This window comes from Mycobacterium sp. 4858 (assembly GCF_900240975.1).
Classification (GTDB): Bacteria; Actinomycetota; Actinomycetes; order Mycobacteriales; family Mycobacteriaceae; genus Mycobacterium.
In genome coordinates this window covers 2,369,169-2,425,643 of record NZ_LT968776.1, presented here as the reverse complement: position 1 = coordinate 2,425,643, position 56,475 = coordinate 2,369,169, and the positions used below count along the sequence as shown (strand labels likewise).

Sequence of the window (56,475 nt, the reverse complement as noted above, 5' to 3'; positions counted from 1 at the left end):
GTCGACGCCCGCCGAGCAGGGCGCGGCGCGGGCGTTAAGTTGGGCCATGCCCCTGGCGCCATGGGTATTCGCCTCGGCGACACTGGGATTCATCGCGATTCCCGGTCGCGTGCACACCGGGCTGGCGGCTCCGATGGCCGCCGGCATGGCCACGCTGCTCGTCAATGGCGTCAGCGGGCTGATCCAGGTGCTCGCCCGGGCGCGCCGGTGGGGGCCGCAGGCCGGCACCGCGGGCGCGGTGCTCGCCGCGCTTGGCTACGCGGTCACCGCGCTCGCCCCGGCGGCCATGCCGCTGGCTCTGGGTGTGCCGCTGTTCCTAGTGTTGGGGTGCGCGTCCGGCCTGTGTCTGCGCGAAGGGCTGATCGATCTGGAGGCCGCCGCGCCGAAACGCCTGCGCGGCGGGCTCGTTGGTGCGTTCTACGTGGTGACGTACATCGGTTTCGGGCTGCCGCTGATCTTGACGACGGTCGCCTCGACGGTGTCGGCGACCATCCTCGCGGTGATGGCGGCACTGGCGTTGCTGACGGCGGTGAGCCGGGCGGTTCGACTCCGAGGCGACGCTCATCGCCAGGGCTAGCGCGTCGGCGCTCAGACGAGTTCGCGCAGCGTCTCGATCAGCTTGATCCGCTCGGCCGGTGTGGACGCGATGGGTGCGACGTTGAGGGTGGTCACCCCGGATTCGGCGAACGCGGCCACGCGATCCCTCACGAATTCGCGGCTGCCGATCAGGTTCACGTCGCGGACGAGATCGTCGGGCACCGCCTTGGCGGCGCCGTCCTTGTCGCCGGCCAGGTAGAGCTCCTGGATGCGGTCGGCCTGCGGCCCGTAGCCATACTTGGTGGCCAGGGCGTGGTAGAAGTTCTTGCCCTTGGCGCCCATGCCGCCGATGTAGAGGGCGAGGTGGGGTTTGACGAATTCCCTTAGCGAGTCCACGTTTTCGCCGATGGCCAGCGCCGGGCCCGCGAAAACGTCGAGCTCTCCCAGGCTGGGGTCCCGCTTGGCCCGGCCGGTGGCCAGCGCCTCCCCCCAGACGTCCTGGGCCTTCTCGGGCAGGTAGAAGATCGGCTGCCACCCCTCGGCGATCTCGGCCGCGAGTTCGACGTTCTTCGGCCCGAGCGCCGCGATCAGTATCGGGATGCGTTCTCGGACAGGCTTGTTGATCAGCTTGAGGGGCTTGCCAAGCCCGGTGCCCTGCCCGGCGGGTAGCGGGATCGTGTAGTACTTGCCCTGGTGCTGGACGGTCTCGCGGCGCCACACCTGGCGGCAGATGTCGATCACTTCGCGGGTGCGGGCGATCGGTGCGTCGTAGGGGACACCGTGGAAGCCCTCGATGACCTGCGGACCGGATGCGCCCAGCCCCAGGGTGAACCGACCGTCGGAGACGTAGTCCAGACCGGCGGCCGTCATCGCGGTCAGCGTGGGCGTCCTGGTGTAGAGCTGCATGATCCCGGAGGCCAGTCCGACCCGGTCGGTGCTGGCGGCCAGGTAGCCGAGCGCGCTCACCGCGTCGAACGAATACGCCTCGGGGACGAAGACGATGTCGAGGCCGGCACGTTCGAGGTCGGCCACTTCGGCGGCCACGTCCTTGAAGCCGCCCGCATAGTTGATGCCCAGTCCGATTCGCATGTGGGCCTACGCGGTGGTGAACTCGTCGGCCAGTTCGAGCGCCTCCCGCTGGATCCGTTCGAACTGCGCACCCATCGCCTCGGACAGCGCCTTCGCGCCCGATAGCGGCCGGACCATCACCATGAAGTCGTCGATGAGGCCGTCGTCGTTGAAATGCAGGAAGTCGCAACCGGTGATCGTGACTCCGGGCGCCCCGGCGATGCCGGTCTCGAACACGAACGCGTGGTCCCGGCCGCTGCCGTCGTGAATCTCGCGGACGTACCGGAAGTCCTCGAAGATGCGTAGCACGCCGCGCAGGATGGCCGCCGTCATGGGCTTGCCGACGTAGGGCTTGAACGCCACCGGGCTGGTGAACACCACATCGTCGGCCAGCAGCGCCTGGATGCCCTTCTCGTCGCGTTCTTCGACCGCCTTGCGGAAGGGATGCATCCGACACCTCGCATTTCGTTTCGCCAAGTGTCGTTGACGCTATGCCGTCCACCGCGACGTGTCCATAGTGCGATTAATCACTTTGTTGACTACTCATATCGTTGTAGCCTTTTTCGGTGTCGCTGCGTGATGCGGTATTGGCCGCCCTCCTCGAGGGCGAGTCATCCGGGTACGACCTGGCCAAGGACTTCGGCGCGTCGGTCGCGAACTTCTGGATGGCCACCCCGCAGCAGTTGTACCGCGAACTGGACCGGCTTGCCGAGCAGGGTCTCATCCAGGCGCGCCTCGTGCAGCAGGAACGCCGGCCCAACAAGCGGCTGTTCTCACTGACCGACGCCGGCCGTGACGCGATCCGGGAGTTCACCGGGAAACCACCCAAGCCGTTGGCGATGCGCGACGATCTACTGGTCAAGGTGCAGGCCGCGGACATCGGCGACACCCCCGCCGTGCGTGAATTCATCAGCGAACGCCTGCAGTGGGCGACGGCCAAACTGCAACGCTACGAACGGTTGCGGGCGCGCATCCTCGACGGTCGCGACGAAGAGCAACACCTGGCGCACGCCGAACGGGTCGGCCCCTACCTGACGCTGCTGCGCGGAATCGCGTTCGAGGAAGAGAACATTCGATGGGCCGAGCGCGCGTTGGCCGTCATCGAACACCGGCTCTCCGCGGGGGTCAAGAAGGCCCCGAGCTCACCGCGTCACCGGGCTGCCGCTGACCGAGCAACTCCTCCTGGCCGACCTCAGGCACGTTCCCCTCGTCGGTGAACCGTGCGCGTTTGCCCGGCTTCTTCGGCGTCTTCTGCGGCGCGGCCGCACCGTCGGTGGGGCGGTGACCGTTGGAGGGCAGGCCGACGGCCTGGCCGGCCATGTCGATGGCCTTCTCGGTGTACACCCGGTAGCCGAAGTTCGGTAGGTAGCCGTGGATCTCGGGGGTGTCCAGATCGCGCATGAACTGCAGGATTTCGCGGCTGAACAGCTGGCCGGGCACCAGCACCGGAAAGCCCGGCGGGTAAGGCGTCACGTACGTCGCCGACACGACGTCGGATCCCGCGTCCAGCCGCTCGTCGATCTGATCGCCGGTCAGGTATTCGCAGTTGGTGTCGTCGTAGGAGAGGTAGAACCCGCGCCGGACGTCTCCTTCGGGCGTCGGTCCGCTCCCGGCGTGGTCCAGGAATGCGGGATGGAAGCCGCTGAAATCAGGCAGCGGCAAAGACATTTCGGTGAGTCGGTAGACCGCCCGCTCGAAGTGTTCGCGCTCGCCAAGGCTCATCTCGGAGATGTTCTGGTCGAGTTCGGTGGCGATGTTCACCAGAACCTCGACCAGGAACGCGACCGAGCTGCGCGTGGTGCCGATGTTGGTCATGAACAGCACGCTGTTGCGCGACGTCTTGTTGATCTGGATTCCGTAGCGGTCCATCAGCTGCTGGCGTTTGAAGGTGTCGCCGTCGTACCCGGTGCGCCCGATGAACAACGTGATCCGCGACGGGTCGAGCACGAATTCGTCCTTTTCCCAGGCCGCCATCATGTTGCGCAGCCCCGATCGCAGCGGCTGCGCGATGGCCGACGGCCGGAACGGCTCCGGGATCAGATCCGAGGTGCGCAGGCAGCGCATGTACTTGCTGAGCAGCGGATGGTTGTCGATCGCGTCGCGCAACTGCATCGCGTTCTCGATCTGCCGCTGCACCAGCTCGACCCCTTCCAGCGCCACCTGCCTGCGGCCCAGGTCAAGCGACGCCAGGATCTGGTAGTTGGGCGAGGTCGAGGTGTGGGCCATGTAGGCCTCGTGGAACGGCTCGGCGACTTTCTGGTCGAAGTCCTGGTCGTAGACATGAATCATCGATCCCTGCCGCAGCGCGGTCAGCGTCTTGTGTGTCGACTGGGTGGCATACACCCGCACCCGGGCCCGCGCCGGGTCCGGCATCAGCCGGCGGTCCAGAACGCCGTCGTCGCCAGGGGTTTCGTCGCCGCCGGCGGCCAGATACTCCTCGTAGCGCTGCCGGTAACCGGGGTCCTGCAGCCGCTCGCGCAACGCCCGTGCCGAGGCCATCGCGGTCCGCTTCCGGTAGACCGGGTGGAAGCGGGCGAACGCGAACCATGCCTCGTCCCACAGGAACACCAGGTCTCCCTTGATGGCCAGGCACTCTTCCATCACGCGCTCGACGTCATAGACGATGCCGTCGAAGGTGCAGTTGGTCAGCGACATCATCTTGACCCGGTCGAGTTTGCCGGCGCGCTTGAGCTCCAACAGCTTCGACTTGATTTCGCGGAGCGGCACCGCGCCGTACATCGAGTACTCGTTGAGCGGATACGCCTCGAGGTACACCACATTCGCACCGGCCAGCATCATTCCGTAGTGATGCGACTGATGGCAATTCCGGTCCAGCAGCACGATGTCGCCGGGCGCCACCAACGCCTGGGTGACGATTTTGTTCGCCGTGGAGGTTCCGTTGGTGACGAAGTACGTGTGCCGCGATCCGTAGGCCTGCGCGGCCAGCTGTTGCGCCTCACGTAGCGGCCCGGTCGGCTCGAGCAGCGAGTCGAGGCCTCCGCAGGTCGCCGACGTCTCCGCCATGAACACGTCCAGGCCGTAGAAGCCCACCATGTCCCTGATCCAGTGCGAGTTGACGATCGACTTGCCCTGCGAGATCGGCAGAGCGTGAAAGACGCCCGTGGGCCGGTGGCTGTACTCCTTGAGCGCGCTGAAGAACGGCGTGCGGTAGCGCGCCGCCACGCCCTGCAGGATCGAGAGATGCAGCTCGAGCATGCCTTCGCGGGCGTGGAACACCCGGCGGAAGTATTGGCCCAGCCGCCCGGCGATGTCCTCGACCTCGATTTCGGTCATCAGGTAGAGGTCCAGCTCGGGCCGTAATCCGGTCAATGAGATCGCCAGGATCTGCGCGCGTTCTTCGGGTGTCTGGTGATCGTTCAGCTCGTCGGACACCGCGGTGTCGACGAATTCGGACAGCGCCGACAGGTCGCGGGTCGACTGGTGTGAGAAGCGCCGCCGGATCACCACCGCCTGCAGGTTGACGTTGAGCCGCGCGGCGATGAGCGCCTCGTCCCCGCTGGACACCACGACGAGCTCGTAGACGAATTCGTCGTCTGGGCGCCGCCATTTGCGAACCTCGTTGCGCAGCGCGCGTTCCTGGTCTTCCGTCATCTTTTCGACGACCAGCACTTCGAAGTAGGGGCGGTCGCGCGGTGATGCCGGTTTGTGCTCGATGAGCTGGCGCGGATCGGTCGGGAACATGTCGAGTTCGTCGGCGCCGGCGTTGTCCACGTCTCCCGTGCGGTAGGACTCGGTGGTCAGCGCCCGGTTGACCTGCGCGACGGCCTGCGCGAACTTGTCGTGGTGGCCGGCCGTGAAAAGCCGCTGGATACGGGCGAATTGGGGCGCACCGGGGTAGGCCCAGTAGGGCTCCAGGGTGCTCAGGCGCGCCAGCAGCTCCTGGCAGGCGTTCGCCCACTTGTCCTTCAGCGTCCCGGTGGTGGTCGGTCGCATCAGCCGATCCGCGGCCTCCTCCAACCGGCACCACGAGTCGCTACGAACCTGCCACAGGCTGTTGTAGGCGCGTAAGTGCTCTGTCATGGCCGCCCTTTCCTCGCCGCGGCGGCTCCTTGGTCCCGCAGCGTCGGTTCAGGCTTGCAGACCCAATCCGCCCGCCGGTGACCGCAAGACAAACACTCAGCGTCCGTCACATGACGGCCGCGAGAGCACCGGGTGGTGCCGCAGCCCGCCGAGGGCTACCTCCACGCGAAGACCGGTTGCTCCAGCTCGTCGACCGGGTCGTGACGACCCTCCAGACACCACCACCGCAGCTGCAGCAGCACGGCACCCGTGGGGGCGTGAATCAGGTCGTTGCCCAACGGGATCTGCACCACCGGGCGGGGGCTCTCCGGGATCGAGATGAATCGCGGGGAATCGTCGCGCTGCAGCTGGTGTAACCCCACCCGGTATACCGCCACCACCTCGTCGGGCGCCGGCCGGGGATCCAGGCGACCGCCGCCCCAGATCACGACCGGCGTGATGACGTACCCGGACCGGGTCGGGTAGTCGTCCATCAGGCCGAGCACGGTCGAGCCCGGCAGGTCGATGTCGACCTCCTCGCGCATTTCCCGCAGCGCCGCGTCCACCGCGGTCTCCCCCGGATCGAGCCGGCCACCGGGCAGCGCCCATTGCGCGGCGTGAGAATTCAGGCGAGACGCCCTGCGGCACAATAGAAACGCCGCACCGCCGGATACGCCGACCATCCTGCCGTCAAGGCCGGGTTCCGGCATCGGGCGGCCACCGATCCACTCGTCCACCGGCGCCGGATCCACCCGGTCCTCGCCGGGGGTCGAGTCGACCAGCACCACGGCGACCGCCGCGTGCCGCCTCGTCGGGTCGGTCACCTCGCGACGGCCGTGGGCCGCCAGGTGGTCCCTGATCCGCTCGCGCAGCGCCTCGTCGTACGGGATCGTCACGGTTCGAGACTATGCGGGTGTCTCCGGCACCCCACGGACTGCCGCCGGAATGACAAACCCCGTCCCGGCCGGGTACCCCGGTGAACGCTCCGCGGCCCGGTGTCGTAGGTGTGCATGGATGAGAGGAGACGAATGAAGGTCATCGGTTTCGAAGAGCACTACAAGCTCCCGGCGATAGGCGAAGAACACCAGAACGCGGCGACCGGACTGCTGAAGGAGGCGGGTTACGGCTCACCGGGGGCCGAAGGGGAATGGCCGCCGGGCATCAACGACCTGGGCGAGGGCCGGGTCGCCGCGATGGACGCCGCGGGCGTCGACATGCAGATCCTCTCGCACTCCGTCCCCGGCCCCGAGACGCTGGAACCCGCGAGGGCCGCCGAGCTGGCCCGCCGGGCCAACGACGCGGTGGTGGCCGCCATCGGCCGGCACCCGGACCGGTTCCGCGGCTTCGCCGCCCTGCCGATGCGCGACCCGGCGGCGGCCGCCGCCGAGCTCGAACGCACCGTCCGTGATCATGGCTTCGTGGGTGCCCTGATCAACGGTCACATCAACGGCCGCTATCTCGACGACACCTTCTTCTGGCCGGTTTTCGAATCCGCCGAAACACTGGGCGTGCCAATCTTTTTGCATCCCACGATGCCTCCGCAGCCGGTCATCGACGCTTACTACGCGGGCTTTGACCCGAAAGTGTCGGCCCGGTTGGCCGGCGCAGGGGTGGGCTGGCATCTCGATACGGGTGTGCACTGCCTGCGGCTGATCCTGGGCGGGGTGTTCGACCGGTTCCCCCGGCTGCAGATCGTCGTCGGCCACCACTTCGAGGCGCTGAGCTGGATGGGATGGCGCACCGACTACTCGTTCACGCCAGAGGTGACCGGCCTCAAGCGCACCGTGAAGGAATACCTTCGGGAGAACTTCTACGGCGGCATACTCGCCGGCGACTTCTTCACCCAGGAACCCGGTGCGATGGATCCCAGTTGGAGTCTGTCGTTCAACGCCTACCTCGCGATGGTGAACGTCATCGGGATCGACCGGGTCGTGTTCACGGCCGACTACCCTTACGGAAACATCAACGCCTGCCGGCAGTTTCTCGATCGGATGCCCATCAGCGAAGTCGATCGGGAAAAGATTGCCCACCGCAACGCCGAGCGCCTGCTGAGGCTCTGAGCCACCGGGTGATTCGGCGGGCCGTCCGTCACAGCGGGGTCGCCCGATCCGGCCCGTGTGATTAACTGCGACGGTGCAAAGAGAACCGGTGCTGGCGCGGCGCTTCTTCGACAGGTTCGAGCCGGTGCATGCGGTGACATATTTCGCGCCGGAGGCGCGTGCGGCGCTGGACGGGTTGGGCTACCGCGGCTTCTGGATGGGCTACTTCGCGGCCCGGTCGGCACCGCTGGGCATGGTGCCGCGCGAGGTGGTCACCGCCGTCTTCTACAACTTCGCCCCCGAACGGGTCGCCAAGGCGCTGCCGGCGGCCTGGCAGGTCGCCGGCCCCGACGCGGCGTTGCGCGCCCGGCAGGAGTCCGCCGTCGCCGCGCTGCGCCGCTACGGACTGGACGCGGACCAAAACGTCCGAACGGCAGCGGATTTGGCGGGGAAGGCGGCACGGCAGGCGCCGCTCGACGGCCGTCCGCTGTTCGCCGCGAACCTGGCGCTGCCCTGGCCGGAGGATCCGCTGGCCGCGCTATGGCACGCGACGACGCTGTTGCGCGAGCACCGCGGCGACGGGCACGTGGCGGTGCTGGCCGCCGCCGGCATCTCGGGCCGGGAATCCAACGTCCTGCATGCCGCCGCGGGCGGGGTGCCCCGCGAGTACATCGCGCGCACCCGCGATTACGACGAGGCCGCGTGGGCGCACCACGAGCGGCGCCTGGCCGAGCGAGGACTGCTCGGTGATGGCGGCTCGCTCACCGCGGCCGGCCGCGAACTGAAAGAGCACATCGAACGGTCCACCGATGCGCTTTCCCTGTCGGCGCTTGACGCGCTCACCGACGACGAGGTGGAAACGCTGTTCCGCACGCTCACCCCGATCACCCGTGCCGTGGTCACCGGGGGCGATGTCCCGGACCTCACTCCGATGACCTTGCGCCGCGACGAGTTGCACGACGACAGCGCGCATTTGACTTCTTAGCCGCCGCCGGCGAGCCCGCCTGATTGCCACGCTGAACCCGGTCGGACGCTGCGCCGGCTGCCCGGCTTGCCGGAGGAGCCGCGCATCATCGCCGTCGACAACGGCTCGACCGAGCCTCGCCGGCGTGACCGCCGGCATCACCGTCGAACCTGAACGGCGGGTTAGCCTGGCTCGATGACCAGTCAGCGGGTACCCGGCGGAGTCGTACACGAGCTTCCCGCGGACCTGCGCGACTCGCTGATCGCCAACGCCGCGGCGCTCGCCGCGTGGAACGACATCACACCGTTGGCCCGCAACGAGTTCATCTGCTGGGTAGAGGACGCCAAGCAGGAGGCGACCAGGCGGCGCCGCATTCGCCGGACCCAGGAGGAGCTGGAAGAGGGCAAGCGCCGGCCGTGCTGCTGGCCGGGGTGCAAGCACCGCGAGCGCACCGGCAAATGAGTTCGCTGGTCAGCGGCCCAGCGACTTGTAGAACACCAGGCCGTTGCCCTTGTTGTCGTAGACCACGGCGCGGCGTTCGTGCGCGTCGTCGTAGGGGGCTTTGACGATGCCGCCGCCGCTGGCCTCCACCGCCTTGGCCGCGGCGTCGACGTCGGCGGTCTTGATACCGACGACGACCTGACCCGGTATGGGATGGTCCACGGACGTCGCCAGCGCGAGCGTGACCGGGCCGCCGTCGAGGGCGGCGAAGTGCGCTCCGTCGCGGAACTTCAGCGGCATGCCCAGGGTCTCGCTGTAGAACCGGATCGACTCGTCGAGGTCATCGGTCGACAGGACGATCATCTTCACTTCGTGGTCGCTCACGGGGCCTCCTCTGGCGCTGGATGGCATACAGACTAGGCCGCGCAACCCGCCAGGAGAAGGGGGCGGCAGTGGAATGCGCCGCGCGCTGGACACGTTGCGCGGCAGCGTCGTTGACGAATTCGGCCCCCCGCGGCGGGCGAGTGTCAGGTGTGGCCGGCCGGAACGACCTGCCCGTCAAGGTAATCCATCGGCGGTCCGTCCCCGTGCCCGGCGTCGCGGTCGGCCACCGCGGTGGCCAGGGCGGTGCCGTCCTGAATGGTTCCGACGATTTCGACGTGGTCGTTGACGGTGAAATGCGGTGCGGCGCTGCCGGGTTGGCCGTGAGCGATGAGTGTGGTGTTGGGGGTGACGCGATAGGTCTGGGTGTAGCCGTTCGCGCTGCGCGCGGTGACCGAGCCCTCCGACACGGCGATCACCGTGCCCTCCTGCCGCACGGGCTGGGATGCGGCCGGCGGCTCCTGGCTCGCCTCCACAGTGCGCTTCTCGTCGTGGGGCGCGTTGAGCACCAGGACCGCACACGCCGCCGCACACACCATCGAGGCCGATACGACGTCACAGAGGCCTACCACGGCCGACCGCCGGCGCGCGGCCAGATCAGCTGACGGTCTTTGCTGCGGCGTCGCGGTCATTCGATGCTTGGCACTCACGATCAATCCTTCCCTGCGGTTTCGCGCCGAGGAAAGTCGGTGCGTACCGAGTCAGGTTGTTGCTCGTGGTTTTACCCCGGGTCCGGCGCCGATAAACCGATCCGGGTCCCGCGCCGGCGCGTCCGGATGGTCAGCCCTTGACGAGGGTGAACTGCGCGACGTCGGTGTAGCCCTCGCGGAAGAGGTCGGCGCAACCGGTCAGGTACTTCATGTACCGGTCGTAGACCTCTTGGGACTGGATCGCGATGGCCTCGTCGCGGCGGGACTCGAGCGCGGCTGCCCAGGTGTCGAGGGTGCGTGCGTAGTGCAGGCGCAGCGGCTGGTACAGACCCAGGCCGAAGCCGGCCCGCTCGGCGTGCTCGACGACGTTCTTAGCTTGCGGCAGGTCACCGCCCGGGAAGATCTCATCCATGATGAATTTCATGAACCGCAGTTTCGTCATGGTGATGGGCAGCCCGCGCTCGGCGAATTCCTCGTCGCTGGGCTTGATGATCGTGTGCAGCATCATCACCCCGTCGGCGGGCAGCGCCTCGTAGGCCATCTTGAAGAAGTCGGGGTAGCGGTCCCGACCGAAGTGCTCGAAGGCGCCGATGGACACGATCCGGTCCACCTTTTCGTCGAACTGCTCCCAGCCCTGCAGCAGCACCCGCTTGCTGCGCGGGCTGGGGTGCTGGTCCAAACGCTGCTGCACGTGTGCCTGCTGGTTGCGGCTCAGGGTCAGGCCGACGACGTTGACGTCATAGCGCTCGAGCGCCCGGACGATGGTGGTGCCCCAGCCGCAGCCGATGTCGAGCAGCGTCTGACCCGCTTGTAGCCCGAGCTTGCCCAGCGACAGGTCGACCTTCGCCAACTGCGCCTCTTCGAGGGTCATGTCGTCGCGTTCGAAGTAGGCGCAGCTGTAGGTCCGCGTGGGGTCCAAGAAGAGCGCGAAGAAGTCGTCGGACAGGTCGTAGTGCGCCTGAACGTCCTCGAAATGCGGCTTCAGGCTTGTGGGCTCACTGCGGTTTTCCGGCACAAACAACCTCTGACATCGGTGGGGCTCAGCGGCGTGCGATCGCTGTCGATCGCCACGCTGGTGACCTAGTGTATCCGCACGGTGTGCGCCGCCCCGCCGGCGCGTTCCCCGGTTGACTGGTTCCGCCGCCATGGGACACCATGGCCGCGAACCGTAACGGTGAGGAGGTGGGCCGTCGCAATGGCCGACATCACCATGTTGATCCTCGCCGACCACGAGTGGTTCCGCGAACAGTTCGCCAAGCTGGATTACCTGCAGGCGCAGACACCGTCGGACCAGGCCGCGCTGGCGCGGGTGTGGCGTCCCCTCGCCGACAAGCTGGACGTCCACGCCTACGTCGAAGAGAAGATCTTCTATCCGCAGTTGCTCAGGCGCGGCTCCGACGAGGCCGAAGGCGAGACGCTCGACGCCATCGGGGACCACAACGACATCCGCGACGGAGTGCGCGACGCCGACGCCGCCCAGGTCGGCACCGAACAGTGGTGGGCCGCGGTCGGACGCACCCGCGAGGCCAACGACGACCACATGGGGGAAGAGGAGCGAGAAGGGCTGTCGGACTTCCGTCGGACCGCCCCCATCGGCCTCCGCGAAGCGCTGGGGCGGCAATACAGCGATTTCATGGCCGAACATCCCACCACCGAAGGGCTGCCGATCGTCGACCGTGACCCCCAACGCTATGTCGAAGACGTCGAGGCCACCGCGCAGTCCGCGCCGCAGGAACGGTCTGCGCCGCAGGATTTCTCGCTTCGCATCGGCAGCCTGAAAGGTCAGTGAGTTCTCGCGCACCCGGCCCGGGTCGCTACCATCGGCCACCGGTCGATGAAGACGATAGAGCCGGTTGGGAGTGAGATTTGTTCGGCCCGCGCAACTTCTGGGTACGCAATTCGTCGATGAGTGCACGGGGCCGCCGGAGGAAATGGGCACGCAAAGAGATCCGGGTCGCCGACCCGGCCATGCGCCAGACCATCATGGGGACCGCCATCGGCAACTTCATGGAGTGGTACGACTTCGGCGTCTACGGCTACATCGCCACCACCATCGCCCAGGTGTTCTTTCCCGGTAAGAGCGTCAGCGGCGTCCACCTCATCGCGACCTTCGGCACCCTGGCGGCAGCCTTCGTGGTGCGCCCGCTCGGCGGGTTCATCTTCGGCCCGCTCGGCGACCGCATCGGACGGCACCGGGTGCTCGTCGTCACCATCCTGATGATGACCGTGAGCACCACCGTGACGGGCCTGCTGCCCGGTTACAGCGCCATCGGCATCTGGGCACCGATCCTGCTCGTCATCGCCCGCATCTTTCAGGGCCTGTCGACCGGCGGCGAGTACGTCGGCGCGATGACCTACCTGGTCGAGCAGGCCCCCGACCACAAACGCGGCATGATGGTCGGGTTTTTGCCGATGGGCAATCTGGTCGGGTTCGTGCTCGCCGGGATGCTGGTGACCGGGCTGCAGACCTGGCTGCCCGAGAACGACATGCTGACGTACGGCTGGCGCATTCCGCTGCTGCTGGGCCTGCCGTTCGGCCTGTTCGCGCTGTTCCTGCGGCTGCGGCTCGAGGAGTCCTCCGCGTACGAAACGGCGACGGACGCCGGGCACCCGCCCGAGAGCGGCCGGCAGCAGTTTCGGCGCACGGTCGTCGACCAGTGGCGCGGCCTGCTGATCTGCGCCGCGCTGGTGCTGACCTCACAGGTGGCCGACTTCATGCTGACCGGCTACCTGCCGACCTACCTGAAACTGTTCGTGCGCGTCGGTCACACCGCCGGGCTGGTGATGATTGTGGTGACGCTGGCGATCCTGATGGTCACCGTGGTGCTGGTCGCCGCGTTGTCCGACCGCATCGGCGTCAAACCGATCATGTGGACCGGCTGCGCGCTGCTGGTCGTGGGTTCCATTCCCGCGTTCCTGCTCATCCGATTCGGCAGCATCTACCCGGTGATCTTCCTCGGCGTGCTGCTGATCGGATTGATGGAGCTGTGCTTCGACAGCACAGCACCCGCGATGCTGCCTGCGCTTTTTCCCACCAACGTGCGCTACGGGGCGCTGGCCATCTCGTACAACATCTCGATATCGGCCGTGGGCGGCACCACGCCGCTGATCGCCCAGGCGCTGGTGTCGGGTACCGGCAACGTCATGGCGCCCGCCTACATGCTGATCGTCGGCGGCCTGGTGGGCGCCGTCACGCTGCTGTTCACCCCGGAGGTGGCCGGGAAACCGCTGCCCGGGTCCGGGCCCGCGGTGGAAAGCGAGCGGGAGGCCCGCGAGCTGGCCGACGACGTCAGGTAGCCGGCCCGCTCAGACACCTCAAACCCGTTGACCACGCGCCTGTTTCGTAGCCGATAGGTGAAAGCCACTGCCACGAAACGGTTTTCGACGGCCGCGTGTGAGAATCGCCGGCCTGGGTATATAGGCGGTGTGCTCCAGCGTGTGCCGCGGCCAACCGGCGAAGGTCATCGGGGACCGGTTTGGGCTGGGCCGTCGCGTTGACGGCCCAGCCCAAACCGGTCCCCGATGACCTTCGCCGGTTGGCCGCGGCACACGGGGTGGCGACCTCCTACCGAAATGAGCGGCGAGAGCCGGTGGAGGTCGACGCCGACGTCGTCATCCGGGTGCTCGGCCTGCTCGACGTCGACGCCGCGACCGAAGCCGACCGGCGCCGCGAGTTGGCCCGACTGGCCGAGCGGGACCGCGCCGGCGCCCTGGCGCCGACGGTGGCGGTACGGGTGGACGGGCGTCCCCGGCCGCTGCCCCGGGCCGCCCTGCTGGTGGCCGAGGACGGCGACCAAATCGAGGTGCACGACGAGCTGCCCGGTGACCTGGCCGCGGGCTGGTATCGGCTGCACCTGAGCGACGGCCAGGAAGCCACCCTGGTGGCCGCGCCGCCGCGGGTGCCGCCGACGCCGGCCACCTGGGGCTGGATGCTGCAGCTCTACGGGTTGCGGTCGGCGCGGTCCTGGGGCGTGGGTGACCTGGGCGACCTGCGGGAGTTCGTCGAGTGGACGGCCTCCGAGCACGGGGCAGGCGCGGTACTGCTCAACCCGCTCAGCGCCCCCGGACCGACGCATCCGGTGCAACCGTCCCCCTACACCCCGTCGAGCCGGCGGTTCGCCAACCCGCTGGCCTTACGGGTCGAGGACCTCGACGCCTATCGCCGGGCCGATTCGGACACCCGTGCGGAGGTGGACGCGCTCCGGGTCTCGGCGACCACCGAGCGCATCGACTATGACCTGGTGTGGGCGGCCAAACGGTCGGCCCTGGAGTTGCTGTGGCGCGCCGAAGGCCGCCCCAGCCCACTGGACGAATCGGTCGCCGGGACGGGGCTGCGGGATTGGGCCACGTACTGCGCGCTGGCCGAGCGCCACGGCGGCCGGTGGACCTGCTGGCCCGCGCCGTTGCGTGACGTCGCCGGGCCGGCGGTGGTGGCGGCCCGCCATGAGCTGGCGCCGCGGGTGGCGTTCCATACCTGGGTGCAGCAACGCTGCGACGAGCAGCTCACCGCGGTGCGCAACGCCGCACGGAACGCGGGCATGGCGCTCGGCGTCCTGCACGACCTGCCGGTCGGTGTGGACGCGAACGGCGCCGACGCGTGGGCGTTGGCCGACGTGCTCGCCGCGGGGGTCAGCGTCGGGGCTCCGCCGGACAACTTCACCCCGCGGGGACAGGATTGGGGACTGCCGCCGTGGCGGCCGGACCGCCTCGCCGCCACCGGCTATGCCGCGCTGCGGGACATGCTGCGCGCGGTGCTCGGCCACGCCGACGGTCTCCGGATCGACCATGTGGCCGGGCTGTGGCGGCTGTGGTGGATTCCCCCGGGCGACGGCCCGGATCGCGGCACCTACGTGCACTACGACGCCGACGTCATGCTGGCGGTCCTGGCGCTGGAGGCGCACCGGGCTGGGACCACCGTCGTCGGCGAGGACCTCGGCACCGTCGAACCGGAGGTGACCCAGGCGCTGGCCGACAACGAGATGCTCGGGTGCGCGGTGTCCTGGTTCACCCGCGACCAGTCCGCGCCCGACGAGCCCCTGCTTCCGCCGGCGAGGTGGCCGTCGCGGGCGGCGGCCAGCCTGTCCACCCACGACCTGCCCACGGCGGCCGGATTTCTGCGGGGCGAACACGTGCGCGCCCGCGCCGACCTCGGCCTGCTCGACGACGTGGCGGGCGAACAGTCGGTGGCCGACAAGGAACGGGCCGAGTGGCTGCAGCTGCTGCGCGCCGAGGGGCTCCTGACGGGCACCGATCCGGACGAGGCCGCGATCATCACCGCGATGCACCGATTGCTGGCGGCGACCCCCAGCCGCCTGAAGTTGATTTCGCCGTACGACGTGCTGGCCGAACCCCGCCAGCCCAACTTGCCGGGAACCATCGACGAGTATCCGAACTGGCGGCTTCCGCTGCCGGCAACTCTCGAGGAACTGCGGGCCGACCCCCGGGTCGCCGAGATCACCGCCGCCTTCCGCGAGTCGCAGTAGGCCAAACGGCCGCGGCCGCAAGCGCTTCGGCCCACCGCCGGAATCGGGTCGTGAATCGCGATTAGCAAACGCGCGCTGCGGCTACTACGACATGGGCGTGTACCGCGCGGACGGTGCAACGAAAGAACGGGGTTGACCATGGAACCGATATCGCCGACCGATGCGCTGTTTCTCATCGGCGAGTCGCGCGAACACCCGATGCACGTGGGATCGCTGCAACTCTTCGAGCCGCCCGAGGACGCCGGGCCCCATTTCGTCCGCGAGTCTTACCAGGCCATGGTCGAGTGCACGGACGTGCAACCGACGTTCCGCAAGCACCCTGCCTTCTTCGGCGGTCTGACCAACCTCGCGTGGTCGTTCGACAACGACGTCGAGCTCGACTACCACCTGCGCCGCTCGGCCCTCCCCGAGCCGGGCCGGGTCCGCGACCTGCTGGAACTGGCGTCCCGGCTGCACGGCAGCCTGCTCGACCGGCACCGCCCGCTGTGGGAGGCCCACCTGGTCGAGGGACTGCAGGACGGCCGGTACGCGGTTTACACCAAGTACCACCACTCCCTCATGGACGGCGTGTCCGCGATGCGGCTGGTGCAGCGCGCCTTCACTCCCGACCCGCACGACGACGAAGTGCGCGTCCCGTGGACCCTCCGGCCGCGCAAGCGAAGCGGGGGGCACAAGCGCCGGTCGCTGCTCGGGCGTGCCGGGGGCGCCGCCGGTTCGGCGCTCGCCCTGGCGCCGTCCACGCTGAAGCTGGCGCGGGCCGCACTCCTCGAGCAACAACTCACGCTGCCGTTCCGCGCGCCGCGAAGCATGTTCAACGTCCGGATCGGCGGCGCCCGGCGGGTGGCCGCACAGTCGTGGTCGCTGGACCGGATCAAAGCGGTCAAGTCCGCGGCGGAAGTGACGATCAACGACGTGGTGCTCGCCATGTGCGCCGGGGCCCTGCGCGCCTACCTCCTCGAGCAGAGCGCACTCCCGGACGCCCCCCTGACCGCGATGGTGCCGGTCAATCTCCGCAAGGCCGACGACGACCGCGGGGGCAACCAGGTCGGCACGTTCTTGTGCAACTTGGCAACGGATCTCGACGACCCGGCGCGGCGTCTCGAGATCATCAGCACCTCGATTCGCGACACCAAAGAGGTGTTCCAGCAGTTGCCCCCGGTTCAGCAACTGGCCCTGTCGGCATTCAACATCGGTGGCCTGTTCTTCGGGCTGATCCCCGGCTACCTGTCGGCGGCGTCACCGCCGTTCAACATCGTCATCTCCAACGTGTCGACCGGCCCCTCCGAGCCGCTGTACTGGCGTGGCGCGCGTCTGGACGGAAACTACCCCCTGTCCATCCCGCTCGACGGCCAGGCGGTCAACATCACCGTGACCAACAATGCCGACAACCTCGACTTCGGCCTGGTGGGCTGCCGCCGCAGCGTCCCGCACCTGCAGCGGCTGCTGGGCCACTTGGAGACGTCGCTGAAGGACCTGGAACGCGCCGTCGGCGTGTAGCGGATGGGGCCTAGGACGCCTCCGCCTGGGGCCTGGTGGTGTAGTCCAGGCACACCGTGGTGCCGTTGGGACGGGCATTGATGGTGCAGTGGTCGGCGAGCGCGTGCATCAGCATGATGCCGCGGGATCGGTGGCGATCGCTGAGGCGCTGCGGCGAGGGGTGGTGCCAGGATCCGCGGTCGCTGACACACACGCTGATCGACTGGGCGGCGGGATCGTGGCTTGCCTGCAGTTTCATGGTGCCCGCCGCGCGGTGGGTCCGGTAGGCGTGCTCGACACAGTTGGCCAAGGCCTCGTTGACGCCCAGAATGATGTCGTCGCGTACCTCCGCGGGGGCCTCAGTCACGTCCTGAAGCCACCGGCGCAGGGCGCGGCGAAGTTCGGCCGCCGTAACGGCGTCAGCGGCACCGGCGCAGGTCAGCCGCGCGGGCGTCACGACCGTGGGTGGAAGTAGTGAGGTCATGCTAAGGGCATACCCAGTTGCGGGCGTGGTGTTAACTTGTTGGCCGTCTCGCTTTGGCCACAGGCGGATACACATTGGGAATCGGCTTGCCGTACAACGATATACAGAGGGATCCTATGGAATTCCGAGCATTCATCGAGCCGCAGCAGGGCGCCCGCTACGCCGATCAGGTCGCGGTTGCCCAGACCGCCGAACAGCTGGGTTTCGCGGCGTTCTTCCGGTCCGACCACTATCTGGCGATGAGCGGCGACGGCCTGCCGGGCCCCACCGATTCCTGGGTGACCCTGGGTGCGATCGCGCGGGAGACATCGAGCATCCGGCTGGGCACCCTGGTGACGTCGGCAACGTTCCGTTATCCGGGTCCGCTGGCCATCGCGGTGGCCCAGGTGGACGAGATGAGCTCAGGGCGCGTCGAATTCGGCCTGGGCAGCGGCTGGTTCGAGAAGGAGCATCAGGCGTACGGGATTCCGTTTCCCCCGCTGCGCGAGCGGTTCGACCGGCTCAGCGAACAGCTGGCCATCGTGACCGGCCTGTGGGCGACCGAGCCCGGTGAGACCTTCGACTACGCCGGCGAGTACTACACCATCGCCGGGTCACCGGCGCTGCCCAAGCCGACGCAACGCCCGCACCCACCGATCGTCATCGGCGGCCTCGGCGCCCAGCGGACGCCGCGGCTGGCGGCGAAGTACGCGGCCGAGTTCAACGTTCCGTTCGCGCCGATAGGCGTGGCGGAGAAGCAGTATCAACGCGTGGCGGAGGCGGTCGCCGCGGCCGGCAGGCCGGCCGACTCGATGGTCTACTCGAGCGCCTTCGTGCTGTGCGCTGGGCGTAACGACAAGCAGGTGACCCGCCGGGCCGCCGCGATCGGGCGTGACCTCGACGAGTTACGCGGCAACAGCCCGCTCGTCGGCACGCCCGCCGAGATCGTCGACAACCTGGGCGCCTGGAAACAGATCGGCGTGCAGCGCGTGTACACCCAGTTGCTTGATCTGTCCGATCTGGCGCATCTGGAGTTGGTGGCGAGCGAGGTTATGCCGCAACTGCTTTGACACGCATGAGTGAGCTCGTCAGGTGGACTCGGCCTCGGCGCGTTCCTCCTCGAGCCGGTCCTTGCTGCGCAGCAACCGCAGCAACGTCACGAACAGCAGCCCGCCGATCATGTTGCCCACCACGGTATAGGCGAACCAGCCCAGCCAGGTCAGATAGCCGAACGGTGCGTGGCCGGTGGCCAGCGCGCCGAAGATCAACAGCGAATCAAGGATCGAATGGAACAGCCGTAGCCCGGCGAGCAGGAAGGCGGCGGCGACGGCGGCGGCGATCTTGGCGGGCACGGAGTCCGTGCCGTGTTGCATCCGGGTCATCAGCGTGATGACCATGCCGCCGAGAACGGCCAGCGCCATGCTCTGACCCGACAGCGGCGCGGTGGCGAAGTGGGTGCCGGATTCGATGGTCTGTGCGTGCAGTTCGGGAAACCCGGTCATGATCAGCCACATGATCACCCAGCCGCCCACGAGGTTGGCGAACATGGTGCCGCCCCACAGTTTGAGCAGCTGCGGGAGGCTGGCGCGCTTGGCGGCCACGGTGACGACGGGGATGATGAAGCCCTCGGTGAACAGCTCACTGCGCCCCAGCAGCAGGGCCAGGAAGCCGATCGAGAACGCGACCCCGGCCAGCAGCGGACGGTGCGTGGCGTCGAGCACCGCCAGATAGGCGAGCACCCCGATCCCCACCTCGGTGCCGCCGAAGAAGCCGGTGACCAGCACGCCGCGCCAGGTCCGGTGCAGGCGCTGGGTGCCCTCGCTCAGCATCCTGCTGAAGGCATCCTCGAGCTCGTCCTCGATCGGGCTGTCGGTCTGTCCGAGCTCGCGCTGGGTCGTCTCACTCATGGTGGATGGCCAGATACCCGTTATTCGGCGGGCGGGCCATCCGGTGTGAGACATCTGACACCAGCCGTTGCGCCGTCACCTGCGCCGTCGAAGGACAGGTGTCACCAGTTCGCCCGTGTCGAGGTAACTCTCCAGGTTGCGGATCGCCAGCAGCGCCATCGCCCTGCGGGTGCGGCCGGTGGCGCTGCCGATGTGCGGGAACAGCACCACGTTGTCCAGCGTCAACAGTTCGGCCGGCACGTGGGGTTCGTCGGCGAACACGTCCAGCCCCGCCCCGCCCAGGGCTCCGCCGGCCAGCAACTCCACGAGCGCGTCCTGATCGACGACGCTGCCGCGGGCGATGTTGATCAGGTAACCCTCCGGCCCCAACGCCTCGAGGACGGTGCGGTCGACCAGGTGGCGAGTGTGGGGATCGCCCGTGGTGGCCACGACGAGGACGTCGACCGACTCGGCCAGCTCTACCGGCGAGTCGGCGTAGCGGTACGGCGACCCGTCGATGCGGTGGCGATTGTGGTACGCGATGGCACAGTCGAATGCGAACAGACGGGTCGCGATGGCCGAGCCGATCCGGCCCAGGCCGAGGATCCCGACCTGCAGACCGTTGACGTCACGGCCGTACGGGAATGGGCCGTCGCGCACCCATCGGCCCGCCCGCACGTAGCGGTCCGCGGCGCCGAAACGGCGCAGGGTCATCAGGATCAGGCCCAGTGCGGTGTCGGCCACGGTGTCCGACAGGACGTCGGGAGTGTTGCTGACACCGATTCCGCGGCGCTGCGCCGCGGGCAGATCGATCATGTCCACCCCGGCCCCATTGTTGACGATGACCTCCAAATTGGGCAGCGCCGCGATCGTGTCGGCGTCGAGGCCGGGCGGCCCCGATGTGATCGCCACCCGGATGTCGGGCCCGTGCTCGGCCAGGAAAGCGGCCCGCCCGGGGCCGTCGGGAAGCTTCGTGATGTCGTAGCGCGCGGTCAGCTCGGCTTCGAACGTCCGCTCGAAGGCGCCGACCCGCACCGCGCCCGGGATCTTTTCAGTCGTCACCCCTCCATCATCGGGCGCGGGGAAATATCCGGGCACCCGCGGTCGTTGTCCACCGCGACGGTGTCGGACATTCCCCCGGGTACCACCTGTAGAACCGTCGCTTCGAGCGACCACTTGCCGAGAGGCGCGAAGACGGCACCGTCCCAAACTTTTTCGTCGCGCGCGGGAAGCAAATCCGCGGCGACTTGGTTGCACCGCGAATGCGCATCGGAGTCGTGTTCCCGCAGACCGAGCTCGGCGGAGATCCCGCGGTGGTACGCGCGTACGGGCAGGCGGTCGAAGGGCTCGGATTCACCCACATCCTCGCCTACGACCACGTCGTGGGCGCCGACCCGGGCGTGCACCGGGGCTGGGACGGCCCCTACGACATCGACTCGACGTTTCACGAGCCGTTCGTCATGTTCGGCTACCTGGCCGCGATCACGTCGCTGGAGCTCGTGACCGGCGTCATCATCCTGCCGCAGCGGCAGACGGCACTGGTGGCCAAGCAAGCCGCTGAGGTCGACCTGCTGACCGGCGGCAGGTTTCGGCTCGGCGTCGGATTGGGCTGGAACGCCGTCGAATACGAAGCGCTGGGTGAGACGTTCACCAATCGCGGCAGGCGCTCCGAGGAGCAGATCGAGCTCCTGCGCAGGCTGTGGACCGAACGATCGGTCACCTTCGATGGGAAATACCACACGGTGACCGCCGCGGGGCTCGCGCCGCTGCCCACCCAACGCCCGATTCCGGTGTGGATCGGCGCGGCCTCCGACCGCGGGTTGGAACGCGCGGGGCGGCTCGCCGACGGCTGGTTCCCGATGACCGCTCCGGGACCCCGTCTGGACCACGCGCGCGCACAGGTGCAGCGCGCCGCAGCGGCCGCAGGCCGGGACGCGGAGAGCCTCGGCATGGAAGGCCGGGTCAGCTGGACCGGCAACCCGGACAAGGCGTACGCGGACATCGCCGCTTGGCGAACCGCCGGCGCCACCCACCTGTCGGTCAACACCATGAACGCAGGGCTTGCGACCGTCGACGACCACCTCGCCGCGCTGGAACGGGTCGCCGACGACCTGCGGTAGCGCGTCTCAGCCTCACTGGGCATACTTAGGGTACCCTAAACCCTGCGGCTGGGAGGCGCGATGCGCACCGTCTACACCGAAACGGTCCTGCCCACTACGGCCGACCGGGTCTGGGCGGCGATGCTGTCCCCCGTCACCTTCGTTTACGTGTGCAAGGGCCTGTTCGCGATCCCCGCCCTGAGCGGTCGCGCGGAGCCACTGCGCTTGGGCGAGCGGGGGACAGCCTGGCTGTTCGCCTTCCACCTGCTACCGGCCTACCGGCACACGATCGAGATTGTGCACATCGACGAGGCCGCCGGAACGGTTCGCACCCACGAGCACGGCGGGATTCTCCGGGCGTGGAACCACACGCTGCATGTCGAAGCGATCGACGACCAGTCGTGCCGATACAGCGACACGATCGAAATCGACGCCGGGGTCGCCACGGCCGTCGTGGCAAGGGTCGCGAGCGCTATTTTCCGTTACCGGCAACGGCGCTGGCACAAACTTGTTCGTCGTCACCTGCTTCCGCGGGGACCCGCCTACGCATCCTGAGGGGCGCGACGGCCGCTAGCCGGCGTCCGCTTCGACCAGGCTGAGATGGGCCGCGCGGCGGTTGGCTTTCGACGACTTGCGCACGCGCCCATAAGGTTCCATCGGCCCGTCGTGGACCTTGACCTCTCCGCCGGTGCCGCCATGCCGGCGCCGCCAGTCGCTGATCGCTTGGTGCGCCGCGTGATCGAGGTAGGTTGCCCTCAGGTGAATGGTGACCGCGGCGCGATCGGGGATCGTCGCGAGCACGCCCGTCAGCCGGGGCAGGGCCAGGAAAGTGCATGCGCCTTCGATCAAGACGTGCCATTCGCCATCCACGGGCTTGGCTTCCACCCTGGCCCGCACCACGCGCCAACCGGTGACGACGACCGCCACCGCGAGTCCGATCAGCACGCCGTGCAGCAGATTGAGGAAGACGACGCCGACGATCGTCACCAGATAGACGGCGAGATCGCCATTGCGCGAGGCGGTCTCGATGTGAGCCGGCTTCAACAGCTCGATTCCGATGACGATGAGCAACCCCGCGAGCGCCGCGGTGGGGATCTGTTCGACCAGTCCCGCGAAGGGTACGGCAAACAGCAGGACCCACACCCCGTGCATGATCGTCGAGGCGCGAGTTTTGGCGCCCGCGTTGACGTTCGCCGCGCTGCGCACGATTACGCCTGCGATCGGGAGCCCGCCGATCGCGCCCGACGCCATATTCGCCGCGCCCTGCCCGATCAGCTCGCGGTTGAAGTCGGTGCGCGCCCCGGTGTGCATGCGGTCGATCGAGACGGCCGTCAACAGGCTTTGAACGCTGGTGATCAGCGTGACGGTGATCACCGCGATCACGACCGCCCGCCAGTCGCCCTCGGGCAGCTGGGGCAGCTGCAGCGCCTCCAGCACCGAGCCCTCCAGCCTGATGCGGGACACGTTGAACGGCAACGCGGCCGAGAGGACGGTGACGGCGACGATGGCGACCAGTGGGCCGGGGATCTTGGCCACCCGGGCCGGGGCCCAGCGCCAGGCGATCAGAATGGCGATGACGAGCAGACCCAGCACGACCCCCGGCCGGTGCGCGCCGACGATTTGGGCGGGCAGGCCGACGACGTTCGTCCAGGCCGAGCTCTGCGATTGGCCGCCGAGCAATACGTGCACCTGCTGCAGCGCGATTGTGATTCCGATGCCGCCCAGCATGGCGTGCACCACGACCGGTGAGATCGCCAAGGCGGCCCGTGCGATTCGGCTGATTCCCAACATCACTTGCAGGGCCCCGGCGATGACGGTGATGAAACATGTTACTGCCCAGCCGAACTGGGAGACCAGATCGGCGACGACGACGGTGAGTCCGGCGGCCGGACCACTGACCTGTAACGGTGACCCGCCGAGGCGCCCTGCGACGATGCCGCCGACGATCGCCGCGATCAAACCGGACAGCACCGGGGCGTCGGACGCGATCGCGATGCCCAGCGACAAGGGAAGCGCCACCAGAAAGACCACCAACGACGCCGGCAGGTCGTACTGAATGGCCGCGCGCCACCGGTCGCCTCGAACCGGTTGCGCCCGCTCGGTGTCGTTTTCAGCTGGCCGCCCGGCGTGTGGCATCGGCCCTCCCTGGGATATGCATGAGGGGCGCGTTCGGGTAGCCACCCGTAACGCACCAGGAGCGGAGCGTAACGCTCTCGGGCACAATCGATCCCACACCGCCGCGAACGTCGTTGTCCCGCTTCAGCGTGCCGTGCCTATGCGTGTCGACGGTATGGGGCGGCCCACCGGGTCGCAACCCGACCTTCCAGGCGCATATCGAACGCAAATCTTTTGCCGCGCAGTGCGCTCGGGGGCGCAATGAGGCGCGGGGTCGCGCCCGCACGTCGAAATCACCTGCGGTTCAACGAATTACTCCAGGACGAAGACCGGTATCCGCCTCGCTGTCTTCGCCTGATATTCGGCGTAGGGCGGATAGGCCTCGACCGCCCGTTGCCACCACTGCTTGCGCTCGTCCGCCTCGAGTTCGCGCGCGCTGAGCGCGAAGACCTTGTCGCCATCCTGCAGCGTCACGTCCGGATTGGCTTTGAGGTTGAAGTACCACGACGGGTGTGCGGGGGCTCCGCCCTTCGACGCGACCATGGCGTATCGGCCGTCGTTTTCGACGCGCATCATCGGCACGTACCGCTTCTTGCCGGACTTCGCTCCGGTCACCGTCACCAGCACGACGGGCCGGTCCAGGATCTCGACCCCGTCGGTCGTGCCTTGCTCGAGGATCTGCTCGGTCTGCTCGCGCACCCAGTCCCTCGGGCTCAGTTCGATCTCGTCGGCCATACCCGATCTCAACACGTCCCCGCGCCGCAGTCATCCCCCCGGAAATCGTCGGTCCGTCGGTCCGTCGACGGGCGCGTAGAGTGGGCCGTATCGCTTAAATGAGCTAACTAACCAGGGAGAGGAGTCGGGTAGTGGCCCGCACCGAGAACGACACATGGGACCTGGCCTCGAGCGTCGGAGCGACCGCAACGGCGGTGGCCGCCCAGCGGGCGATCGCTTCGAAAGGGCCTGAGCCGCTGCTGAACGACCCCTTCGCCGATCCACTCGTGCGCGCCGTGGGCAGCGAGGTCTTCGTCAAGCTCCTCGACAACGAAATCGACCGCTCCGACGATCCCCTGCTGAATCGCGAGGCCGTGAACGAGCAGATCACGGTCCGCACCCGATACTTCGACGACTTCTTCATGCAGGCAACGCAATCCGGGGTCCGCCAGGCGGTCATCCTGGCGTCGGGCCTGGACACCCGTGCCTACCGCCTGTCCTGGCCGGCCGGCACGGTGGTCTACGAGATCGACCAGCCCGAGGTCATCGAGTTCAAGACGCGGGTGCTGGCCGACCTGGGCGCCGCGCCGGCCGCCGAGCGCCGCACGGTGGCGATCGACCTGCGCGAGGACTGGCCGGCCGCCCTGGTCAAGACCGGCTTCGACGCCGGCGCGCCGACGGCGTGGAGCGCCGAAGGCCTGCTCGTCTACCTGCCACCCGAGGCGCAGGACCGCTTGTTCGACAACGTCGTCGCGTTGTCCGCGCCGGGCAGCCGGATCGCGACCGAGCACATGGATCTGCGCAACATCCCGGCGGACTGGGCGCAGAAGCTGACCGAGCGGTCGCAACGCCTGGGCTCCGACATCAATCTGGCCGAGCTCTTCTACACCGGCGATCGCAACACCGCCGCCGAATACCTGGCGGCGCACGGCTGGCGGGTCGACATCCGGACCACCGAGGAGGCCTTCGCCGCCCACGGGTTCGAGGTGCCCGACGACGAGCTGGCTTCCTTCGGCGAGGACTCCGGTTACCTGACCGCCACGCTGCCCTAAGCCGGCCGTTCGCAATATCAACCCCATTGACATATATCAGTGCGGTTGATACAAAGGTTTCATGTCTCAACCGACTCACGAAATGTTCGAAGCCGCCTACCGGGGCGAAGCCCCGGAGATGGGCGAGGGCAACCGCCCGCCGTGGAGCATCGGCGAGCCGCAGCCGGAGATCGCCGCGCTGATCGAGGCCGGGAAGTTCCACGGCGACGTGCTCGATGCCGGATGCGGGGAGGCGGCGGTGTCGTTGTTCCTCGCCGAGCGCGGCTTCATCACGGTGGGCTTGGACCAGTCGCCCACCGCCATCAATTTGGCACGCGAGAAGGCGGCCAGGCGTGGCCTTACCAATGCCACCTTCGATGTCGCGGATATCAGCGCCTTCGACGGTTACGACGGTCGATTCGGCACGATCGTCGACAGCACCCTTTTCCACTCGATGCCCGTCGAGCTACGCGAGGGCTATCAGCGATCCATCGTGCGGGCGGCCGCGCCGGGCGCCTCGTATTTCGTGCTGGTCTTCGACCGTGAGGGCGTGCCGGCCGAGAGCCCGATCAACGCGGTGACCGAGGAGGAGCTGCGCGACGTGGTCTCCAAGTACTGGGTCATCGACGAGATCCGGCCGGCACGCATCCACGCCAACGTGCCCGACAGCTTCCTGGAGGGATCCGAGGCCTTCGCCGGCACCGACATTCGCGACGAGGGCAACGGCCGCAAGTCGATGCGGGCCTGGCTGCTGTCCGCGCATCTCGGCTAGCGGCGAGGTTTCGGAGCGCGGGATTCGGGAGACCCTGACTGGAGCGACATCACCGGTCAGAGGAGCTCACGTGGACCAGCAAGTCAATCTCGACCCGCCGCCCGCGCCCGACGACGCCCGACAGGCGACCGAAGAACAGCGCAAGCTGCAGGAACAACTCGAGCATCAGAACGATGACCCCGACGCGCCCGGGTTGCAGCAGTCCCGCCATGACACGGCCGATGAAAGCACGCGCTAGGTTGCGCAACGCCTGGCAAGTTGGCGGATCGGCGCTCGGCCGGTCAGCTATCGTGCGCGACTCGACGGCGACCCGCACGACGCGGGAGTTGACTGGGCAACGATCGACGGCACCCGCACCGCCCGATCGGGTTCAATAGTCACCCCCGCCGCCCGGCGTGAGCGGGAAGCCCCGCTGTTGAGCCAGCAAGCGAATCCGCCCAGGACGAGGCCGACCCCGACACCGAGGTCGGGACGCTGGCCCAGGATGAGCCACGCCAGTACCGCGGCGACCGCGGGGATGACGGCGAACAGCATCGCGACCGCAGCCGCGCCGTGGGTGTTGATGGCCCGGACGTAGAGGCTCACCGCGAGCGTCGCGTTCAACAGCACCATGCCGGCGATCGCGATCGCGGCCTGCCGGACGTCGTGCACGGTGAACGGCGTGAGGAGCGCCAGCGCCGCGGCGGGAACGAGCGCGACCGCGTTCTGCAGCGCGCTCATCGTGCGAAAGTCGACGCCAGTGCAGAACCGTTGCTGGTAGACGCCGCCTGCTGAAAGCCCGAGCAGGGCAACGCCAAGCAGCACGATGACCGGGTCCACGCCGTGGGTGGTCGCCAACCGTTTGGCGCACGCGGCGAGCACCGCGAGGACACCGAGGGCGAGCGCGAGCAGTCGCTGGGGGCCGAGCGGCTCGCGCAGAAACAGCGAGGCCAGGATGGCCGTGGCGACGGGGTTCATCGCGACCACCACCGCGCACAGCACCGCGGGCGATCCGCGCTGAACGGCCTCGTAGAGGCAGCAGAACTGCACGGCCTGGATCAGCAGGCCGACCACCACGACATGACCGAACTGCGCGCCCCGCGGCCAGGGCGCCTTGGCCAGCACGGCCCATATCGCCAAAACCATTGCGGCCAAACCGAAGCGGAACACCAGCGCGGCCATGGGCGTCATGGCCGTCACCGCCAGCACCCCGATGGGATAACCGAGGGCGTAGAAGAACGTCACCGCCGACGCGGTGGTCAGCGGCATGCGCGGCAGGTCCATACGACCCATGCTGGCCTAGGCCCACCCGCGCAGTCCAACGATTATTGCCGATCGGGACTGATCGCGTTTACTTATCAGTCCAGTGGGTCGGCAGCCGAGATTCGCCTCAAGTAACTGGACTATTGATTAGCGGTACTGATCGGAATATGGTCGCTGCTATGCCCCAGGTGCTGGACATCGCGCCGTTGCGCAGCCTCGTCGCGGTGGCCGACTGTGGTGGATTTCACCGCGCCGCCGCCGCGCTGCACCTGAGCCAGTCCGCGGTCAGCCAACACCTGCGCCGGGTCGAGGCGGTCGTCGGTGAGCCGCTGATCCAGCGGTCCGGCCGCGGCATTGTGTTCACCGAGATCGGGCTGAGGGTGCTGCGGCATGCCCGCACGATCTTGGCCGCACATGACACGGCGCTCGACGACCTCGGCGCCACCGAGCCCAGGCTCCTGACGATCGGGGCCACCGAGCACGGCGCGGACGTGATGCTGGCGGGGCTCACCAGCCTGCTGCGTGAGCGGCTTCCCGACCGGCGGGTGCGTTTCCGGCTGGACCGCAACGTGTCGCTGGCCGACTCGATCGAACGCGGCCTCGTTGACTTGGCGATCATGCTCGACGGCGCCGGCCTGGACCGTGCCAACGCGTCCGGGTTGGTTCGCCTGCAATGGATTTCGGCGCGCTCGTTGGCGCTCCCGGCGCGCGAACCACTCCCTCTGGTGATCTTCTCCGAGCCGTGCACGTTGCGGGAACCCGCGTTCGCCATCCTCGAAAACCACGGCATCGACTATGAGATCGCCGCCGAATGCGGCGACCTGTCCGGGCTGTACGCGGCGGTACGGTCGGGGCTCGGGGTGGCGTTGCTGCCGATGATCGGCACGCTGCCCGACGGCGTGTGCCCGGCCGAGGGCCTACCGCCCACCAACCTCGCATCCATCCTGGTTCGCGGCCGTGCCGGCATCGACCCCGGGTTGCTGGGTACCGTGGACGAGGCGGTGCGTGAGGTGCTCGCCGCCGCGGACTAACGGCTGCCACCAGATAGTGCCGCCCAGTCGCGTTTTTCGCGTTCCGTCATGTCGTTTGACGTGATGGCGCCGAATCGCGCGGCCCCGCGCGCGAACCGATCCGGCGCGTCGGGCAGCGCATCGGGCCCCTCCAGCCGAAAGCAGCTCGGCGCCAGCGGGCCGAACAGCAGGGCGCGGCGCAGCTGCGGCCAGTTTTCCAGGCGCGGTTCCACGCCAGCGGCTCGGGCGAACGTGATGGCGGCGAGGTTCAATCGCGTTTTCTGGGACAACCCCCGACGAGCGCGGTAGGCATCGATTGCCGTTCGCTGGTCCGCTTCAGGTACATCGGGTATGACGCCGCCCCACGTGTAGGCGATCCACCTGGCCTGAAGTTCCAGCGGCACAAAGTATCCGCCCGCCTGGTCCCACATGCCCATGAGCGCAAGCCCCGGGAGGTCCGGATGAAAGGTAAACCGATCGGCGTCCAGGTGCATCGCGTCAAGGTCCAGAATCTGCTGGATTTCGTCGCTCAGGAACGGTAGACGCACATCGAAACCGGTACCGAACAGCATCCCGTCGAACTCCTCCGCTCGGTCGTCGGCGAAGGTGACCGTCGCGCCCAACACCGCTTTCATCCACGGCCGCACCGATATCCGGCCTTCGGCGACCAACGGAAGATAATGCTGGCTCAACGTCACCCCGGCCGCGAAGAGCGACAGGTCGGGCGCTGGGGCGCCATATTGCTCGGGGCTTCCCGCCGCGCCGACCACGATCTCTTTCACCTGGCGATCGATGTCTTCTGCTGGCAGGGTTTCTTCGGCTAACGCGCCGTAGCGCGTGTAGAGCACGTGGTCGGTGGGGACGCCGCCAATGAACTTCGGGACGACGTATCGTTGTCGCCGCTGCGTCACGACGACGCGCGCCGCCCCGAGTTGCGCGAGTTCCGAAGCGATTTCGAGCGCACTGATTGCGCAACCGGCGACCAGAACGCGTTTGCCGCGATACGCTGCGGCATCTCGGTAGCCGAATGTGGGCCTGGCACCCGCGCATCCGGAGAACGTTTCCAGTCCGGCGACAGCGGGCACCGCCGGCGCAGTGAACCTGCCGCTGGCCACCACCACGCGCTCGAAGCGGTCGGTCCCATCGGAATGACTCACGAGCCACCCGGGCCCGTCGTCCCGGCTGACCAGCTCCACCCGGTTGCGGAGCCGGAGACGTGGCATCAACCCGAATTTGGCGGCGTAGCGACGCAGGTAGTCGAGAATCTCGTGGTTCGGTAGGTAGACAAGGTCGGTGTCGTGCTCGAGGTCGCTGAAGGCAGTCATCGTGCGACTGCTGTTGGTGTACATGCCCGGCCATACGCCACTCGACCCGGCCGACGCCGCCCACTGGCCGCCCAGCGCCGGACCCTGCTCGAAGAGCGTGGGCTCGAATCCCTGCGACAACAGCCAGCGGGCCGCCACCAGCCCGCCCGGTCCGGCGCCGATCACGGCGACGCTTGTCATCCGGTAACTCTCGCACGCCCGTGCCCGCGTGGGTGGCGGTTCACAGCGCGGCGGTAAGTCTCCATAATGCTGCGCGGTCCACAGACGCTGAGCGGTCGATCGGGCTGATCACCACGTCGGTGGCACCCGCATCGCGATAACGGCGTAGCTGACGCACGACACTTTCCTCGGGTCCGATGGCGGCGAGCTCGGTGACGCTGGCGACTTCTTCCCTGGCGATCACGTTGCGATAAGAGGGGATGCTCTCGTAGAAACTCAGATGTTGCGCGGCGATGGCCTGGGCGCCTTCGACATCTTCGGACAACAGCACCGGAACCGCGGCGATGATGCGCGGCGCGGGACGACCCGCATCGGCCGCCGCCTTGGTGATCTCCGGCACGATGAATTCGCCGATGGTCCGGGGCCCGGCCAGGTAAGGCAACGTCCCGTCCGCCAGTTCGCCGGTGACCCGCAGCGCCTTTGGGCCCATCGCCGCCACATACACCGGGACGGGCGTCCCGCCCGCGACCTGTACCGGCCAGGTGGGGCTCGCACTGAGTTCGCTGCCGTGGAAGTCGACGCCGCCGGTGTTGAACACAGACCCGAGGATCGTCAGATGTTCCCGTAACCGGGTGATCCCGTTGGACCAGTCGGTGCCGAAAGCCTGGCGCTCGATCTGGCGGGCGCCCAGACCGAGGCCGAGGCTGAAGTTGCCGTGCGCGGCGGCCTGTGCCGTCTGCGCCAGCGACGCGACGATCAGCGGGTGGCGCGGATTGATCGGCACCACGGACGTCCCGACGCCGAGTCCGGGCACCGCGGCGCCGACGAGGGCCGCCAGCGCGATCGCGTCATAGTTCTGCTGTTGGGGAAGCCAAACCTGGGCCACGCCGTGCTCGTGAGCGTCTCGGGCTTGCGCGATCACGTCGTCGACAAGGTTGGCGGCATCGGGTCGCGCCATCAGGATGATTCCGGTAGCCATACCGACAAGCAACGGCGCCGTCCGCGCGAGCATTCCTGTCGCAATCAGCCTGATCAAAAGGTCACGCATGATGATGGCTCGGGGAGCGAACCGTTGACCACCTTGGATACGTACCGCGCCTGTTTCGTCAATCGCACTACGACACCGCCTATCCCGCCCGCCCAGTTCCCGCCCCCAAGTGGGATTTGAAGGTCTGAGGGGCCCTCCGGGCAGGTGCGGCTCTCAGCCTGATGTTTAGCCGGCCGGCGTCGGCTCAAGAAACGGCCGGTTAAAAATTGCTGCCCGGCTGACTAATTCAGGTTGATGTCAGATTCCCTTTTTATCGTCACGGCGTCCGTCCAGTTCGAGACCATCAAGGAGGAAAGCCATGCCGTTCACGGCGAGCCGGCCATTGGCATCGGCGGCAGCATCCGGCAGCGTGCAGCAGGATGGGGCGACGCCGGCCGTGCACAACGCCCTCGCGGTCGACCCGGCTCAGCGGGTCGACCCGGCTGGCGGCGACGTGGTATCAGCCTTGGTCGCAATGCATTTCAACAACCACGTGAATACGTATCACACTGCGGCGGCCCAAACAGCGGTTGTCCTGGACATGCTGGCACGAATCTTCAACACCAATGCCGCTTCCCGCTTGCGGAACGGCGGCATCGACGCGTCCGTTGCGGAATAAGGGGGATCACAATGGTGGACTATGGTTCGCTCTCGCCGGAGATCAATTCAGCGCGAATGTATTCCGGCCCAGGCTCGACATCGCTGACCACGGCCGCCTCCGCGTGGAATGCGCTTGCCGCCGAGTTGAATGCGGCTGCTCTGAGCTATCAGAACGTAGTGACCCAGTTGTCCAGCGAGGACTGGCTGGGTTCCGCGTCATCGGCAATGGCCGATGCGGCCGGCCCGTACGTCGAATGGATGAGCACGACCGCCACCCAGGCGGAGCAGGCTGCCAGCCAGGCCAGTGCGGCTGCGGCGGCATACGAGGCGGCCTTCGCCTCGACGGTGCCACCAACCTCGATTGCCGCAAATCGCGCCCTGCTGGCACAGTTGGTGTCGACCAACGTGGTGGGTCAAAACACGGCCGCTATTGCGGCCAATGAAGCCGAATACAGCGAGATGTGGGCGCAGGACGCGAGCGCGATGTATTCCTACGCAGCACAATCGGCGTCTGCGACCAAAGTGACCGCATTCACCGATGCGCCCCAGACGACGAGCTCCAGCGGCCAGGCCACCCAGAGTGCAGCGGTCACTTCGGCGACGGCCAGCTCGACGAGCAGCTCAACGCAGTCGACGCTGTCGCAGGTGCCCAGCACGCTGCAAAGTCTTGCCTCCCCGGCGTCTTCGGCCACCTCATCAGGAACATCATCGAGCAGCTCCTCGACCACGTCGTCAAGCAGCTCCTCGTCGACCACGTCCTCAACCAGCTCCTCAAGCAGCTCCTCAAGCAGCTCCTCGTCGAGTTTGGCCAGTGAGATCTGGTACCTGCTGACCGGGCAGAGCACCCTGCCCACCAACCTCGGGACGTTCCTCAACGGCTATAGCCCCTACGCCAGCTTCCTTTACAACACCGAGGGTTTGCCGTATTTCAGTGTCGGTATGGGCAACTTCGGGGTGCAAATGGCCAAGACCCTGGGGGTGATCGGCGGAACGGCCGCTGCCGCGGCCAAGGCACTGCCAGGGCTCGGTGGGCTGGGCGGCCTCCTGGGTGGCGGTGCGCACGTCGCGGCGAGTTTCGGCAACGCCGCTGCGGTCGGCCCACTTTCGGTGCCGCCCGTATGGGCTGGGGCCGGGACGGCGCCGGCGATCACCCACGCCGTACCCGTCAGCAGCATCAGCGCCGCGCCCGAGGCTGCTCCCGGCAACCTGCTCGGTGGCCTGCCCCTTGCCGGTACGGGTGCCGAGGCAGCCGGTCGCGGTCCCCGCTACGGCTTCCGCCCCACCGTCATGGCCCGCCCACCCTTCGGCGGGTGACCGGCCGAGGGCGCGTTTCTGGCGCCGGCGGTGGTACGGCATCTCCGCCCGCGCTGAAGAGCATCGGGCTCGCTCATGTCGCATCAGGGTGCAGCGGCAGTGTGAGTTTGAAGCGCGCCCCGGGGTGGTGGGAAACGCACGTGAGCTCCCCATCGTGGGCGCGCGCCAGTGCGCGAGCGATGGGCAAGCCGAGTCCCGCGCCCCCCTGGTCCTGGTCTCGGGCGGTATCGAGGCGGACTAGCCGGTCGAAAATCCGCTCGCGTTCGGTGTCTGGGATGCCCGGGCCTGAATCGGTGACGGTGAGCTCCGCGTGGGCTGCGGAGCCGCCCCGTGGATCGCTGCGTGGGCTGCGGCGCACGTCGATCACAATGTGGCCACCGTCTGGGGTGTGCCGACGGGCGTTGTCGACAAGATTGGACACGACCTGCTCGATACGCGCTCGGTCGGCGCGGATGAGCACCGCCGGCTCGCCAACACGGGTGACGGTGATTCCCGGTGAAAGCAAAGTCGCTCGTTCACATTGGCCTTGGGCGATCTCTACCAGGTCAGCATCTGAAAGATCCAGCGCCACACCGGAATCGATGCGACTGAGATCGAGCATATCGGAGACCAGTCGAGCGGCTCGGCGTGATTCATCCAGCAGCAGCGCGGCGCGCCGGTGCTGGGCATATACACTTGCCTCGCCATTCTGTTCAGTTGGCGCACAGAGGATTTGTTCTGCAGCGGCACTGATACCGGTGATCGGTGTGCGAAGTTCGTGCGCGGCATCGGCAAGAAATTGGCGAATGCGTTGTTCGGAGGCTTCCAAGGCGTCGAGCATGTCATCGAACGCCGCCGCCGCGCGCCCCAGTTCGGTCCCAGAACGATCAGGCCGTAACCGCTGGCCGCGGTCGCCGACGGCGATCGATCGCGCCAGGGCGGTAAGCCGATCCAGCGGGTGCAATGCAGTGCGGGTAGCGACGGTCAGCAGCAACGCCGCGACGGCCAGGGTGACCACACCGCACGCGACCATGACTTCGCGCAACCGCCGGATCAACGTTGTGGTTGGGGTGGTGTCGGCGACCAGAATCACGCGCCCGCCCGACATCAGCGGGTGCACCACCACGGTGGCGGTGCCCTCCGCCGATCCCGGCGGTGGCGGTGGGGGCCACCCCGGCGGTATCGGCGGAGGTGACGGCCAACCAGGCGGAGGCGACGGCAGGGGCGGCGGGACCGTAGGTCCGGTTACCGTCTCGGGGCGGATGGCTTGGTCACCGTGGGTGGTCCCGTCCGCCGCAACGAGCAGCGCACGGATTCCGGCGCCGCCCAACAGCGCCGCAAGCTGATCAGAGGGGGTCTTCGCGGCGGCCAACGCGTCGGCGCGTCCGGCGGTGACCATCAGCCGACTGTGGACATCGCGATACGTCTGCGCGCGTAACAGCGCATCAATCGTGATGCCCAGCACCACCAGAAGGACGGTCAGCATCCCGAGGACCATGAGGACCACCCGTCGATGCAACGAAGGGGTGGCGGTAGCCGGCACAGCCGCCGTGCGACGACGGCTCACGACCGGATCGGCTGCAGCCGGTAACCGATGCCACGCACCGTGTGGAGAATCCGGGGCCCGTGTGCTTCCAGTTTGCGGCGCAGCCTCTTGATGTGAACGTGGACCACGTTGACGTTGTAGGAGCTGTAACCCCACACGACGCGCAGGATCTGCGCTGAACTGACGATGCGGCCGCGCTGCTCGACCAAGAACGCAAGGAGGCGAAGTTCGGTGCCAGTCAGGTCCAACGGCGATCCGGCCCGGGCGACCACCCCGGCCTCGAGGTCCAACGTCAGGTCACCGTATTGGACCACCGCCGGCAACCGCCCGCGACGGCGAAGCACAGCCCCGACCCGAGAGATCAGCTCGGCCAGTTCGAAAGGCTTCACCACATAGTCGTCAGCACCGCCGTCCAAGCCACGCACCCGGTCGGGCAACCCGTCGCGAGCGGTCAACACCACGATTCCGGCTTCACCCCAATCGCGCACCACATCGATCAACTCGAACCCATTACGTCCGGGCAGCATGACGTCCAAGATCACCAAATCGGGCCGGAAGCCCTCCAGCACCTCTTCCAACCGCGTCCCATCCGTACGCACGGCGGTCAGATACCCGACCCCGGTCAGGGCTTCGCCGAGCATGTCACGGATCGCTTTGGTGTCCTCCACCACCAAGATCCGCGCCCCACCCGCCGTGACGGTTCCCCGCCGACCCAAGTTCCGCACGTGCCGCGGGCGCTCGAGTTTCGAGCCGATCACCTGAGTAGTTGTTGGACGACAAACGGCGGCAATGGTCCCCATCCACCACGCGACCTTCGCGGACGACTTATGTGTTTCGTTCCAACTCGGGGTTCGGTGATGGTGGGCACGGCGTCCTCCGTTCCGGGATATCCCAAGCGCCTAGCGGGTTCCGGCCCCAGCGCTGGCGCCGGCGAACCCGAAAGCCGATTGGCTCATAATACGAACGAACTAGTACGTCTGTCTAGCCGTAGCGTCCCAGGCCCGCGGCGTCTTCCAGAAGATCGGCAGCATTCGCTACGCTCTCGGCGGGTTGGATCATCTGAGCGGCCACCTCACGAGCTGCCGTAGCGTAGTGGGGACTCAAGACGCGCCGCAGATCCGTCACCAGCAATTGCTGGCTGATGTCCGAGAATCGGCGCGCTGTGCCCACTTTGAGTCGCTCCACCACCTCCCCCCAAATCGGCTGGTCGACCCAAAGCCACAGGATCAGTGCGGGAATTCCGGCGCGCAGGCCTGCGGCTGTGGTGCCGGCACCACCATGGTGGACTAGCGCGCGGCACGCCGGGAACACCACCGAGTGGTTGACCGCGGGGACAACCTTCACGTTGTCGAACTGGGGGACGCTGGTGAAATCATTTGTCCCGGAACACACCAGTGCCCGGAGGCCAACTTGAGCGCAGGCGGCGCTGATCAGGGCGACCGTTTGAGCGGCAAACCCGATCCGTACGTTACTGCCGAAACCGAAGTAGATGGGCGGGCTGTCCTCGGCAATCCACGCCAAGACGTCGCCATCCGCAGCCGTCGGCAAGCCCAGCGTCAGCGCCCCGATGAAAGGCCGGGTGACGCCGCACCTCGCCCATTCGTCTGCCAATCCCGGAAAACACATCTGGTCATAGGCCTGGATTTCCAGCGCTCCATGTGCAGCAGACCCAACCGCTTGCGGTAGACCCAGCACACGACGCTGAGCATCCTCCGCCTCCCGGATCGCTTGCCCCACCACGCCGCCGGGCTCGCCCACAGGGCTAGGGAAGAAGTTGAGGGTCGCCCGTGGAACCTCATAACGCTCCGCAACGTTGGCGGCCAGTCCCTGCGCGCTCGCGTCCGTCAGGAGCAGGTCCGCTCCGTCGGTCAGCGACGTCAGCGTCTCACTCAGGTGGGGCCAGAACCGGTTGATCCGGTAGATCACTTCGCATACCACGTTCAACGGATGCGGTGCGCCGCTCAAGAAGTTGCGGACGTGGTCTGCGGTTTGCAGCTCTCGGCTGCTCGGGCCGTATTCGACGGCCGCGAGGCCGGCCGACCTCACGAAGGCAACCAGATTGGGCGGAACGGCGATGTGGACCTCATGGCCCCGCCGCACCAGTTCGCGGCCAACAGCGGTAAAGGGCTCGACATCGCCGCGACTTCCCAGGGTCGCCAACGCAAACTTCATCGGAGGAACCTCATTCGGCCGTAGCCCCTCGCCCGACCGGCGCGAGCCGCCGTGCAACGACACTCGAGCGATTCAGACGGCATTTTTCGAAGTTCCGAGCTCAACCCGAAAGGCTCGTTGCGCAGACCGGTAGCCCAGCCGGTAGGACTCCCCGACGCGCGTCTTCCATGTCAGAAGTGCGCGTGTCCTTCGTGAAATTGCCGGCCGAGAAACAGTGCGGATGAGCGCTCTGCCAAAGCGACCGTCGAAGTCCTGGAACAGCGCGCGGAAGTCCTGCGCGCTGGCCCGGTATGCCTCGAACACCTGATCCAGTGCAGTCTCCGCCACCGGCTCGTCGCGCGCTGCCGAGCCCAGTTCTTCATATACGGACGACATCCAGTCCGTGCCGAAGAGGTCGGTCACCGGACCACAGTGCTGCTGGCGCCGCAGACTGTGGGTGAGGAATTCGTCTATGACGCGCTGGTCCGGTATGTCGAAATCGATTGCAAGCGCGGTGGAAACACGCGCGATTTCCCAGCGCCAGTCACTCAGAAGGTTCGCGTAGTCGACGAATACGCGTGGGACACCACGGGTATTCCGCTCGGCCAGCAGGTTGTATTTGAGCCACAAGGCGCTCGCCAGGTGAGGCGAGACTCGACCGTGCTTCACCAGTGACGCGACGACCTCCTGCGGGTGACGCAGGGCCACCACGACAGCGACGTCGAGTCCGACCGAGCGAGCCGCTTTGAACCAGAGGCCGGATACGATCGTTATTCGCGGTTCCTTGATGATCAGCAGAGGTGCGGCGGGGAGCCCGGCAAGAAAATTCCCGATCTGGGCGGTGTAGGTGGCGCTCTGATCAGGGTCGAACGCCGGTTGATCTTGCAGGCGCAGTGTGGGATCGGCCCATCCACTGCCGAGGCGGTACAGGATTGCTTCGTTGAGATCGATCGCCTCGCGTGGCTCCCAATAACCGGCAGGATTGGACTGGTCGGCGCCCAACAACGCGCCCGGGAGCGTACCGCCACACAGCGCAAGGGTGCGGGCCGTCGCCGATGTTCCAGACCGCTGCGCCCCCAGCACAAATAGCGCGAGTGGACGCTTCACCATCGCCCCCCGTCCGGCTGTTCCGCGCAGTGGCGCCGGGTCCATCGGTGTCCGCGCGCTATCTGGGCTGACCCGACCCGTGACCATCCGACGCGCGCGCACCCACGAGTGATTGCCGTCATGGCGACTGAGTTCCGCCATTGGCTGCTGGTCCTCCAAGGACGTCCTCCGTCTGCACCACTGCTGCTTCCATGCCGTCGGCGCTGGCGACATTAGGCCGCATATCTGACATCGACCTGACCGCCGGATCGAACGGCGACATTCCGACAGAATCTACCAGACGAACTCGTTCGTTTTGGTAGTATGAGACTGTGCGAAATACCACCGAGCTGCGCCAGGAGATCCTCGCTGCGGCTAGAAGCGAGTTCGCGGCATACGGGCTCGCGGGTGCCCGTATCGACCGGATCGCCCGAACCGCGCAGGCCAGTAAGGAACGGCTCTACGCCCATTTCGGTGACAAAGAGACGCTGTTTCGCGAAGTCGTCGTCACCGACGCCGCCGAATTCTTTCGCTCGTTTCAGCTGCGCCCGGAGGCCATTCCCGAGTTCGTCGGTGATGTCTACGACGTGGCATGCAGCCATCCCGAATTCCACCGCATGATCACGTGGTCGCGACTGGAAGGCGTCACACTCGAAGAACCACCCGTCCTCGAAAATGATCTGGCGACGATCGCAGCCGCCCAGGCGGGTGGCCACGTGGATCCCGCATGGCAACCCATGGATCTCATGGTGCTGCTTTTCGGCATCGCCCTCGCGTGGGCCAATTCGCCACTTGCCAACGTGCCAGAAGGCGCCCGCGTCATTGCGCGCCGCCGCGCCGCCGCCGTGGAAGCCGCCGCGCGTTTGATCGCTCCCCGCGCCACCTAGGCCGCCCTCGCATCTGTACGGCCACGCGGTCACCTGAATGCCCTGGGGTGGTTGGCATTCGAACTCCGGCCGGATCGGTTCGCCGATCGCACGAACCCCGAGCCCACCGCACGCCACTCGCGTCGTCGCACCTCACCGCTTCGACGGCGATACGCGCAAGAGGCGCCGCAATAACCCGACGATCAACAGGACGGCGCCGAGCAGCGGACCGATCGTCATCAACACGTCCCTGGCACAGTACATCAGCCACACGTTGACGCTGGACCATAGCGTTGCCGAAACCAGCGCGACGACAACGAAATTGCGGAACGGGAACTGCAGCGCGCCGACCACCGCAGGAACAAGTCCCCGGGCTGGGGGAAACCATCGTTGCATGACCATCGAAGACATACCGCGCCGGCGTACGGCACCCAGAGTCGTGACCAGCCTTGCACGGTGCCTACGTAACGGTCTGTACCTCAAGATATCTGGACCCCATAAGCGGCCGACGAGATAGCTCAAGACGTCACCGAGCGTCGCACCCGCGGTGGAAAGAGCGATCAGAATCCACAGCGAGATTCGACCGGCGGAGACCAACATAGTCGCCACCATGAGCACCGGCTCTGCCGCGATGACTACTGCCACGATCGGCATACCAGACAGCACGACAACAACGGATAAGACGACATACACCAGTGCCGAAGGCAGTTCTGCGAGATGATGGACTACAGCCTCCATCGGCCGATTGTGCGCCTCATGCCGACGGGTTCAGGTGGGCGGGGTCCGCCCATCACATCTCCTTCGCTTGGGCACGACACGCCTTTCCGCTTCACCGGCCCCTGCCCGACGCCGACCGTCAGCGAAATTCGGTTGTCCAGAATGACTGTCGGCATCAAACGATGAGCTGCTTTGGCATGACGACCGGCTTGAACCCGTACCGCGGCGCAGCACCGTAGGCGCCCGCGCCCTTCCCCGCCGCCGCCATCCCCGGCATCCCGGGCATAGCCGCGACGGGCTCCTCCGCACCTACGGTCCATCCCGACCCTTCAAGCGGAGCGGCGGCAGAAGCCAATGTCGTAGCTGGAGCGGCAGCAGACCAGCTACCCGGGACGGACAGACCGCCGACCGCGGATGCCTCACCAAGCGTCGCCGATGCCGCCGCGCCAGACACCGACCCAACCATCGTCCCCGGCGTTACGGCAGCCGCACCGGCAACGGGGGCAACCGAGTCGGTGAGAGCGAAGGGGACCGCCGGCACGGCGCCAAGGGTGTGGCCCAGTGATACCGCCGTCGGGATGGCATTCATGACAAACCAAGCCGCTGTGTTCACCGCACCGTTGACGCCGTTCTCCACAAACCCCGTGCCCAGCAAGTCGTTGAGTGCGCTCAAGATGGTTGTCGAACTTGAGGTCGAACTACTGCTCGCGGAAGTGGTTGCCGACGACAGCGAGCTCGACAGGTTGGACAGCGTGCTGTTCAGGGTTGACGTCGTCGAGTTGCTGGCGACCGCAGCGGAAACCGCGGACCCTTGCGCGCTGACGCCGCTTGCATTGGTGGTCTCGGTGGGCGAAGTCAGCCCGGCGAGCTGTGTCGAGGCGAGCGACGCGGCGGCGTACGTGTACATCGCGGTGGAGTCTTGTGCCCACATCTCCCCGTATTGCGTCTCGGTGGCCGCGATCGCCGCGGTGTTGACGCCCAGGACGTTCGTGGCTACGAGCGTCGCCAGCTGCGCACGGTTGGCGGCAACCTCCGCCGGGGGTACTGTCGCCGCGAAAGCCGCTTCGTAAGCGGCAGCCGATGCAGTCGCCTGAGACGCGGCCTCCTGCAGCTCGGTGGAGGTGGTGCTGAGCCAAGAGATGAAGGGCTCAACCGCTGCGGACATCGCCGCCGATGAAGAACCCAGCCAATCCGATCCCGTGAGCTGTGAAACCACGGATTGATAGGAAGACGCCGTAGAACTCAGCTCCGAGCTGAGATTGCTGAACGTCGTGGCGGCTGCCATCAACGGACCGGCGCCGGCGCCGGCGTACATACGCGCGGAATTGATTTCCGGCGGTAGAGCTCCCCAATCAGGCATTGTTATCCCATCCCTCGATTACATCCGGTTTGACTGACTGCATTGCAACTTCGCTGTTGCACGCGGGCGCCGTTGCCGCTTGCGTGCTAGATGACGGTTTTCTTCGGCATGACAATGGGTTTCACCCCGTAGCGGGGAGCACCGAAACCGGCGCGGGCGCGGGCGCCCAAACCAGGCATGCCCGGCACGAGCGTTCCGAGGCCGGCCTGCGGTTGCGCCGCGGTCCAGCCGGTGGTCTCGACCGCAGCAACACTGCCAGTCTCCGGCGCCGCCGCGCTGATCCAACTCGGTGGCACGGATAGCTTGTTCGCGACCAAGGTGGACTGGCCCAATGCGGCCGCGGGCATCGCCCCCAGGCCCATTCCCGAGGCGGCTGGCGCCGTATCACCCACGAGGCCTGCGGCGGCGGCTGCGTCACCGGCAGCGTCCGCGGCAGAGGTGTCCAGGAGGCCGCCGCCCGCCATGCCGAGCAGATCGGAAGCGGCCGACGCCCAGTTGCCGCCCCCGATGTTGAGGATGTTGGCGAAGCTGCTGGAAAGTCCCGTTGAGCTGTTGTTGCCCAGGAAGTTAGCCAGGTCTTCGATGAGCCCTGCAATCCCGCCGCTACTGCTGCTCGTACTGCTGGTTGCGCTCGCCGTCGCATTGCTGACGCTGGATGCCGCGGTCCCAACCTGGTTGGCCGCCTCGGTCTCACTGTATGAGTTCGAGGAGGATCCGAGCACACTTATCAGCTGTTGCTGAATGGCGTTGGCCTCGGCGCTGATTGACTGATACAACAGCCCGTAGGTCGAGAAGACCCCTGCCGTCAACGCCGAAACCTCATCTGCAGCTGCTGGCGCCAGAGCTGTGGTAGAACCGGCGGCGCCCGAACTCTCAGCCGCAAACGAATTGGCAAGCGCCTCCAGCTGGGCGGCCGCCGCAGCGATCGCCTCCGGTGCCGTCGTCAAGTACGACATCTGTTCTCCTTTTGGTTCTCTCGTGTTTCGATGGCGCAGGCCAACAGGCGAGATCGGCCTCTTTGATTCGCGAAAAGTAGGGCGCGAATCTGACACCGACCTGACGAAATCGCTCAGCAGTGGAGGATGCTTTGGATAAGGAGACGGCGACGATGCCGACGGTTCTGAGGCTGCTCTGTCGACCGGTGCCACATCTCAATTCCGCACCGCGCACGGCGGACGGCGGAGTGTACGCACGATTGGGGCGAGTGGCGCAGAGCGCGAAATCCACTCGGCCGCAGCGGTTTATCCAGCTTGTCCCGTCGATGCAGGCCCAGCGGCACTAACCGCCATTCCCCCGGTAGGCGAAGCAAGGCAGGCCGTGTTCGTCAGTCGTTACGGCGTTTGCCCGATGATCTTCGGTACGCAGCGCAGGGCCCGATCGTGGGCTTGCAGGCAATGCCAAACTTCATACAGACGTCACAAGTCAGGGCCTATGTCATCCCGATTTCACAAATTGAGCTTCGGATTTCACACGGTTCTACCGCAGCCCGGCCCATTCAGAAGGCGTGCGCCAGGGCGCTTCCCGGCCCCGATACGGCTCGGCGACCTCCGTAGCAGCACAACGGATTTCCGCCTATTGTGTGGAGTCGGCCATGGTGGTTCCCGGCGCGATTCCCTTCAGCGTGGGGCGTATCAGGGCCGGCCTCCGTCGAGAGTTGCCGTCGGTGTTGGGCGACGCCGTCGGTTCATTAGGGTGCGGTAGCGCGATGGCGCGCGAAGGGGTTGAGATTTCGAAAGGGATCGGAGGTGCGCAGCCGCTGCAGGTCGGCCAGGATGTCTTCCAGCGCCTGACGGGTTTGCTGCTTGACGATGTCCACCCACTCCTCGTCGGTCACCCCCAGCGGTCTACTCGTGTCGATGGGAGGCCCGAACCGCAAGTACATGCGTTGGGGACGCGGGATCAGGCTGGGACCTACGCCCCGCATCAACGGCATGGCCATTTCGGGGCGGCCACTGAACGTGCGGGCCAGAGCTTCGCTGAACCTCCCGTATGCACTGTCGCGAGTCGTCAAGCTCCGATAAACATCGTCACCGCCGACGAGGCCGGCAGGCACTATCGGATAGCCGTTCTCAACCGATAGGCGCGCAAACCCGGCACGTCCCTCCCAGCGCAGTGTGTATTCTTCACCCTTGAATTTCGGGATCTCGCGGCCACCACCCGGGAACACCAGGATGGTCTGGTCGTTGCGCATCAGTGCGCGCGCTGTCTCTGGGGCGCCGACCACGGCCCCGAATGCGGCCACCAGGTCGCCGGGTAACCCGCGCAGGCGCCCAATGCCCCGTTCTGCCAATGGGCGCACTCGGCTACCGATCGAACGTCGTACGGTATCGCAGATCAAGAAGACCTCCGATCCCGACTGGGTGTGGTTGGCCACCAACAGGAATCGCCCATCGACCGGCAGGTTCTCAAGGCCATCGATGAAGGGCTGCTGTAAGTCGACCAGCGGCCGCATCCGGTCACTCACCGCGTCAAGAACGCGGCGCAATCGGAGCACCCGCCTGCCGGGCTCCATGATCGTGGCCGCGTCGATGCCCTCAGCCACGGACGCTGGCCCGGGGACGAGAGAAGACGACGCTTTGGGATGCCGGTCCGAATCGCCCTGCGGTGGGTAGCATCTCGATGCCCATCTGCGGGTCCGCGGCGCGACCGAGCGCCCGGAGCGCCGACGGGCTGTAGGCCCGCAGGGCGCTGATCAGCCCGTCGTGGAGCCCCGGTTGGATCCACGACCATGGCACGAGCGTCATCATCGTCGGCAGCATCAACACCGGTTGCAGCACCGTTGCCAACGGGTGCTGCCGTTTGAGGTCTATGACCAGAAACCGCCTTGCCACCCGAGTGGCCTCCGCGATGGCGCGGCACGCGACGGCCGGGGGAAGGTGGTGAAAAGCCAACGCGAACACCACCAAGTCGTAGCTGTTGTCGGCAGCCTCGATCGCGGTGGCGTCAATTACCTGGATCCTGGCGCGTGGGTGGCGCCCCAGCTCACCCGCAGCGATGTCGGCCACAGATGCCGGGTTCAGATCACTGACCGTGACAGTGACGGTTGGATGGAGTTCCAGGATCTGCGCGGAGAGCTTCCCGTGGCCCGCACCGAGCTCGAGGATGCGCGGATTGGGGATGTCGGCGACGACATCGAGGGCAGTCCGTGCGAATTCCTCATGCTGTTTGGTCCGCGTGCCCACCCGATCGAGCATCCCGATGACCTTTTGCTTGACCTCGTCGGACACGTCATCACGGTCGAGGTACTCAAGGGCGTCCGTCTCGATCAGCCGGTCCAGCCACGATGCGTCGGGGCCACCCCGGGGCATCGTCGCAACGGACCCGTCTGACACTTTTTCCTTTGCCATATCGTCTTTCCCTTCTCAAACGGAACTTTCTTAAACAGACATTGTTTTGGCGCTCTTGGGCTTTGTAGTGGCCCGCACCCGGCCACGAGTCGGCCTGGCGACTTTGCGAGGCGTCCAGGCCGGGCCCGAGCGGGTTCCAGACCATGATACCAAACGAACTAGTTCGTATTGCACGCACGAGCGCGAGGGGACGTCGCACTCCATCAGGCAGTCACTCAGGCCCGGCTGAAACTATTGGAAGACGGTCGGCCTACGGTCACGACGGTAGTAGGAGCGCGGGGGGAAGCGGCGCGCTGGCGGGTTGTCCCAACTCCGGGTTTCCAACACCCGCCGTGCAACGTCGACGGCCGTCGCCCTAATCGTGATCGCGGGGTTGCGCCAGGCCCGCGATAAACAGGTCGATCATGCCGTGAACGTCGTAGTCGGGATCGGCTTCGACACCGATGCACAGGTTGCCGACGCCGTGTAGGAAGTCCAGCGGACGGACGTCACCGCGCGGAAGACCGCTGGCCGCAGCAGCTTTCAGCAATCGATCGCACACGGGCAACAGGCGTTCAAGGAATTCGGCATGCAAAGTGTCGAAGCCGGCCTGGTCTGAGCGCAACGCCCGGGCCAACCCGTGCTTGGTGACCAGGAAGTCGGCGAACCGGTGAACCCACGACCGCAACGCTGCATACGGGTTCTCGCCGGGTGCTGGGACGATCGCCTCGAGCGAGGACAGCGCATCGAGTTGATGGCGAAAGACCGCCGCGACGAGATCGGCGCGGGTGGGAAAGTGCCGATAGATGGTGCCCACCCCGACACCGGCCTCGGCCGCGATCTCACGCACAGGAGCATCGACCCCGGCGCGCACGAACACCGCTGCGGCGGCATCCAAAAGCGCTTGTTCGTTGCGGCGAGCGTCCGCGCGCTTGGCGGGGCGCGCCCGAGCGGCCGGAGCCCGAGGCGTCACACTTCATCCTCTTTCGATCAAAGTTGAAAAGCGGAGCACTGTTCCGATACGCTAGCGGAGCGGCGTTCCGGTTCCATCGTAGACCGCCGTTCCCCGCCTCACCGAATGACTCAGAAGAGGTTTGACTCCATGAGCGCCACTCTCGCGACCGCCGACAACGACATCGATCGAACGACGCCGGTCATCTCAGTTCGACCGGTGACCCTGGCCGCGCCGGGCCGTGGCCACGACCTGCAGGTACGCGTCTCCGCACCCGCGCGCGGCCGAGGGCTACCGGTCATCGTCTTCTCCCACGGCATGACGCTGACGATGGACGATTACGTCCCTTTGAGCGAATTCTGGGCCTCCAGTGGGTTCATCGTGATCCAGCCAACCCACCTCGATTCGCTAGGCCTCGCCCCAGATGACCCTCGCACCCCTGACATCTGGCGGATTCGGGTCCAGGACCTGACACACATCCTCGACCAACTCGACCGGGTCGAAGCGGCCGTGCCCGGCCTGACCGGGCGCATCGACCGCGGGCTCGTGGTCGCGGCCGGACATTCATGGGGAGCGCAGACCGCCAGCATGCTCGCCGGCGCGCGCGTCGTCGAAGGCGGCCGGGCGCCGGGGCAAAGCATGGCCGACCCGCGGGTGAAGGCCGCGCTGCTGCTCTGCTTGCCCGGAACTGGGGGCACCGATCTGACCCCATTGGCCACCGAGTACTTCCCTTTTATGAACCCCGATTTCACCGATCTGACGACCCCGAGCCTCATGGTTTCCGGCGACCACGACCAGTCCCCCCTCAGCACGCGCGGTCCGGACTGGTTTACCGACGGCTACCGGCTCAGCCCGGGCGCACGCGACCTGCTTGTGCTGGCAGGCGGAGAACATGGCCTCGGCGGCATTCAGGGTTACAACGACACCCGCACCACCGACGAGAGTCCAGAGCGTGTCGCGATCGTCCAGCACGCCACGGTGGCCTGGCTGCGCACCGCGCTCGGTATCGATGACAGTGCATGGCCTTCCCAGCGACAAAGACTCGCCGCCAACCCCGAGCAGCTGGCAAGAGTCGACTCGAAGTAAACGATCCCCTACTTCACCCACGCTCCAAGTGCAGCGAGCATGCGTGCCTGGCACAAGAACGGCGACCACGGGTAGCCACTAGGGCTCGGTACGCTCCGCACACCGATCCCCAGGTCGGTACGGTCGCGGGCGATCAACGCCGACGACGGCCATAGTCTGCAAGTCACGCCGCATATCGCGGAACTTCCGGCAGCGACGCACACAAGTTGAACCTTGCATTCGCGACGAGAGCGTTACTATACTAACTATGCAGTTAACTATACGGAGGCTTGAAGGGCGTGAAATTCTATGCTTACCAGTGACATTCCCCCTTACCTGAAGTCATTTCTAGAAGCTATGCATGCCCGCGATGCAACGGGCGCCGCTCGGCACCTGGCAGAGAATGTGACGCTCAAGAGCCCAATCGTGGTTGAGCCGTTCGTCGGTCGTGATCAGGCGGCAGGCATCTTGACGTACTTACTCGACATCATCGATGAGTTCACCGTTGTCGATTTCCTGTCCAGCAACGAACATTTCGCTGCAGTGTTCAACATCAGAGCCGGCTCGACAAACATCGAGGGGATGGATTACATCCACCTCGACGATGCCGGGAAGGTCGACTCGATGACGATCAGCTGGCGCCCGCTGCCAGCCGTCGTCGCCGTGCAAAATCGCTTGGCGCCCGCCATCGGAGTTCCGCCGCTGGCCCTGGTGCCGGTTTTGGACTCGCCCACGCGGACTTAGCCCTTTGGGCGACAGCGGTCCGATCGGTGGTCGCCACAAGGCGAATCGCCATGGTGTCGAGCCGTCATCGCACCGGCAGTCCCATGGGACCACTGACCACCCGAAATTCCACTGCTCCGGGCCATCGGCGCATACATAGTTACGAGCGCCGCCGCTCGCAAGCCCCCTACTGCGGCCACGCGAGCCTCGAAAGCCGATACAGGTCAGCGCATCCGAATCATTTTCCCGCGAAGCCACGTAGGTGCCTCGATGTTTGAGTCTGTGCTAACAATCACTCTCTTCCTTATGGCAGTCCTGGCGCCGGTACTGGTTCCAGCGGCCATCCACGCTGTCCACTTCATCGGCCATTGGCCACCGAGCTCCAGTCGGTCGCAGCGACTTGTCTTCCGCGGCTCGCTGTATCCCGTCCGCCGGATCCTTCCCACGCGTAACTTGAGGCAAGTTTCAGCCAGGACGATCCAGCGTCCTGACGAGATCGGCGCCCCCGACATGTCGCCCGATGCTCACACAGCTGTCGCCGTGAGCCGGACCGCGCGAATCGATCACCGCCGCAACGCCCTACCCGCGGAAGGCTAGCTCTGGGCCTTTGTCGATGGGCAGCGAAGTACTGCCGTCGCCGTTCTCGGGGTGCGTAAATGTAGTTGAGATAGGCCCGATTCGGGTTCAGGTTGACGTTGTCACCGAGGATGAGCGCGCCGGGCGCCAGCACGGGTTCGAGGATCTTCACCACCTCCAGGCCAGATCCGGCCACCCGTCGAGGAGCGCGAACTGCACTGGGCCTTCCACTGTCTCGAGGGTGTTCCGGGCGTCACCTTCGAGGATGGTGATCAGGTCAGCGACACCAACCTCGGCGAATGTTGCGCGGGCCGCCACCAACTTCTGAGAGCTCATCTCCGTGGTGATGATGTGCCCCGTACCATTGTCACGGACGGCCGCCGCCAGGTGCAGCGTCGAGATTCCATACGACATCCCGTATTCCACGATCGTCGTCGGCTTGACTGCACGAACAAGGCTGTACAGCAGTCGACCCGAGTCGGGGGCCACGGAGACGTAACAGTCTTGGGACGCCTCCAGCCGTTCGTGTGGAATCAGTCTCGCGGTGCCGTACTGCGCCACACCGATGTGTCCGCCGCCGGCGGAGGGGCTCGTCGGGCCGATTCACCACCGGGTAATCGCGACGGGCAAAATGGTCTCACCGCGAGCTCACTACAAATCACCACAGGTCGATGCGGTGGGCACGCCGTTGAATCGGTCGGAGATCCAGGCCATACTCCTCTCGCCATCGACAAACGCGGGCACCAGCGAGTTGATATCGAGTTTGTTCAAGAACGGCGGCTCATCGTTGGTCCAGAACGTGACGTCGGCGCCTTTGGCGCACCAGTCCGCCGCCGTCCGGCGTGCCGACTCGTAGGGCCCGAACGAATCCCACCGATTGTGCTCGAAGTATGCCGGCCCCGTGGGTTTGATGTTGCCGATGCGCTGGGCTGCGAGAAGGCTTTTGAACGGGTCCGCTTTGACCGCTTCGTAGATGTCATTCTTGAACCACCCGTCGAGATGACGAAACATGTAGTCGATCCCGGTCTGGATGAGGCACTGGCGTCCGGTGTTATCCAGCATTTCCAGACCCCGCGGGGTCATGGTCTGACGGAGTGGTTGCTCGATTTGCGGGTAGGAGGAGATGAGGCCCCTCAACACATACCCCGTCGAACCCGCCAAGAAGTTGCCGTCCACTGGCGCTATCAGATCGGCGATGTCAGTGAACGCCGCCGCTGCGTAAGTTCCCACTACGTTGAGCTCATGCCCGTACGATCCCGCCAGCTCGGCTGCTGACAGCGCGGCGTGCCCACCGGCCAGCCAACCCCAAAAAGCTACGGGACCGTGCGGATCTAGCGACGTGCCGGGCAGTTTCATCGCCGCACGCGCCGCATCGATCAGTGCCGTGCCCCCGGCCACCCGGTTGAGGAACTGCGGCGACATCGGACTGTGGATGCCCATGCCGACGCCGTCGGTAACCACGACGGCGAATCCGCGGGCCAATAACGTCGCTATCCAACCCTCTTCGACGTTGAACATCAGATCGAAGCCGGTCTGCAGGGAGGCGTGGATGCCCTGATTGAACAACCGTGATGGCGCACACTGCTCCCCCATTCCGTACGGGATGGTGGCGTAAGCGAGCAATGGGCGCGGGCCCTTGCCTGTCCACGGATTGTCCGGCTCGATGTAGGTGCCCGTCACCGCGATCGGCTTTCCCTGCGCATCGGTGCTGCGGTACATGATCCGTGTCCCGATCCCCACGAACGCTCCCAGCTGGCCGGATGGCTCCAACACCAGCCGCGATGGCTCGGTGCGAATCACATCACCGTTGTCGCCCGGCGGAAGTGGGTCGGGCGGGGTATAGAACTCCAGGTATTGCGTCTCGTCGGCGTGCGCGGATGGAGGCGGCGAGAATACTGCCGCGCTGACTACCAGCGCGGCAGCGGCCGCGCGGGCAAGCACGCACAGGATGTTAGACGGTCGTGACCAGCCGGGTCGGTTGGCTGTCGGGAAGGCGGCGGTGGCGGCAGCCGATGCTTTCGTGCAGTGGGCTTCGGCATCACTGATCGAAGTTGTCATGGTTTTCCTTTTTGTTGGCGTTCAATGGGACGTATCTCGCGAAACGAGCGGCGTGCCGGCCGGATTGGTGGCTCCGATGTATAGGACCCTCGCCGTTGCAAGCGGGGTGGTGGCGCAGATGACGTTCGGCTACCTCGCGCAGTTGCGGGTCCGACCGATGCTGTGCTGGAAAGACTTTGGCGCGCTCAGCGCGCACCTTCCCGCCTAGCACAGATCCATGCGGGTGGACAGCACGTGCTCGCGGGGGTTAGTGTCAAAGGCCTATCCGAATGGGTTGGGAATCGTGCATTCCTCCTCTGGAGATGCTCAGACCTGCTGTCAGCCCTAACCGGAAGAAGTGGTAGGTGGCACACCACCGCTGCGGATCACACGGTGCGCGACGGCGCGCATGCGCCATCCAGAAGCACAGCGCTCGACCCGCGATCCTCGCCGGCACTCCGGAAGCGGCATGCGATGTTGTTGCGGCGTCGGAAGTTTAGTCATCCTCGCGTTGGAGGCATGTTGTTGTACTGCGCTCGACAAGATGCGCCGAGACACCACAAGAGAGGGTGTCGCCCGCACTGCCGCCGATGATTCTTTACATCGTTCAAGTTGGAGGTGACCGCTCCGTGGATGACGCTTGCGATGTCATTCGTTGATCAGGTTGGGCCGCAGAGCTTTGCCGCGCTCCGGCCAAAGCGTCGAAAGTACTGCGATTTGGCTTCATGCCGGCGTGACCGTTGTCGCGTCAGACATCCGGAGGTCGGCGCAGAAGCCCCCATCGACGGTCAGGGTAATCCCGGTCACCCATCGTGATCGCGGACCCGAGAGGTAGAGCACCGCTTCACCGACATCCCAGCCGGTTCCCTCCGACCGAAGCGGTAGCATCGCCGACCGCGCCGCGCGAGCCTCCCAGGTGAGACCCTCAGCCTGCACCATCGGTGTATATACCGGCCCTGGGGCCACCGCGTTGACCCGAATGCCCTCCGGCCCATGCCTGCTGGCCATCGACCGGGTCAGGCTCAACAGCGCACCTTTGGTGGTGGCGTACGCCGGACGAGGGTGGGTGAGCACACCGGCGAGCGACGAGACGATGATGATGGATCCGCCACCGCCGGATCGCATCGGGGGAATGCTGTGCTTCGACATCAGCATCGTCGATGTGACGTTGGTCCGAAAAAGGTTTTCCCACTGTGCGATATCGATGTCGATCACTGATTCCGGCGGCCCGACGACACCGACGTTGTTCACCAGCACATCGACCCTTCCCCACTGGCGCATGACGGAGTCGACAACCGTTCGACAACCCGTCTCGGTGGAGACGTCAGCGGTGAGCGATAAGAAGTCGGCACCGGTGGCGCACACCATATTTTCTGTTTGAGTGAGCCGATCGGCACGGAGGTCGACGAGGGCCACCTTGGCGCCTGCTCGTGCCAGCAACACAGCGGACGCGCGGCCGTTTCCGATTCCATCGCCCTGCGACCCGGCCCCGGTCACGATCGCGACGAGCCGCGCGAGTTCTCTACCGTCGGTCATTGCTGCTCCTGGTGGTCGTGAAATCCCCATATTCCGGTGCTATTTCAGCAGCGCCCGTGACATGACCACGCGCTGAATCTGGTTGGTGCCCTCGTAGATCTGGGTGATCTTGGCGTCGCGCATCATCCGCTCGACCGGGAAGTCCACGGTGTAGCCGGCGCCGCCGAAGAGCTGGACCGCGTCGGTGGTCACCTCCATCGCGACGTCAGAGGCCCAGCACTTGGACGCCGCGGAGATGAAGCCCAGGTTGGATTCGCCGCGCTCGGCGCGCGCCGCCGCGTGATAGACCATCAGCCGGGCGGATTCCAGCTTCATCGCCATGTCGGCGAGCATGAACTGCACGCCCTGGTTATCACTGATCGGGCGGCCGAACTGCTTGCGATCCTTGGTGTAGGCGATCGCGGCGTCCAGCGCGCCCTGGGCGATCCCCACCGCCTGGGCGCCGATCGTGGGCCGGGTGTGGTCCAGCGTCGCCAGCGCGGTCTTGAAGCCGGTGCCCGGCTCGCCGATGATCCGGTCGCCGGGGATGCGGCAATTCTCGAAATACAGCTCGGTGGTCGGTGAGCCCTTGATGCCCAGCTTGCGTTCCTTGGGACCGACGGTGAAACCCTCGTCGTCGGCGTGCACCATGAACGACGAGATGCCGCCTGAGCCCTTGTCCGGGTCGGTCACCGCCATCACCGTGTACCAACTCGACTTGCCGCCGTTGGTGATCCAGCACTTGGCGCCGTTGAGGATCCAGCCCTCCCCGTCGGCCTTGGCCCGGGTACGCATCGACGCCGCATCACTGCCGGCCTCCCGCTCGCTCAGCGCGTAGGACGCCATCGCCGAACCGTCGGCGATCGAGGGCAGCACCTGCTTCTTCAGCTCGTCCGACCCCCGCAGGATCAGCCCCATGGTGCCCAGCTTGTTCACCGCGGGAATCAGCGACGCCGACGCATCAACCCGGGCGACCTCCTCGATCACGATGCACGCCGCCACCGAGTCCGCACCCTGCCCGCCGTACTCCTCGGGCACGTGCACCGCGTTGAAGCCCGACGCGTTCAACGCCGCCAGCGCCTCATCCGGGAACCGCGAGTTCTCATCGACATCGGCGGCGTGCGGGGCGATCTCCTTCTCCGCCAACGCACGGATCGCCGCCCGCAACTCCTGGTGTTCCTCGGGCAACTGGAACAGATCGAACGACGGGCGCTCAGGCACCGATCCTCTCCTCTGCGGGAGTCTCGTCAACGCGGACAGCACCTTGCCGAATTGCGATTTCAGATTTCGCAAGAGCGTTCTTGTGAACTTCGTCGGGGCCGTCGGCAAAGCGCAGGGTGCGAATGCTGGCGAAGGCGGCGGCGAGGGGAAGGTCTTGGCTGAGGCCAGCGGCGCCATGTACTTGGATGGCCTTGTCCAACACCCATTCCACGGTTCGGGGGGTGGCGATCTTGATTGCCTGAATTTCGCGGTGCGCTCCGCGGTTTCCGACCTGGTCCATCAGCCACGCCGTTTTGAGGACTAGCAGCCGGAGCTGTTCGATCCGCACCCGTGCCTCGGCGATCCAGTCCCGGACTATTCCTTGTTCGGCTAGCGGTCGACCGAAGGCGACACGGTCTGAGGCTCGCTGGCAGGTGAGTTCGAAGGCGAGTTCGGCAACCCCAATTGCGCGCATGCAATGGTGGATTCGGCCCGGCCCGAGCCGCGCCTGGGCGATAGCGAAGCCGTCGCCTTCGGTGCCGATGAGGTTGTCGGCCGGCACGCGGACGTCGCGGAATTCGATCTCCGCGTGTCCGCCGTGGTCGTGGTCGTCGTAGCCGAAGACATCCATCCCCCGCGTGACGCTGACCCCTGGGGTGTCTCGAGGAACGAGGATCTGGCTGTGCTGTCGGTGTCGGGCCGCCGTGGGGTCGGTCTTTCCCATCACGATGAAAACGGCGGCATCGGGGTTCATCGCACCGGTGATCCACCATTTGCGGCCGTTGATGACGTAGTCGTCGCCGTCGCGCTCGATCCGGGTGGCGATGTTGGTGGCATCGGAGGAAGCGACGGCCGGTTCGGTCATGGCGAAGGACGAGCGGATCTCGGCGGCCAGCAGCGGGTGGAGCCATTGCTCTTTCTGCGCGTTGGTGCCGAACATCGACAGCACCTCCATGTTGCCGGTGTCCGGCGCCGAGCAGTTCAGCGCCGGAGGGGCCAAAGCCAGGCTGCGCCCGGTGATTTCGGCCAGCGGCGCGTATTGCAGGTTGGTCAGCCCCCCGCCGTCGGTGCCGGGTAGAAACAGGTTCCACAATCCCTGCGCGCGGGCCTGCTCGCGCAGGCGGTGGATCGTGGGGGTCTGAGACCAGGCCCAGGGATCACTCAGCGCACGCAGGTCATCACGGAACTGTTTCTCGGCGGGGTGCACGTTCTCGGCCATGAAGGCGGTCAGCCGGGCTCGCAGCTCCAAGGTTACGGCATCGAAAGCGAAGTCCATCAGAAATCCCTTGCAGGTGTGGTCAATTCATGAATCCCGGCCTCGAGGAGCGGCGGGACAGCCGCGCCGATCGACTCGAATCCCGCACCGACGGTGTGGCCCTGGGCGTGCCGGTAGTGGATGCCCTCGAGGATCACCGCGAGCTTGAAGCAGGCCAGGGCGAGGTGAAAGGCCATCGACTGCAGCTGCCGGCCGGTGCTCGCGGCGTAGCGGCTCAGCAGTTCTGACTCAGAGGGGTAGCCCGGTGCGCAACTCACATCGGGCAGGGCGGGCGTTTTCACCAGCGCGGGCAACCGACCATAGATGATCAGCAGTGCCAAATCTGTGAGTGGATCGCCCAAAGTGGCCATCTCCCAATCGATGACCGCGCGCACCGTGGTGCCCGAGATCAGCAGGTTGTCCAGACGGAAGTCACCGTGCACCAGGGCGGTCTGGTGGTCAGCGGGCAGGTGGCGTTGCAGCAGCTCGATCAACTGATCGGCGTGCGGCAAGGGTCTACTGCGTGATGCCTGCAGCTGGCAGACCCAGCGATTGACCTGGCGTTGTAGATAGCCGCGGGGCCGGCCCAGATCGGCCAGACCGACCCGGTCGATGTCGACGCGGTGCAGATCGGCCAACGTGGTCACCATGTTCGCGGCGATCGCCGACACGCCGGCAGGGCCGACGGCAGCGAGTTGATCGGCGTCGCGGTAGACCGTGCCGTCAATGAACTCCATCACGTAGAACAGGGCGCCGATCACCGCGGTGTCGTCGCAGTGGAGGTGCACCCTGGGGACGGGCACCGCGGTGTTGTGCAGGGCGGCTATCACCCGGTATTCGCGGTGCATATCGTGTGCGGTGGCCAGGACATGGCCTAGCGGCGGGCGGCGCAGCACCCAACGGCGCTGCTGGTCTTCGATGAGGTAGGTCAGGTTCGACCGACCCCCGGCCAGCAGCGTGGCAGTCAGCGGGCCGGCGAGCTGGCCGGGCAGCGCGCCGTCGAGCCAACGCTGCAACGAATCCAGGTCCAGACCCGGCGGCCCGTCGCCGCTGGCAGTGTCGGTCATGCGTCACCACCGGCCAGCGTCACGCCGCCATCGATGGTCAGTGTCTGCCCAGTGATCCATCCGGCGTCATCGGAGAGCAAAAACGCCACTGCCGCACTGACATCGGTGGGCGTGCCCAGCCGTCGCAGTGGGTAGTGGCTGGCGACTTCCTCTTCTCGGTTCTCATAGAGGGCGGCGGCGAACTGGGTCTTGACCACCGCGGGAGCAACCGCGTTGACCCGCGTCTGCGGCGCCATCTCGATGGCCAGTTGTTTGGTCAGGTGCATGAGCATTGCCTTGGTTGCTCCGTAGAAGCCGACTCCGGGTGCGGCGATCAGTCCGGCGATCGAGGCGACATTGACGACGGCGCCGCCGTTGTGAGCCATCCAGCGGGTGTGTACCCGTTGGGTCCACGACAGCGCTGCCAGGCAGTTCACCTCGACGGTGCGGCGTGCGGCGACCAGGTCCAGGTCGGCCAACGCACCGAAGATGGGGTTGATGCCGGTGTTGTTGACCAGCAGGTCGATACGGCCGAAGCTTTCCATCACCGTGTCGATGACGCGGCGTTGATGGTCAGGGTCATCGGCGTGACCGGCGACGGCGAGGGCGTGTGTGGAGCCGAGCTGTTCGACGGCGCGCCGCAGGTCGGCTTCTTTGCGGCCGGTGATGCACACGGTGGCCCCGTCATCGACGAGGCGTTGCGCGATCGCCAGGCCGATGCCGCGGCTGGCGCCGGTCACGACGGCGACGCGTCCCGCTTGAGCGTTCACGCGACGGCACCATGGGGTCGGAGTGCGATCTTGCCGACGCCTGCGGTGCGCTCGGCGAGCATCGCGTAGGCTGCCGGGGCTTCTGCCAATGCCAGGTGATGGGACACCACGACCGCCGGGTCGAGGCGGCCCGCCGCGGTCAACGCGAGCAGGGTCGGCAGTTCGCGCTGCGCGGAGCACAACCCGGCGCTGAACTGGAGCTCCTTTGTTTGCACCGCTTGCATCCGGAAGGGGAACGCGTCGTTCTGGCTGACGCCGATGACGCTGACGCGGCCCGCTCGGCGGGCGGCGCTGATTGCCAGCGCGATCGTTTCGTCCCGGCCGACCGCCTCGATGACCGCGTCCGCACCCTCCCCCGCGGTGAGCTCGCGGATGTGCGCCTTGGGGTCGGTCGCTTCGATCGGCTCGGCGCCGAGCGACTCGGCCGCCTTGCGGCGGTGATCGACGGGCTCGGCGATCAGTACCCGCGCCGCGCCTTGCAGGAAGGCTGACTGCACCGCCAACTGACCGACGGGGCCGCCGCCGATCACCACGACGGTGTCACCGGGGCACACCCCGGCGCGGCGTGCGCCGTACCACGCGGTTGGCGCGTTGTCGGTCAGTGCCAGGGCGGCGTCGTCGGACACCGAGGGGGCAACGGTGAACAGGTTTCGGTCGGCGTGCGGGACCGCGACGAATTCCGCCTGGCTACCGGGCAGCCGGTGACTCATGCCGTAGCAGGACTCTTTCCACGGTTGACGCCGATGCTCGCAGGCGGTGACGTGGCCGGTGGCGCACGCCGCGCAGAATACGCAGCCGACCGAGGCCGGGACGAGGACTCGGTCGTCAACAGCGAACCTCGTTACCCGGGAGCCGATTTCGACGACTTCACCGACCGCCTCGTGTCCGAGCGCGTACCCGATGTCATCGCTGAAGCCGTGGCCGTGATAGATATGCAGGTCGCTGCCGCAGATCCCCGCTGCAGTAACCCGTACGACGGCGCCCAGGTCGTCGGGCAGTCGCGCATCCTTGACCTGCTCGAGCCCCACGGTGTCCGGGCCTTGATAAGTGATCGCCTGCACTCAGGCGTCCTCACCGAAAGTCACCGCGAACTTCGCCGTCGATGACTTCAGCCGGATGGGTTTGACCGCGGCGTATTGGTCGCTGTCGAACCACTTGCGGAACTCGCGGTCGTCGGCGAACTCGAGCAGCACCACTGTGGTGGCGTCGAATTCGCCTTCCTGGACGTTGATGTCGTCACTGACCGCAAGCACTTTGACGTCGAGTCCCGAGAGAAGCTCCACATTGGCCTTGGAGTAGTCGGCGTAGCGCTGCCGGTCATGCTTGTCGACGACCGCAAGGAAGTAGCAAGGCACCTATGCCTCCCGCACGCTGATGTCGGCGCTGATCAGTTCGCCGGTGACCGGGTCGGCGACTTCGACAAGCTCGATGCCCTGGCGCGGCTGGCACCACTGGCCCAGCTCAGCCAGACGGTCGGCGGCCAGCGTGC

56 protein-coding genes and 1 pseudogene (2 of these 57 running past the window's edge) are annotated in these 56,475 nt (G+C 66.6%); 22 read left to right on the top strand and 35 right to left on the bottom strand.

What is annotated here, in order from left to right; genetic code table 11:
* Positions 1-577, top strand: partial view of an MFS transporter gene (locus C1737_RS19905; protein ID WP_369807567.1) — the end only. 608 nt of this gene lie to the left of the window's left edge; the window shows 577 of its 1,185 coding nt (coding positions 609-1,185); the start codon falls outside the window, past its left edge; its stop codon occupies positions 575-577.
* An 11-nt stretch (positions 578-588) separates the two neighbouring features.
* Here the strand turns inward: C1737_RS19905 and C1737_RS19900 are convergent, their stop codons facing one another.
* Together C1737_RS19900 and C1737_RS19895 are read right to left on the bottom strand one after the other, a co-directional pair.
* On the bottom strand, positions 589-1,626 hold the full coding sequence (locus tag C1737_RS19900; protein WP_067926339.1) for an LLM class F420-dependent oxidoreductase: 1,038 nt from the start codon (positions 1,624-1,626) through the stop codon (positions 589-591).
* Between the two features lie 6 nt (positions 1,627-1,632).
* A complete protein-coding gene (locus C1737_RS19895) occupies positions 1,633-2,055 on the bottom strand; it encodes a nuclear transport factor 2 family protein (protein ID WP_068098076.1) in 423 nt (140 codons plus the stop codon).
* Between the two features lie 116 nt (positions 2,056-2,171).
* On the opposite strand from C1737_RS19895, the gene C1737_RS19890 reads away from it, so the two are divergent.
* Positions 2,172-2,822, top strand: coding sequence for a PadR family transcriptional regulator (locus C1737_RS19890; RefSeq protein WP_068098077.1), 651 nt, complete (start codon positions 2,172-2,174; stop codon positions 2,820-2,822).
* Here the strand turns inward: C1737_RS19890 and C1737_RS19885 are convergent.
* Both C1737_RS19885 and C1737_RS19880 read right to left on the bottom strand, forming a co-directional pair.
* Positions 2,731-5,646 (bottom strand): aminotransferase class I/II-fold pyridoxal phosphate-dependent enzyme, encoded by a 2,916-nt coding sequence (locus tag C1737_RS19885; protein WP_102419263.1) that lies wholly within the window; start codon positions 5,644-5,646, stop codon positions 2,731-2,733. The genes C1737_RS19890 and C1737_RS19885 overlap by 92 nt on opposite strands.
* A 155-nt stretch (positions 5,647-5,801) precedes the next feature.
* On the bottom strand, positions 5,802-6,521 hold the full coding sequence (locus C1737_RS19880; protein ID WP_067926328.1) for a CoA pyrophosphatase: 720 nt from the start codon (positions 6,519-6,521) through the stop codon (positions 5,802-5,804).
* A gap of 132 nt (positions 6,522-6,653) precedes the next feature.
* On the opposite strand from C1737_RS19880, the gene C1737_RS19875 reads away from it, so the two are divergent.
* The 3 genes from C1737_RS19875 to C1737_RS19865 all read left to right on the top strand — a co-directional run bounded on the left by C1737_RS19875 (position 6,654) and on the right by C1737_RS19865 (position 9,090).
* Positions 6,654-7,685 carry an amidohydrolase family protein gene (locus C1737_RS19875; RefSeq protein WP_199182880.1) on the top strand — a complete coding sequence of 344 codons (1,032 nt, stop codon included), beginning with the start codon at positions 6,654-6,656 and terminating at the stop codon, positions 7,683-7,685.
* A 73-nt stretch (positions 7,686-7,758) separates the two neighbouring features.
* Positions 7,759-8,649, top strand: coding sequence for a hypothetical protein (locus tag C1737_RS19870; RefSeq protein WP_102419261.1), 891 nt, complete (start codon positions 7,759-7,761; stop codon positions 8,647-8,649).
* A gap of 174 nt (positions 8,650-8,823) precedes the next feature.
* Positions 8,824-9,090 (top strand): YdeI/OmpD-associated family protein, encoded by a 267-nt coding sequence (locus tag C1737_RS19865; protein WP_067926321.1) that lies wholly within the window; start codon positions 8,824-8,826, stop codon positions 9,088-9,090.
* Between the two features lie 9 nt (positions 9,091-9,099).
* Here the strand turns inward: C1737_RS19865 and C1737_RS19860 are convergent, their stop codons facing one another.
* The 3 genes from C1737_RS19860 to C1737_RS19850 form a co-directional block, all read right to left on the bottom strand.
* Positions 9,100-9,453 carry a VOC family protein gene (locus tag C1737_RS19860; RefSeq protein ID WP_067926318.1) on the bottom strand — a complete coding sequence of 118 codons (354 nt, stop codon included), beginning with the start codon at positions 9,451-9,453 and terminating at the stop codon, positions 9,100-9,102.
* Between the two features lie 143 nt (positions 9,454-9,596).
* Positions 9,597-10,100 carry a hypothetical protein gene (locus C1737_RS19855; protein ID WP_102420038.1) on the bottom strand — a complete coding sequence of 168 codons (504 nt, stop codon included), beginning with the start codon at positions 10,098-10,100 and terminating at the stop codon, positions 9,597-9,599.
* Positions 10,101-10,230: 130 nt separating this feature from the next.
* Positions 10,231-11,115, bottom strand: a complete 885-nt coding sequence (locus C1737_RS19850) for a cyclopropane mycolic acid synthase family methyltransferase (protein WP_102419260.1) — start codon at positions 11,113-11,115, stop codon at positions 10,231-10,233.
* 180 nt (positions 11,116-11,295) lie between these two features.
* Here C1737_RS19850 and C1737_RS19845 point away from each other — a divergent pair, with 180 nt between their 5' ends.
* The 4 genes from C1737_RS19845 (at position 11,296) to C1737_RS19830 (ending at position 17,080) form a co-directional block, all read left to right on the top strand.
* Positions 11,296-11,889 carry a hemerythrin domain-containing protein gene (locus C1737_RS19845; RefSeq protein ID WP_067926312.1) on the top strand — a complete coding sequence of 198 codons (594 nt, stop codon included), beginning with the start codon at positions 11,296-11,298 and terminating at the stop codon, positions 11,887-11,889.
* A 179-nt stretch (positions 11,890-12,068) separates the two neighbouring features.
* Positions 12,069-13,397, top strand: coding sequence for an MFS transporter (locus C1737_RS19840; protein ID WP_068098092.1), 1,329 nt, complete (start codon positions 12,069-12,071; stop codon positions 13,395-13,397).
* A 239-nt stretch (positions 13,398-13,636) separates the two neighbouring features.
* Positions 13,637-15,583: a 4-alpha-glucanotransferase gene (malQ, locus tag C1737_RS19835; protein WP_233214796.1), complete on the top strand. Its 1,947-nt coding sequence runs from the start codon at positions 13,637-13,639 to the stop codon at positions 15,581-15,583.
* 138 nt (positions 15,584-15,721) lie between these two features.
* Positions 15,722-17,080 carry a wax ester/triacylglycerol synthase family O-acyltransferase gene (locus C1737_RS19830; RefSeq protein ID WP_067926307.1) on the top strand — a complete coding sequence of 453 codons (1,359 nt, stop codon included), beginning with the start codon at positions 15,722-15,724 and terminating at the stop codon, positions 17,078-17,080.
* A gap of 10 nt (positions 17,081-17,090) precedes the next feature.
* On the opposite strand, the gene C1737_RS19825 is transcribed toward C1737_RS19830, so the two are convergent.
* Positions 17,091-17,543: an ATP-binding protein gene (locus C1737_RS19825; RefSeq protein ID WP_102419259.1), complete on the bottom strand. Its 453-nt coding sequence runs from the start codon at positions 17,541-17,543 to the stop codon at positions 17,091-17,093.
* A gap of 116 nt (positions 17,544-17,659) precedes the next feature.
* Between C1737_RS19825 and C1737_RS19820 the strand changes: the two genes are divergently transcribed.
* Positions 17,660-18,592 carry an LLM class F420-dependent oxidoreductase gene (locus C1737_RS19820; protein WP_067926301.1) on the top strand — a complete coding sequence of 311 codons (933 nt, stop codon included), beginning with the start codon at positions 17,660-17,662 and terminating at the stop codon, positions 18,590-18,592.
* An 18-nt stretch (positions 18,593-18,610) separates the two neighbouring features.
* Here C1737_RS19820 and C1737_RS19815 read toward each other — a convergent pair whose 3' ends face one another.
* Complete coding sequence (locus C1737_RS19815; protein ID WP_102419258.1) at positions 18,611-19,429, bottom strand: formate/nitrite transporter family protein; 819 nt, start codon at positions 19,427-19,429, stop codon at positions 18,611-18,613.
* Positions 19,430-19,504: 75 nt separating this feature from the next.
* A complete protein-coding gene (locus C1737_RS19810) occupies positions 19,505-20,470 on the bottom strand; it encodes a 2-hydroxyacid dehydrogenase (RefSeq protein ID WP_068098087.1) in 966 nt (321 codons plus the stop codon).
* Between the two features lie 200 nt (positions 20,471-20,670).
* On the opposite strand from C1737_RS19810, the gene C1737_RS19805 reads away from it, so the two are divergent.
* Positions 20,671-21,528 (top strand): LLM class F420-dependent oxidoreductase, encoded by an 858-nt coding sequence (locus C1737_RS19805; RefSeq protein ID WP_102419257.1) that lies wholly within the window; start codon positions 20,671-20,673, stop codon positions 21,526-21,528.
* 60 nt (positions 21,529-21,588) lie between these two features.
* The gene (locus C1737_RS19800; RefSeq protein ID WP_102419256.1) at positions 21,589-22,062 is read left to right on the top strand and encodes a hypothetical protein; all 474 of its coding nucleotides are present in this window, start codon (positions 21,589-21,591) and stop codon (positions 22,060-22,062) included.
* Positions 22,063-22,077: 15 nt separating this feature from the next.
* Here C1737_RS19800 and C1737_RS19795 read toward each other — a convergent pair whose 3' ends face one another.
* Positions 22,078-23,643, bottom strand: coding sequence for a SulP family inorganic anion transporter (locus C1737_RS19795; protein WP_102419255.1), 1,566 nt, complete (start codon positions 23,641-23,643; stop codon positions 22,078-22,080).
* A 291-nt stretch (positions 23,644-23,934) separates the two neighbouring features.
* The gene (locus C1737_RS19790) at positions 23,935-24,357 is read right to left on the bottom strand and encodes a nitroreductase family deazaflavin-dependent oxidoreductase (RefSeq protein WP_102419254.1); all 423 of its coding nucleotides are present in this window, start codon (positions 24,355-24,357) and stop codon (positions 23,935-23,937) included.
* A gap of 131 nt (positions 24,358-24,488) precedes the next feature.
* Here C1737_RS19790 and C1737_RS19785 point away from each other — a divergent pair, with 131 nt between their 5' ends.
* From C1737_RS19785 to C1737_RS26905, 3 genes are all read left to right on the top strand, one after another.
* A complete protein-coding gene (locus tag C1737_RS19785) occupies positions 24,489-25,388 on the top strand; it encodes a class I SAM-dependent methyltransferase (RefSeq protein WP_067926285.1) in 900 nt (299 codons plus the stop codon).
* Positions 25,389-25,449: 61 nt separating this feature from the next.
* Positions 25,450-26,139: a class I SAM-dependent methyltransferase gene (locus tag C1737_RS19780; protein ID WP_102419253.1), complete on the top strand. Its 690-nt coding sequence runs from the start codon at positions 25,450-25,452 to the stop codon at positions 26,137-26,139.
* 70 nt (positions 26,140-26,209) lie between these two features.
* Complete coding sequence (locus C1737_RS26905; RefSeq protein ID WP_197516419.1) at positions 26,210-26,377, top strand: hypothetical protein; 168 nt, start codon at positions 26,210-26,212, stop codon at positions 26,375-26,377.
* A gap of 47 nt (positions 26,378-26,424) precedes the next feature.
* Here C1737_RS26905 and C1737_RS19775 read toward each other — a convergent pair whose 3' ends face one another.
* Positions 26,425-27,387, bottom strand: a complete 963-nt coding sequence (locus tag C1737_RS19775) for a DMT family transporter (RefSeq protein ID WP_102420036.1) — start codon at positions 27,385-27,387, stop codon at positions 26,425-26,427.
* Between the two features lie 173 nt (positions 27,388-27,560).
* Here C1737_RS19775 and C1737_RS19770 point away from each other — a divergent pair, with 173 nt between their 5' ends.
* Positions 27,561-28,412 carry a LysR family transcriptional regulator gene (locus C1737_RS19770; RefSeq protein ID WP_068098095.1) on the top strand — a complete coding sequence of 284 codons (852 nt, stop codon included), beginning with the start codon at positions 27,561-27,563 and terminating at the stop codon, positions 28,410-28,412.
* Here the strand turns inward: C1737_RS19770 and C1737_RS19765 are convergent.
* Together C1737_RS19765 and C1737_RS19760 are read right to left on the bottom strand one after the other, a co-directional pair.
* On the bottom strand, positions 28,409-29,881 hold the full coding sequence (locus tag C1737_RS19765; protein ID WP_233214795.1) for an NAD(P)/FAD-dependent oxidoreductase: 1,473 nt from the start codon (positions 29,879-29,881) through the stop codon (positions 28,409-28,411). The two genes, C1737_RS19770 and C1737_RS19765, sit on opposite strands and share 4 nt — an antisense overlap.
* 55 nt (positions 29,882-29,936) lie before the next feature.
* The gene (locus tag C1737_RS19760) at positions 29,937-30,854 is read right to left on the bottom strand and encodes an LLM class F420-dependent oxidoreductase (RefSeq protein ID WP_068098125.1); all 918 of its coding nucleotides are present in this window, start codon (positions 30,852-30,854) and stop codon (positions 29,937-29,939) included.
* Between the two features lie 367 nt (positions 30,855-31,221).
* On the opposite strand from C1737_RS19760, the gene C1737_RS19755 reads away from it, so the two are divergent.
* Positions 31,222-31,521 (top strand): PE family protein, encoded by a 300-nt coding sequence (locus C1737_RS19755; protein WP_102419250.1) that lies wholly within the window; start codon positions 31,222-31,224, stop codon positions 31,519-31,521.
* An 11-nt stretch (positions 31,522-31,532) separates the two neighbouring features.
* Positions 31,533-32,816 carry a PPE family protein gene (locus C1737_RS19750; RefSeq protein ID WP_102419249.1) on the top strand — a complete coding sequence of 428 codons (1,284 nt, stop codon included), beginning with the start codon at positions 31,533-31,535 and terminating at the stop codon, positions 32,814-32,816.
* A 73-nt stretch (positions 32,817-32,889) separates the two neighbouring features.
* Here the strand turns inward: C1737_RS19750 and C1737_RS19745 are convergent, their stop codons facing one another.
* The 4 genes from C1737_RS19745 to C1737_RS19730 form a co-directional block, all read right to left on the bottom strand.
* Entirely contained in the window at positions 32,890-34,293 is a 1,404-nt protein-coding gene (locus C1737_RS19745) for a cell wall metabolism sensor histidine kinase WalK (protein WP_102420035.1), read from the bottom strand.
* A gap of 65 nt (positions 34,294-34,358) precedes the next feature.
* On the bottom strand, positions 34,359-35,141 hold the full coding sequence (locus C1737_RS19740; protein ID WP_102419248.1) for a response regulator transcription factor: 783 nt from the start codon (positions 35,139-35,141) through the stop codon (positions 34,359-34,361).
* A 181-nt stretch (positions 35,142-35,322) separates the two neighbouring features.
* Positions 35,323-36,513, bottom strand: a complete 1,191-nt coding sequence (locus C1737_RS19735) for a glycosyltransferase (protein ID WP_102419247.1) — start codon at positions 36,511-36,513, stop codon at positions 35,323-35,325.
* A 72-nt stretch (positions 36,514-36,585) separates the two neighbouring features.
* Positions 36,586-37,602, bottom strand: a complete 1,017-nt coding sequence (locus C1737_RS19730) for a sulfotransferase family protein (RefSeq protein ID WP_369804505.1) — start codon at positions 37,600-37,602, stop codon at positions 36,586-36,588.
* A 308-nt stretch (positions 37,603-37,910) separates the two neighbouring features.
* Between C1737_RS19730 and C1737_RS19725 the strand changes: the two genes are divergently transcribed.
* Positions 37,911-38,465 carry a TetR family transcriptional regulator gene (locus tag C1737_RS19725; protein ID WP_068098101.1) on the top strand — a complete coding sequence of 185 codons (555 nt, stop codon included), beginning with the start codon at positions 37,911-37,913 and terminating at the stop codon, positions 38,463-38,465.
* A gap of 132 nt (positions 38,466-38,597) precedes the next feature.
* Here C1737_RS19725 and C1737_RS19720 read toward each other — a convergent pair whose 3' ends face one another.
* The 6 genes from C1737_RS19720 to C1737_RS19695 form a co-directional block, all read right to left on the bottom strand.
* Positions 38,598-39,182, bottom strand: coding sequence for a DedA family protein (locus tag C1737_RS19720; RefSeq protein ID WP_068098102.1), 585 nt, complete (start codon positions 39,180-39,182; stop codon positions 38,598-38,600).
* Positions 39,183-39,336: 154 nt separating this feature from the next.
* Positions 39,337-40,521, bottom strand: coding sequence for a PPE family protein (locus C1737_RS19715; protein WP_102419246.1), 1,185 nt, complete (start codon positions 40,519-40,521; stop codon positions 39,337-39,339).
* An 86-nt stretch (positions 40,522-40,607) separates the two neighbouring features.
* Complete coding sequence (locus tag C1737_RS19710; protein ID WP_102419245.1) at positions 40,608-41,477, bottom strand: PE domain-containing protein; 870 nt, start codon at positions 41,475-41,477, stop codon at positions 40,608-40,610.
* A 731-nt stretch (positions 41,478-42,208) separates the two neighbouring features.
* Entirely contained in the window at positions 42,209-43,063 is an 855-nt protein-coding gene (locus C1737_RS19705) for a lysophospholipid acyltransferase family protein (protein ID WP_369807540.1), read from the bottom strand.
* Entirely contained in the window at positions 43,056-43,868 is an 813-nt protein-coding gene (locus tag C1737_RS19700; RefSeq protein WP_102419244.1) for a class I SAM-dependent methyltransferase, read from the bottom strand. The genes C1737_RS19705 and C1737_RS19700 overlap by 8 nt, the downstream gene beginning before the upstream one ends.
* Positions 43,869-44,223: 355 nt before the next feature.
* Complete coding sequence (locus tag C1737_RS19695; RefSeq protein WP_102419243.1) at positions 44,224-44,820, bottom strand: TetR/AcrR family transcriptional regulator; 597 nt, start codon at positions 44,818-44,820, stop codon at positions 44,224-44,226.
* A 129-nt stretch (positions 44,821-44,949) separates the two neighbouring features.
* Here C1737_RS19695 and C1737_RS19690 point away from each other — a divergent pair, with 129 nt between their 5' ends.
* Positions 44,950-45,885 (top strand): alpha/beta fold hydrolase, encoded by a 936-nt coding sequence (locus C1737_RS19690; RefSeq protein ID WP_068098107.1) that lies wholly within the window; start codon positions 44,950-44,952, stop codon positions 45,883-45,885.
* Between the two features lie 288 nt (positions 45,886-46,173).
* Positions 46,174-46,608, top strand: coding sequence for a nuclear transport factor 2 family protein (locus tag C1737_RS19685; RefSeq protein WP_142393474.1), 435 nt, complete (start codon positions 46,174-46,176; stop codon positions 46,606-46,608).
* Positions 46,609-47,166: 558 nt separating this feature from the next.
* Here C1737_RS19685 and C1737_RS27260 read toward each other — a convergent pair.
* Both C1737_RS27260 and C1737_RS19675 read right to left on the bottom strand, forming a co-directional pair.
* Positions 47,167-47,688, bottom strand: a pseudogene (locus tag C1737_RS27260) (O-methyltransferase); the annotation flags it as partial.
* 126 nt (positions 47,689-47,814) lie between these two features.
* Positions 47,815-49,221 (bottom strand): lipase family protein, encoded by a 1,407-nt coding sequence (locus C1737_RS19675; protein ID WP_082973054.1) that lies wholly within the window; start codon positions 49,219-49,221, stop codon positions 47,815-47,817.
* A gap of 76 nt (positions 49,222-49,297) precedes the next feature.
* On the opposite strand from C1737_RS19675, the gene C1737_RS27390 reads away from it, so the two are divergent.
* Entirely contained in the window at positions 49,298-49,429 is a 132-nt protein-coding gene (locus tag C1737_RS27390; RefSeq protein ID WP_255413409.1) for a hypothetical protein, read from the top strand.
* A gap of 494 nt (positions 49,430-49,923) precedes the next feature.
* Here the strand turns inward: C1737_RS27390 and C1737_RS19665 are convergent, their stop codons facing one another.
* The 8 genes in view from C1737_RS19665 to C1737_RS19630 are tightly spaced (at most 39 nt apart) and all read right to left on the bottom strand, a layout consistent with a single transcriptional unit that may run on beyond the window.
* A complete protein-coding gene (locus C1737_RS19665; RefSeq protein ID WP_102419240.1) occupies positions 49,924-50,736 on the bottom strand; it encodes an SDR family NAD(P)-dependent oxidoreductase in 813 nt (270 codons plus the stop codon).
* A 39-nt stretch (positions 50,737-50,775) separates the two neighbouring features.
* Positions 50,776-51,936, bottom strand: a complete 1,161-nt coding sequence (locus C1737_RS19660) for an acyl-CoA dehydrogenase (RefSeq protein WP_102419239.1) — start codon at positions 51,934-51,936, stop codon at positions 50,776-50,778.
* Positions 51,929-53,191 carry an acyl-CoA dehydrogenase family protein gene (locus tag C1737_RS19655; protein ID WP_068098113.1) on the bottom strand — a complete coding sequence of 421 codons (1,263 nt, stop codon included), beginning with the start codon at positions 53,189-53,191 and terminating at the stop codon, positions 51,929-51,931. The genes C1737_RS19660 and C1737_RS19655 overlap by 8 nt, the downstream gene beginning before the upstream one ends.
* Entirely contained in the window at positions 53,191-54,237 is a 1,047-nt protein-coding gene (locus C1737_RS19650) for a phosphotransferase family protein (RefSeq protein WP_102419238.1), read from the bottom strand. Before C1737_RS19650 ends, C1737_RS19655 begins: the two co-directional genes overlap by 1 nt.
* Positions 54,234-54,986, bottom strand: a complete 753-nt coding sequence (locus tag C1737_RS19645; RefSeq protein ID WP_102419237.1) for an SDR family oxidoreductase — start codon at positions 54,984-54,986, stop codon at positions 54,234-54,236. The genes C1737_RS19650 and C1737_RS19645 overlap by 4 nt, the downstream gene beginning before the upstream one ends.
* Complete coding sequence (locus tag C1737_RS19640) at positions 54,983-56,047, bottom strand: alcohol dehydrogenase catalytic domain-containing protein (protein WP_068098116.1); 1,065 nt, start codon at positions 56,045-56,047, stop codon at positions 54,983-54,985. The genes C1737_RS19645 and C1737_RS19640 overlap by 4 nt, the downstream gene beginning before the upstream one ends.
* Entirely contained in the window at positions 56,048-56,341 is a 294-nt protein-coding gene (locus C1737_RS19635; protein ID WP_068098117.1) for a DUF1330 domain-containing protein, read from the bottom strand.
* A protein-coding gene (locus C1737_RS19630; protein ID WP_102419236.1) for a hydantoinase B/oxoprolinase family protein crosses the window boundary here: on the bottom strand, positions 56,342-56,475 show its final stretch. It continues 1,906 nt past the right edge of the window; 134 of the gene's 2,040 nt are visible here — the last part of the coding sequence; the start codon falls outside the window, past its right edge; its stop codon occupies positions 56,342-56,344.

Bases quoted from the DNA above. Each gene is read 5' to 3' on its own strand.
- C1737_RS19900 (WP_067926339.1), bottom strand. From the start codon at position 1,626: ATGCGAATCGGACTGGGCATCAACTATGCGGGCGGCTTCAAGGACGTG.
- C1737_RS19895 (WP_068098076.1), bottom strand. From the start codon at position 2,055: ATGCATCCCTTCCGCAAGGCGGTCGAAGAACGCGACGAGAAGGGCATC.
- C1737_RS19885 (WP_102419263.1), bottom strand. From the start codon at position 5,646: ATGACAGAGCACTTACGCGCCTACAACAGCCTGTGGCAGGTTCGTAGC.
- C1737_RS19875 (WP_199182880.1), top strand. From the start codon at position 6,654: ATGAAGGTCATCGGTTTCGAAGAGCACTACAAGCTCCCGGCGATAGGC.
- C1737_RS19865 (WP_067926321.1), top strand. From the start codon at position 8,824: ATGACCAGTCAGCGGGTACCCGGCGGAGTCGTACACGAGCTTCCCGCG.
- C1737_RS19845 (WP_067926312.1), top strand. From the start codon at position 11,296: ATGGCCGACATCACCATGTTGATCCTCGCCGACCACGAGTGGTTCCGC.
- C1737_RS19840 (WP_068098092.1), top strand. From the start codon at position 12,069: ATGCGCCAGACCATCATGGGGACCGCCATCGGCAACTTCATGGAGTGG.
- C1737_RS19830 (WP_067926307.1), top strand. From the start codon at position 15,722: ATGGAACCGATATCGCCGACCGATGCGCTGTTTCTCATCGGCGAGTCG.
- C1737_RS19825 (WP_102419259.1), bottom strand. From the start codon at position 17,543: ATGACCTCACTACTTCCACCCACGGTCGTGACGCCCGCGCGGCTGACC.
- C1737_RS19820 (WP_067926301.1), top strand. From the start codon at position 17,660: ATGGAATTCCGAGCATTCATCGAGCCGCAGCAGGGCGCCCGCTACGCC.
- C1737_RS19815 (WP_102419258.1), bottom strand. From the start codon at position 19,429: ATGAGTGAGACGACCCAGCGCGAGCTCGGACAGACCGACAGCCCGATC.
- C1737_RS19805 (WP_102419257.1), top strand. From the start codon at position 20,671: ATGCGCATCGGAGTCGTGTTCCCGCAGACCGAGCTCGGCGGAGATCCC.
- C1737_RS19800 (WP_102419256.1), top strand. From the start codon at position 21,589: ATGCGCACCGTCTACACCGAAACGGTCCTGCCCACTACGGCCGACCGG.
- C1737_RS19795 (WP_102419255.1), bottom strand. From the start codon at position 23,643: ATGCCACACGCCGGGCGGCCAGCTGAAAACGACACCGAGCGGGCGCAA.
- C1737_RS19790 (WP_102419254.1), bottom strand. From the start codon at position 24,357: ATGGCCGACGAGATCGAACTGAGCCCGAGGGACTGGGTGCGCGAGCAG.
- C1737_RS19780 (WP_102419253.1), top strand. From the start codon at position 25,450: ATGTCTCAACCGACTCACGAAATGTTCGAAGCCGCCTACCGGGGCGAA.
- C1737_RS19775 (WP_102420036.1), bottom strand. From the start codon at position 27,387: ATGCCGCTGACCACCGCGTCGGCGGTGACGTTCTTCTACGCCCTCGGT.
- C1737_RS19770 (WP_068098095.1), top strand. From the start codon at position 27,561: ATGCCCCAGGTGCTGGACATCGCGCCGTTGCGCAGCCTCGTCGCGGTG.
- C1737_RS19760 (WP_068098125.1), bottom strand. From the start codon at position 30,854: ATGGCTACCGGAATCATCCTGATGGCGCGACCCGATGCCGCCAACCTT.
- C1737_RS19755 (WP_102419250.1), top strand. From the start codon at position 31,222: ATGCCGTTCACGGCGAGCCGGCCATTGGCATCGGCGGCAGCATCCGGC.
- C1737_RS19750 (WP_102419249.1), top strand. From the start codon at position 31,533: ATGGTGGACTATGGTTCGCTCTCGCCGGAGATCAATTCAGCGCGAATG.
- C1737_RS19745 (WP_102420035.1), bottom strand. From the start codon at position 34,293: ATGGTCCTCGGGATGCTGACCGTCCTTCTGGTGGTGCTGGGCATCACG.
- C1737_RS19740 (WP_102419248.1), bottom strand. From the start codon at position 35,141: ATGGGGACCATTGCCGCCGTTTGTCGTCCAACAACTACTCAGGTGATC.
- C1737_RS19735 (WP_102419247.1), bottom strand. From the start codon at position 36,513: ATGAAGTTTGCGTTGGCGACCCTGGGAAGTCGCGGCGATGTCGAGCCC.
- C1737_RS19730 (WP_369804505.1), bottom strand. From the start codon at position 37,602: ATGGTGAAGCGTCCACTCGCGCTATTTGTGCTGGGGGCGCAGCGGTCT.
- C1737_RS19720 (WP_068098102.1), bottom strand. From the start codon at position 39,182: ATGGAGGCTGTAGTCCATCATCTCGCAGAACTGCCTTCGGCACTGGTG.
- C1737_RS19715 (WP_102419246.1), bottom strand. From the start codon at position 40,521: ATGCCTGATTGGGGAGCTCTACCGCCGGAAATCAATTCCGCGCGTATG.
- C1737_RS19710 (WP_102419245.1), bottom strand. From the start codon at position 41,477: ATGTCGTACTTGACGACGGCACCGGAGGCGATCGCTGCGGCGGCCGCC.
- C1737_RS19700 (WP_102419244.1), bottom strand. From the start codon at position 43,868: ATGGCAAAGGAAAAAGTGTCAGACGGGTCCGTTGCGACGATGCCCCGG.
- C1737_RS19690 (WP_068098107.1), top strand. From the start codon at position 44,950: ATGAGCGCCACTCTCGCGACCGCCGACAACGACATCGATCGAACGACG.
- C1737_RS19685 (WP_142393474.1), top strand. From the start codon at position 46,174: ATGCTTACCAGTGACATTCCCCCTTACCTGAAGTCATTTCTAGAAGCT.
- C1737_RS19675 (WP_082973054.1), bottom strand. From the start codon at position 49,221: ATGACAACTTCGATCAGTGATGCCGAAGCCCACTGCACGAAAGCATCG.
- C1737_RS27390 (WP_255413409.1), top strand. From the start codon at position 49,298: ATGTATAGGACCCTCGCCGTTGCAAGCGGGGTGGTGGCGCAGATGACG.
- C1737_RS19665 (WP_102419240.1), bottom strand. From the start codon at position 50,736: ATGACCGACGGTAGAGAACTCGCGCGGCTCGTCGCGATCGTGACCGGG.
- C1737_RS19655 (WP_068098113.1), bottom strand. From the start codon at position 53,191: ATGGACTTCGCTTTCGATGCCGTAACCTTGGAGCTGCGAGCCCGGCTG.
- C1737_RS19650 (WP_102419238.1), bottom strand. From the start codon at position 54,237: ATGACCGACACTGCCAGCGGCGACGGGCCGCCGGGTCTGGACCTGGAT.